Origin of the sequence: Corynebacterium sp. H128 (genome assembly GCF_037482625.1) — a bacterium.
In the GTDB taxonomy this organism is placed as follows: Bacteria; Actinomycetota; Actinomycetes; order Mycobacteriales; family Mycobacteriaceae; genus Corynebacterium.
Map to the genome: position 1 here is coordinate 113,201 of NZ_JBBHKW010000006.1, position 44,549 is coordinate 157,749.

Consider the following 44,549-nt stretch of genomic DNA (forward strand, 5'->3'; position numbering starts at 1 on the left):
TTTCGGAGATGGAGCTGGTCGGTCATGATTTCTACCTGTTCCTCAACGAGGAAACCGGTCGGCCATCCGTGGTGTACCGTCGTCACGCGTTTGACTATGGCTTGATCGAACTAGTTGAAGACGGCGAAGCTAAGTAATTTGCAGTTTGCCTGTCTGTAGCGCCCCCGAGATGCGAAAGCTTTCGGGGGCGCTCTGCTGATGCGAAGCTTTGTCGCGTCGTCGTTATGCGTAGAATGGGCGAAGATTTGTTATTAACGTCCCCAATTTAATCTGTAAGGACCGCTGCCCGTGTTTGGATTGTCCAAGATTCTCCGTGTTGGTGAAGGCCGCGCAATCAAGCGTCTTCAGGCTATAGCTGACCAAGTCATCTCCCTTGAGGATGAGTATGCCGCTCTCTCCGATGAGCAGCTCAAGGCAAAGACTGCGGAGTTCAAGGAGCGGATTGAAAAAGGTGAGAAGAGCGATGACCTTCTCCTCGAGGCCTTTGCTACTGCTCGCGAAGCGTCCTGGCGCGTGCTCGGCCAGAAGCATTACCGAGTGCAGGTGATGGGTGGTGCAGCGCTTCACTTTGGCAACGTTGCCGAGATGCGCACAGGTGAGGGTAAGACTTTGACCTGTGTGTTGCCGGCCTACCTCAACGCGCTTGAAGGCAAGGGCGTGCACGTGGTCACCGTGAATGACTACCTGGCCAAACGTGACGCGGAGTGGATGGGCCGTGTACACCGCTTCCTCGGGCTGAAGACCGATGTGATTTTGTCCAACATGACGCCTGAGCAGCGTCGCACTGCTTATAACGCGGACATTACTTACGGCACCAACAATGAGTTGGGCTTTGATTACCTGCGCGACAACATGGCGCATTCTCTCAACGACCTCGTACAGCGTGGGCACCACTACGCCATTGTCGACGAAGTTGACTCCATCCTTATTGACGAAGCACGTACTCCGCTCATCATTTCCGGTCCGGCGGACGGCTCTTCCGAGTGGTACACGGCCTTCGCGTCGATTGTCCCTCGGATGCAGCGTGATATCCACTATGAAGTTGATGAACGCAAGCGCACCGTCGGCGTGAAGGAAGACGGTGTTGCTTATGTTGAGGACCAGCTCGGCATCAGCAATCTGTACGCCCCGGAGTACTCCCAGCTGGTTAGCTACTTGACCAATGCGATTAAGGCGAAGGAGCTCTTCACTCGCGACAAGGATTACATCGTTCGAAACGGTGACGTCATGATCGTGGACGAGTTCACTGGTCGTGTGCTGGATGGACGCCGCTACAACGAAGGCATGCACCAAGCGATTGAAGCGAAGGAGCAGGTTGAGATCAAGAGCGAGAACCAGACCCTCGCTACGGTCACCCTGCAGAACTACTTCCGCCTGTACGACAAGCTAGCCGGTATGACAGGTACCGCGGAGACCGAAGCATCTGAGCTGCACCAGATTTACAAGCTCGATGTCATGCCAATCCCGACCAACCGCCCGAATCAGCGCGAAGACCTCACTGACCTGATTTACAAAACCCAGGAAGCTAAATTCACTGCGGTTGTAGATGACATTGCCGAGCGCGTTGAGAAGGGGCAGCCGGTGCTCGTCGGCACTGCTTCCGTCGAGCGTTCCGAGTACCTCTCCGCTTTGTTGCAGCGCCAGGGCATTAAACACAACGTTCTGAATGCTAAGCATCATGAGAAGGAAGCAGAGATCGTCGCGCAGGCAGGTTTGCCAAGCGCGGTAACCGTGGCTACCAACATGGCTGGTCGTGGTACTGACATCGTGCTCGGTGGCAACCCGGACATCTTGGCGGATATCTATTTGCGCGAGCGTGGCCTCGACCCAGTGGAGAAGCCGGAGGAGTACGAAGCCGCTTGGGATGAAGAGATCGTACGTGTGAAGAAGCGCTCTGCCGAACTCGCGGAAAAAGTACGTGAGGCCGGTGGCCTGTATGTGCTCGGTACGGAGCGTCATGATTCCCGCCGTATTGATAACCAGCTGCGTGGTCGTTCAGGTCGTCAGGGCGACCCTGGTGCAACGCGTTTCTACCTTTCTATGCGCGATGACTTGATGCTGCGCTTCGTGGGACCAATGCTGGAAAACACGATGAACCGGCTGGATATCCCTGATAACCAGCCGATTGACTCCAAGATGGTTTCCAACGCCGTCAAGAATGCACAGACGCAGGTTGAGGCGCAGAACTTTGAGATGCGCAAGAACGTCTTGAAGTATGACGAAGTGATGAATGAGCAGCGCAAGGTCATTTACGCTGAGCGACGCCAGGTGCTGGAAGGGGCAGATGTCTCTAAGCAGATCCAGGCCATGATCGTGGACACCATTTCGGATTATGTTGCAGCCGCTACCGCGAATGGTTACGTCGAAGACTGGGATCTAGACACGTTGTGGAACGCGTTGGAGAGCTTGTATGGCCCTTCGATGAGCTGGAAGTCGCTTGTCGACGGCACCGAGTACGGAGCTGCCGGCGAGCTCACCGCTAAAGATCTGGAAGCCGCGATCCTCAAGGACGCGCGCATGCTGTACCAGGACATGGAAGAAAAGGTCGCTGCAATCGGTGGCGAAGACCAGATGCGCAGCATCGAGCGCGTCGCCATCTTGAACGTTGTGGACACGAAGTGGCGCGAGCATCTCTATGAGATGGATTACCTCAAGGAAGGTATCGGTCTGCGCGCAATGGCTCAGCGTGACCCATTGGTCGAGTACCAGCGCGAAGGCGGCGACATGTTTAATGCCATGAAGGATGGCATTAAAGAGGAAACCGTTCGCCAGCTCTTCCTCATCCGTAAGCAGTTCGTGCCCCAGGCGCAAGCTGCCGGCACTGTGGATGTGAACCATGATGGCAAGCTTGACGCAGAAGATCTAGGCGGTCAGCGCGGCCCTCGTCCGGAGCAACTGCGTACCTCTGGTCCTGAAGAGGCCTAGGTCACGTTAGCCTCAGGCTCCGCATCACCCACTGGCGTTTGCCTTCCGGTAGTTCGAGCCGGGCGGCAAACGCCTGCGTGGTTTTTGCAACACGGCACGTGCCGATGAGGTCCGTGGCTGCCAGAATCTGGACTGCCAATTCATCGGTCGCATGCGGCAGTGGTGCCGCGTGAGCCTCAACTCGCAACAGGTGCACTGGGCCGCGCAAGGTAGATGTTTTGTGGAACGCGGCGATATGGATGCGGACTTGCGGATCGAACCTGTTGCGGTGCAGCATCGCAGGTGGACGGATGCCGTATGCGACTTCGAGTGCTACCTGTGTGAGTGCCTTTTGGGACTTATCAGGGCATGGCGCCGAAACAGAACGAGGCGGTGGCTGAGATACAGTAGGATCGAGCAATTTTAGGTGGCTCAGGCCTGGAATAACGCGTAGCAAAGCAGGTTCCTTCGAAACTTGGGTGGGCTTGAGGGAACTTCGCGCCAGCCGCCAGTGCAAAGCTGTGGAAGAATGAGGGGCGACGTTCGGCTGCGTTGGATAGCTCGCCCTATTAGTGTGCCATGAACTGTGCAGAAGCGTCGAGCAAAGTTCCCCAGAACAAAACGAGAAACAGGAGTGTAGCGTGCGTGGATTGATCGTGGATTACGTCGGTGTTCTAGACGGAACCGAGGAAGAGCAGCGCCGGTGGCGTAATCTGCTTGCCGCGGCCAAACAGGACGGCGTAGCGACGGCGATTCTTTCTAATGATCCGGGCGGTGTCGGAGCGGAGCCAATCCGCGAATGGCAGGTTCGCGGATACGTGGATGCGGTGCTACTTTCTGGTGAGATCGGTGCGGAAAAGCCAACTGAGGAGGCATTTGCGCAGGCTGCTGCAGCCATCGATTTGCCAATGCGTGATTGTGTGCTGGTAGATGACTCGATTCTCAATGTCCGCGCCGCAGTGGAAAGCGGTCTGGTCGGGGTCTTCTACCAGCAGTTCGATCGTGCTGTTGTTGAGATCACCGGGCTTTTTGGCCTTGAAGGGGAGTTTTAAATCCAATGCGAGTTTATATTCCGGCGACTTTTTCAATTCTGCGTGAGCTTAAGGAAAACAATGCTTTTCCGGCGCGCTCTGGTTGGGGTTTTGCAGTGACGCCGGCGTTGGTTGAATTCTTCGAAGAGGGCGATGAGGAGGAATTTGCGCATTTCGCATTCATTGAGGCTGCGCGAGCTTCACTGCGACTGCTGGCTACCGGCGCAGAAGAGAAGTTTCCGCACCGCCGAGTAGTGGTGACCGTTGATTTGGATGATTCTCGCCTTAGCTTCGCACCGGAGGCTGGGGAAGCGGTAGTGAAGATTTCTCCTGCACTCATTGACTTTGAGGATGTTGCAGCGCTGCACGTCGATGTTGAGGGCTCAGAGGCCGCCACCGCTGCAGCAATTTCGGCAATTGATGCAGCCGATTTGGGGGATGAAGACGCAGAGCTCACTGTTGGTGATGCAGACGACAACTTCATGGCGTGGTACGACACCGTAGAGCTGCCGTTTCTTGTTGATTTGCTCTAGTTCCAACCTCTGAATACTCATCTTGGCACGCGCTCTGCGGGCCAAGATTTTTTCTTAGCTATATCGGCCGTGCTGTTGCACGGCTAACCTACGCTCACGTAAGCTACGCAAGCGTACCTAAACTAATGGCAGAAGAAACGAGTTCCCGAGTGGCAAAAAAGACTTCAGATGCATTGGCCGGAGTTCGGTCAGCGCTCAAAGCATGGACCACGCCGCTGTTACCAGATGACTACACTGGCTTGCTCAATCCATTGTGGAGTACCCGCGAGCTCCGTGGGCAGATCCGCAGCGTCACCAGACACGGGAATGACACCATCAGTCTGGATGTGACCCCAGGCTGGGGCGTTCCAGTCGACTTCAAACCGGGACAGTTCATCGGCATTGGCGTGCAAGTTGCCGGACGCTATATCTGGCGTAGTTACTCGCTCACGAACGTCGCTGGCAAAGGCGAGACGTTCAGCGTGACTGTGAAGGCGCACCAAGGTGGCAAACTCTCCGAGCATCTGGTGGAGACAGCCCAACCAGGTCTGAATATTCGCCTTGCACAGCCAGCAGGCGATTTCTACCTTCCAGAGCCACTTCCGGAAAAGCTGCTGTTTCTGGCTGCAGGTACCGGAATTACCCCGATCGTATCGATGCTGCGTACCCTCGGCGAGACTTCTCCTGGGCATGATGCGGTGTTGATCTATTCTGCGCGTACCCGCGACGACGCGCTATTCCTGGAAGAGCTGGAGCAGATTCCAGGTCTGAGCCTGCACCTGCAGCTCACCTCTGAGGCTGGGCGTGTCACCCCGGCTGATATTGAGAACATCGTCCCAGACTTCGCTGAGCGCGCTGCATTTGCGTGTGGCCCGGCTGAGATGCTCAGCGCCCTTGAGCAGTGGTGGGAGGGGGGCGTCGATAAGCACTACGCACTGCGTACCGAACGTTTCACCCTGGACCGCACCTCAGATGCCGTAGGTGGCGAGATCACCTACGGTTCCCGTGGCAGCGTTGTTGCCGACGGTGCCACCACCATCCTGGAAGCTGCCGAATCGATTGACATCCAGCTGCCTTACGGCTGCCGAATGGGCATTTGCCACACCTGTGTCCGCCAGATCAGCGACGGCAAAGCCCATAACCTACATACCGGGGAAGTCCATGAAGCTGGTTCCCGAATCCGCACCTGTGTCTGCGTCGCGCACGGCGACCTCACTCTAGACGTTTAAGGAACGAAACCAATGGCAATTACCAATATTCAGGCATACTCCCATCTCACTGATGAGGACATCGAGGAGATCGGGCGCCGTTTCGACGCTATCAAGAAGGAAGTCGAGGATAGCCTCGGCGAGGATGATGTCAAGTACATCAAGAACCTGATCAAGTTTCAGCGCGGAACCGAACTTACTGGCCGAGCGCTGCTGTTGCTTTCCCATAAGAAGCCGTTCTTCTGGGCAGGAGCCAGCCTGCTCAGCCTGGCCAAGATCCTGGAAAACATGGAAATTGGCCACAACGTGATTCACGGTCAGTGGGACTGGATGAACGATCCAGTAATTCACTCCGCTACCTGGGAGTGGGACATGAACTGCCCGAGTGCCCAGTGGGCGCATACCCATAACCACGTGCACCACACCTACACCAATATCTTGGGTATGGATCACGATGTTGGATACGGCGTCCTCCGGGTAACCCGTGACCGCAAGTGGACCCCGATGCATGCTTTCCAGCCGGTGACGAACGCAATCTTGGCGTCGCTGTTCCAGTGGGCCATCGCGTTCTACGACGTCGAGCTCGGCCGTTACTTCTCTGGCCGTCAGACCTGGGAAGAAACCAAACCAAAGTTCTGGGAGACTGTGGGCAAAGTCCGCAATCAGGTGATCAAGGATTACGTACTGTACCCTGCGCTTACCGGGCCAAACTTCCTGCACACTGCGAAGGCGAACATGCTCGCCAACTTGGTCCGCAACTGGTGGTCTTATGCCGTGATCTTCTGTGGGCACTTCCCAGATGAGACCGAAACCTTCACTAAGGCGCAGTGGGAGAACGAGACCAAGGGGGAGTGGTACTTGCGTCAGATGCTCGGTTCCGCGAACTTCCGCGGTGGCAAGATCCTGACGATCATGTCCGGCAACCTGAACTACCAGATTGAGCACCACCTCTACCCGAATATGCCATCGAATCGTCTCGCAGCCGTCGGTAAGCAGGTTGAAGCGATTGCCCGCGAGTTTGACCTGCCCTATAACACGGATTCCTTCCCAGTTCAGTTCAGTAAGGTGCAGCGCACTTTGCTCAAGCTCACGCTGCCGAACTCGATGCTGGCAGCGAAGCCGGAGAATGCCCCGGAAGTACGCTCGGAAGCTGCTTTTACTCCCGATATCGAGCAGCATCTGCACGTTGGTAAGAATGAGCAGGGGGAGCGCCGCGGATTGTTCCCCGGTCTGAAGTTGCTGAAGCAGGCCCGTCCGACGGCGATGGAGGCAGTGAAGTTCGCCCTCATGCGCCCTACCAAACGCGCAAACGTGACCGCCTAAAGCGATAGCGCTTAACGACGCCGCTTGCCGGCGAATAGCGCAGAAGTAAATGGGGCCAGGCGTTGCTCGTCATGACGAAGCCGGCCCCATACTCGTACCGCCAGTGCCGCAGCGACAACGGACACGAATACCGGTAGGTAGCCTTGGGCTGCCATATCGGTGAACTCAATGGCGGCGATGAGACCAAACATGGGGGCAGCCATGGCGGTGGAAAGAAAAGCTGCTGCACCAAGCAGCGCGAAAGCCCCGATCGGGACTCCGGGCAGCAGTGGCTGCAGCGCAATTCCAATCAGCGCTCCGGTGATTGCCCCAAGCCCGAAGGCCGGTGTGAGCGTGCCACCGATAACGCCGATGCGGAAGCTCAAGAGAATAGCGCCTACTCGCAGTACCCCCACGAGGAGTAGCCCGAGGGCGATGTTGTCTCCACTCAACACGGTATCTGTGGTGAAACGCGCGTTGGTACTAACTCCAGGCACAAAATAGGAAACGACAGCGAGCAAGACGAAGCCCAAGGGCATTTGCCACAACAGCGCAGTTCCGCTGGCACGATGCTGTACCGCCAGGCGGGCCGCCTTGCCAAACCAATGACCAAGGAGCCCCGCCACTAATCCCACTATGGCTGCAACCGCCAAGGTCGCGGCGGATTCCTGCACCGGCACACTGTGGTACACGGGGTGTGGGGTAACAAAGACACCGGTCACGGCTGCAGCGGTGGCAGAGGTCAGCATGACGGTGATCACGGCCTGTGCAGACATTTCCATGAGCAATAGCTCGAGCGCAAAAATTGCGCCTGCTAGTGGGAGGTGGAAGGTCGCTCCGAGCCCAGCGCCTGCGGTAGCTCCGATGAGTAGCCGTCGCGCATCGTGATCCAATTTGCTCCATACCGCGAGGCGGGACGCAGATAGTCCGCCTATGATTCGGGGCGCGTTCTCGCGCCCCACTGAGGCACCCGCTGCCACAGACATCACCTGGATAAAAGCGGAACAAATAGTCGCCAACAAGGGCATTCTTTTGCCATACATTGCGGCGGGTACGGAGACCGGCTCGCTATAGCGATCCATGAGGTATCGCGCCCAAGAAAGTACGCAACCCAGGCCTATTAAGGTAAGCGCGAGTCTTTTCGGAGACACCACTGCGGTGGGATCCGGCGACACAAGATGGTCGGTGCCAAAGACTGCGCGTTCGACGAGGATAACCGACCAGTTGAGGGCTGCGACTGCAAGCCCCGTAACCAAGCCGCTGAGCACGGCGAACAGCGATAGTCGGCTGATCGACGTGTGCTCGAGTGGCACCCTATCCATCGGCATTAGTCTTTCACTATCCCCAGATCCCAGTCGTCGTTTGAACGCAAGGCTTGCAGTAGTTTTCGCACCGCATGTGCGCGACGCTGTGATGCTCCCGACAAGCTATCTAATGCGCACTCCGGATCAGCTGGGGGACCCATATGGGTACAACCGCGTGGGCACTGCTCCACTGCCTGGGCAAGGTCCTCAAATACTCCGATTACGGATTCCGCGTCCACATGGGCAAGGCCGAAAGAGCGGATACCTGGAGTATCGATGATCCAACCGCCCTCTGGTAAACGCAGTGCCACTGACTGCGTTGACGTGTGTCGGCCCTTGCCGACACCGGAGACCGCTCCTGTGGCGCGATCTGCATCGGGTACAAGTCGATTTACCAAAGTGGATTTGCCGACACCGGAATGCCCGATGAGGGCTGTGACTTTGCCACCGACGATCTCTCTCACACCGCTTAGGTTGTCTGTTACTCCTGCGATGACCACAGGCACCTCGAGATCCGCAAACTCAGCAGCAAACTCTGCGGGGTCAGCAAGATCAGTTTTGGTCAGGCACAACACAGGGGTGAGCCGGCCGACAAATGCTGCGACCAATGCACGCTCGACGAAACCAGCCCGAGGCGGTGGATCGGCAACTGCTGTGACAATCAAAAGCTGATCTGCGTTACCCACCACGATCCGCTCATAAGGATCTGTGTCATCAGCGGTACGGCGCAACACACTGCTGCGTTCTTCGAGTTTGATGATTCGAGCGAGACTGCCCGGTTGCCCCGAGGTATCCCCGACCACTCCAACTCGGTCGCCGACGACGATGTTCGTTCGGCCTAGATCCTTTGCCCGCATGCACACGACAGGGGATGTCTCACCATCGATCACCACTCCCCAGCGTCCGCGGTCTTTGGAGACCACCATGCCTTGCTTCGCGTCCTCATGCGCTGGTCGATCTTTGGTGCGGGGGCGCGACCCCTTTCTGCCAGGTCGCACTCGGACATCCGATTCATCGAAATACCGGCGATTACCCATTGACCATGGCCTGCCACATCAGCTCGAAACCCGGAAGGGTCTTGGCGGTAGTTTCAATGTTTTGCACGATCACACCTGGGGTTACTAGTCCCACAATCGCTCCGGCGGTTGCCATGCGGTGATCAGCGTAGGAGTGCCACAAGCCAGCACGCAGCGGCCGGGGCTCAATGATGAGACCGTCGGCAAACTCCGTGCAGTGGCCACCGAGGGCATTGATCTCGGCGGCAAGGGCAGCCAGGCGGTTCGTTTCGTGCCCACGCAGATGAGCTATCCCTTCGAGGCGACTTGGGGTGCTGGCTAACGTCGACAGTGCAGCTACCGTGGGGGTGAGTTCCCCGATGTCAGAAAGGTCGATGTTGATACCCGTGAGTTGACCTGGTGGAGGTCCGCTGACCTGCAAACTCATAGTGCCACCGGCTGCGATGAAATCCGTGGCGCATCCCATGTCCTGCAGGATGTCCCGGATGGCATCCCCAGCTTGATTCGTGGTGGCTGGCCAGTCTTGCACTTTCACGGTGCCACCGGTCACGGCAGCGGCGGCCAAGAAGGGAGTTGCGTTAGACAGATCCGGTTCGATGATCCAGGTTCGGCCGTTGATCGATGTCGGCGCAATGTGCCACTCGTTCGGAACCTCAGTGCTGACGCCTACGCCAGCGAGCCGCAGCATGTCCACCGTCATTTCGATGTGGGGCATACTCGGCAGCTTGCCGCCGACGTGGCGGACTGTGAGGCCCTCCTCAAAGCGTGCACCGACCAGCAGTAGACCCGAGATGAATTGCGAAGAGGCGCTGGCATCCAGCTCGACCACTCCACCGCGGACCCCGCCCGTACCCTCGACGGCGAACGGCAGGCTATTGCCGGAAACTTCCACTCCGAGGGCGCGTAGAGCATCAAGAATTGTGTTCATCGGTCGCATGCGAGCCTGCGGATCGCCGTCAAAAAACACCGTGCCCGCCGACAACGCGGAAACTGGGGGGACAAACCGCATCACGGTGCCAGCCAGGCCACAAGCGATGTGGCCGCCCCGGAATTGTCCGGGTTCTACGCGGATAGTGGTAGTAGCGGAGCCATGTCCAGGCGCAGTGCGGGTGATCTTTGCACCGAGCTCGGCCAAGGCCGCCATCATCAGTTCCGTGTCACGGCTAATCAACGCGCCGCGGATGGTGGATGGGTAATCCGCTAGGGCAGCGAGAATCAGCGCTCGATTTGTCATCGATTTTGACCCGGGAACGGCAAGGTTCCAACTGATCGGGCCAGCTGCAACCGGCGCTTTCCACTGCGTCCCACCAGGAGTGTTCATGTCCTCCATAATAGGGGGTATGTGTGGACGCTTTGTTCTCTTCACCACAGGTGAGTCGTTACTCGATGCCGTTGCTCGTGCCGTCCAGGAGCCCGGGCTGGCAGTTCGGGCTCCACAGGGGACGCCGGGCCCGCGCTATAACATCGCGCCAACTCAGGTGATTCCACTGGTTCGCCTCGCTGCGGACAGGAGTGAGATTCTCTTGGAACCTGCCCGGTGGGGACTTATCCCGCGCTGGAAGAAGGATGATTCTGGGCCGCCTCTGTTTAATGCCCGGGCGGAAACCGTTGCGCAGAAACCCTCTTTCCGGGACGCGTATGCGTCGGGGCGGTGCATCCTGCCTCTCGACGGCTACTACGAATGGCATGAAAAACGCCCGCACTTTGTGCGGCCGGCGACAGGCGACATGCTCTGGGCCGCTGGGTTGTGGGCCAGCGGACAAAACCGCCTATCAACCACCATGATCACCACCGCAGCGGTTGAACCGCTCAGTTGGCTGCATCACCGGCTACCCCGCTTCTTAAGCAACGCCGAAATAGTGCCCTGGTTAGCGGGTAGTGGCGAGCTGCTGCACCCCAGCTCAACCGAGTTGCTCAACGGGCTTGAAGTGACCGAAGCCGATCCGGCAGTAGGGAACGTGCGAAATGACTGCCCAGAACTAATCGGCTAACAGATCTGCGAGTTGGGCGTTCGTGGCGTCGATAAGCGTGGCGGCGGTGAGTTCCACATCGAGGCCGCGCTTGCCACCGGAAACAAAAACGGTTTCGTGAAGCTCGGCGCTGGCATCCACGACTGTAGGCAGCGCCGTCTTTTGGGCAATGGGGGAGATGCCACCAACTACGTAGCCACTACTGCGTTCGGCGAGCTTTGGGTCAGCCATCGTCACTTTGGAAACACCATGTGCTTTTGCGGCCTTCTTCAAACTGAGGGAAGCTGTGACGGGCAGGCAACAGACGCCCAGTGCGCGCCGGGTGCCCTTGCCTGCGGTGAGATCTACCAGCAAGGTTTTAAATACTCGATCTGGCGTTATGTGGAGCTCCTGTTGGAGATACTCCGCTGCTTCCGCCCCAAAATGTTGCGAGTGCGTTTCAAAGCTGTGGACGGTATAGGGCAGGCCTGCATCACTCAATTTTGCGATTGCTGCAGTGCTGGCGGACTTCTTTCGTGCCATGCGGACTCCTTTGCGTCACCGAATGCGTTTAGACTTGTGTAACAGGGAAGGCTCCACCGCGAAGAAAGGCCGCTATCTCAATGGTTGCTTATGACTCCACGCTCGTCACGCGGTTTGAGGAGGAAGCACTTCCACTCCTTGACCAACTGTACGGCGGCGCGCTACGGCTCACCCGCAACCCCGCCGATGCGGAGGATCTAGTGCAGGAAACCTACATCAAGGCGTTTAAGGCCTTCGAAGGTTTCAAACAGGGCACGAACCTCAAGGCGTGGTTGTACCGGATCATGACCAACACCTACATAAACTCCTACCGCAAGGCACAACGAGAGCCCTCGCAGTTGCCGACCGAGGAGATCACTGACTACCAGCTGTACTCCACATCCTCTCACCAGTCTGCTGGGCTGGATTCGGCCGAGGTACAGGCGCTTAAATCACTCCCGGATACGGACATTGCTGAGGCCATGAACGCCTTGACTGATGAGTATCGCATGGTGGTGTATTACGCCGATGTGGAAGGGCTTCCCTATAAGGAGGTTGCGGAGATCCTGAACATCCCTATCGGCACGGTGATGTCTCGCCTACATCGGGGAAGAAAACAACTCCGAGAAGCGTTGATGGAAGTAGCACTGAGTTACGGAATCGGATCTAAAGCAGTAGAGGGAAAGAAGCCATGAGCAACGAACATCGAGGATGCGATTGCAACTGCTCGGATACCTATGCGCGGCTAGCTGAGCTTCTCGACGGCGATTGCACGCAATCCGCCCAAGAGGAGCTGCGTGCCGCGATCGCGTCTTGTCCGCACTGTTTTGAACGCCTGGGAGTAGAAGAGGAGATACGGGAGTTGCTGCGTCGTTCCTGTGCGGCATCTGCGCCGATAACTCTGCGTCAGCGCATCTCCATTTCCATTCGAGTACAGCAGCGGGGATCATTCCGCTAATAGTTGTCTCCTTGTTAAAAGGGCGCTTGAAGTAGCGAAAAGCACCTACAAGAATACCTGTAGGTGCTTTGACGCTATGTAAGAACTAAAGACCGTTATGCGTTAGGGCGACGGCCGTGGTTTGCCTTGCCCTTACGACGATCCTTGCGCTTGCGGCCACGCTTGCTCATGGCTGCCTCCTTGGTTAGTGAAAAAGTAACTAGACTCACTCACTTTAATCGAGTGCGCCCGGGAATGGTTAATTAGACGGTTGCGCGGGTACGGCCGCGACCGCGGTTCTTACGGCGACGCAGCGCGCGACGCTCGTCTTCGCTCATACCGCCCCATACGCCGGCGTCCTGGCCGGACTCCAGTGCCCATGCCAAGCACTGTGAGGTTACTGGGCAACGGTTGCATACAACCTTTGCTGCAGCGATTTGGGCGAGAGCTGGGCCGGAATTTCCGACAGGGAAGAAGAGCTCTGGGTCTTCATCGCGGCAGACTGCTTCGTGGCGCCAATCCATGGTAAATCTCCTAACAGATAAGTTCTTACGGTGCGTTTCCTTGGTTGCAACGTCTACCGCGCGCACCAAAACAAAGGCCGGTTTCTCAGTGTGACTGAGGGAACCCAGCTATTGGTGGTTGGGTAGTGGTTTCGGTGGTGGTGACGGCTAGGGGGCTAGCTGGCGCTGAGGGGCGCTCGTTCACCAAGACGTAACCTGTTGTACTCAAGGATTTCGACTCTGGTTATTCAACCCGTCGTTTTTGTTACCGATGAATCATGACATGACAGTGCTTTCTTGGCTAGAGTTAAGGGTCAAATTGTGATCAAGTTCACTCAATATGGGGCTATAGCTGGCAAATTACATCGATCGCGTTCGGCACTGTCTGGATCTTGAGTTCCGTAGCTTTTCCAGCATATTCTCCATCTACCTGCCATTTTAGTGGCAGCTTAGAGGTGAGCGTGACTTTAGTTGCATCGTCAACTCGGGTTTCTCGGAAATCCACCCGATCCCGGGTAAGCGAATTCACAGGAATGCCCATTGCATTCATAACAGCGATAAACCCGCCCACTCCGGAAATGTCTTCCAGAGCGTACAAAGAACAGCCATCTTCTAAACGGTGTTCTGGATTGGTGACCACAGGTACCGGCCCGGCGTAAGTCCACGGGTTAGTGTTCGACACAATCACTATCGGCACGTCGCCCGCCACCGTGTCTCCATCGCGAGTGAGTGCTTCAAAATGAATGTGGGGCGGAGTGCGATGCAGCCGCCTCCAGGCGGAGAAAGCCACCAAGGAATAGTGCCAGGGCGTCGCGGGAATTCCATAGCTGCGAATCCGATCCATCTGGTTGATTACCTCGGCATCCAGTCCAAATCCAGCATTGACGCAGAACCAATGGTTGTTCACGAGTCCTACTGGCAGGCGTCGAGACGTCAGCGGAGTAAGCATTTCAGCCAGCATTTCAGCAGCAGCGCCCGGTGCATTGGGAAAGCCCAACGCGCGGGCGAACACATTCGCAGAACCTGTGGGAATGATGGCGAGCCGAGGAAGCGACTCTGCCGAGGGACGAGCGGTGGGATCGTTGCCCAGCAAACCTTTGAGAACTTCGTTGACTGTGCCGTCTCCGCCAACGGCAACAACCACGTCAAAATCGGCGCGCGTCACACCGCGCGTGAGCTCCGCAGCATGTCCGCGGTGCAGAGTATGGACCGAATGCAGCTCGGCTACCTTTCGAAGCGGCGTAATGGCTTGCCGCAGCACCTGTTCATTAATGCTGGTGGAGTTGGGGTTGGACAGCATGAGGCAACGCATGAGAGGCAAGTCTAATGGGGTGTCCTACCTAGGGTGGTAATGCACGCTAGGATATCCGTGTGAATAACACCGAATCTCGCGTCCCCGCTCCCGTAAAATACGCTGGTTATTTGGCGATCGTGCAGTCCTTGATTGGATTGTCTTACGCGGGTTTGTTGATCTACCGGGAACTCATCGGAGAACGTGGCGCGGGCGTGGTGACTGACACAGCTGCGCGTGCCAGCATGATCGGTTACGGCACCGCCATCTACTTCATTATTATTTTCGGTGCGGTGATTGCCGGTGCCATCAGTATGAACAAGGGGCGCCGGTGGGGACGCGGCCCAGTAGCGATGTTGGAGCTGTTTTTGCTGGTAGCCGCGTACTACATGTGGACTGCGGGCCAGCCAGCATTTGCGGGCGTGACGGCTGTCTCTGCAGTTGCCGGGATGCTTTTGCTGTTCAATTCCGCGTCACTGGCCTGGGCCAGCGCCAACCACCGTTAAACGCTCAATCCCACGAGGGTATCGCCACGCTTCTCGACGACAGTTTTCCCGGAAACCGCAATAGACACTGGGCCGGAATAATCGCCGCGATCCACCGGGATAGTGCGTTCAATGGCGCCATTCTCCCAGTTGCCGACGGCAATACCATTGGGAACCGGGAAGATGATGCGATCACCGACTGCGGCTCCGGTGCCGAGGGCGCCCGCAAAAACCTTTTGTATTGCCAGTGTTGAGGGATTCAGCAGGTAAATCCGTTCACCATCGAACCAGGTCATGTGATGCGGCAAGTCCGCGGTTTCCGGAGCGAAGGCTTCCCCAGTGTTGCTCTGCAGGTGCTGCGTCACCAACGGACTTTCTTGCACTTCGTGGCGAGCCTTTTCTTTGCCAGACTCGTCATATGCAATCAGGTGTGGCGGACTGCTGGGAATGTAGACCGCTGCCAGCGTTTGGCCGATACCGATGAGTTGCGCATCAGTGCCGGGTACCGCGACATCAGCCTTGATCTTTGGCTTACGGGAGTCCTCTGGAGTGGTTGCCTGGAAACGCAACATTGAGTTATTTGGCTGATCCGGGCAGGTTTCCATCACTGCGAGCAATTCCTTGCGGGTCATGGCTGATGAAATTGTGCAATCCTCATGCGGTTGCATGCCAGGTTCTTGCTTCGCTTCCTTGTCGCCGTACTCCACCGTGCGCACTAGGTCGCTTCGCCATAGCTCAACGTGTTCTGGGGAGACCACCCCGACACGGTCATTGGAGGAAATGGGGACGACAGCTGTTGAATTCGGTGCGCTGCGAGTGGCTCGGTAGGTACCAGTCTTCGCGTTGATCTGGGTCACGTCACCGCAACCTGCACTGTTGCGGTAGGTAGCAACGATACTGCTGAAACCAGCGCTGAGGGAGCATAACTCCACATCGCGCTCATAACGCCACACCTCCGCGCCATCTGCCGAATTGCGGGCAGTCAAGGTGCCACCCGTGGCAGTGATGGTTAGCCCCTCGATCACAAGCGGGCGCCGCAGTGCCGGAATCGCGGGGCTATCCGCCCGCCAGACCTCATGTAGCTTTTCAGGCGGCGCGCTGAGAGCTTCATTCGCGGATACTGTTTGCGTAGCGGGAGTGAGCTCAGACTTAGTAATCGGTGCCGTTGCCCAAACGGTTCCGACTCCAAGGGCGGCAGCGACACTAATGGCGGCAGTAGCGATGAGGTCCTTTTTGCTGCGCTGCAGCGGGGCATTCTTCGGTTGCTTAACGTGAGGTTGCGCTGTCACCTTTTGCGTGCCTTTCGACGTGGTCGAGGGTCAGCTACCCGCTCCGCGGAGGAGCGGCGTGGAGCTCTATCCCGGCCGCCGCGCAGCTTCTGTGTCGCACTGAACCCGCCGAACACTCGTTTCGGCTCCCCTAAGGAAGCTTGGGCATCTTGGGGGACATCCAAAACCTCGTAGAGTTCGGGGGACGTGGAGAACAACTGCGGTGGCTCCGGAGTTCCCAGTCCTAGTTCGGTATCGATTAATTGCCATTTAGCCAATTCATCGTAACCCACCAGCGTGATAGCAGTTCCGGTATGCCCAGCACGGCCGGTTCGCCCGATACGGTGTACGTAGGTCATCGGATCATCAGGGGTCTGGTAGTTAATCACGTGTGTGACATCGTCGACGTCGATACCACGGGCGGCCACATCCGTGGCGACGAGGATTTCAACGACACCGTCGCGAAACGCCTGCAGAGACTTTTCTCGCGCTACTTGGCCCAGATCGCCGTGTACCGCCGCTACGGTGAAACCTGCCTGCGCGAGATCATTAGCAACCTCAGCGGCGCTCCGCTTGGTGCGGGTGAAAATGATCGTGCGCCCCCGACCCTTGGCTTGCAAGGCCCGCACTAGGATCGCGACCTTGTCCATTCGGTGCGCCTGAATCATTACCTGTTTCGTGCTGGCGTGCGTTTGTTGCTCGCTATCGTTCTCAGCACGGATCTGTATCGGCTTGTGCAGGAAACTTCGGGCCAAGGTGATAATCGGCCCTGGCATAGTGGCAGAAAACAGCATTGTTTGATGCTTGTGTGTGAGAGCCTTGAGGAGCTTTTCTATCGCCGGCAGGAAACCGAGGTCAAGCATTTCATCGGCCTCATCAAGCACTAGGATCGCCACCTGATCGAGCACGAGTGCCTGCTGCTGGTGGAGGTCGATGAGGCGACCAGGGGTGCCTACGATGACGTCGACACCCGCGCGCAGGGCGCTGATCTGTTCTTCATAAGGACGACCACCGTAGACCGTCAAGACGCGGATGGGCGTGTACTTGGCGGCACGCTCCAGATCCTCGCTCACCTGTATTGCCAATTCGCGAGTGGGGGCGACAACGAGTGCGCGCGGAGTGCCATCAAGCTCAGCGATATCTGCAGCGTCAAAAACTCGGTCCAACAACGGCACGCCGAATCCCAGGGTTTTACCCATGCCGGTGCGAGCCTGGCCGATAATATCGGATCCCTCGAGCGCAATCGGGAGGGTCAACTCTTGGATGGCAAACGTGTGGGTGATGCCCTGCTCGGCTAAGGCCTGGCAAATCTCAACGGCAACGCCGAGCTCGGCAAAGGTTGGACTAGATTTTTGGTTTTGTGCAGACACGTTGTTGATCCTAGTCGGCTCTGGCCTAGAAGCGACACCGCGGAGCATTCCGCTGGGAAACTAAGGGAGCGAAACGGGATAAGATAAGGCGAACTCGCACCCCGCAGGGTGTGCCCCCTAGACTGAAAACGTTCTTCCGCTGAAGTACACCGCGAACAAAATTTAAGGACACTCAATGGATATCAAAATCGGTTTTGCAGATAGCCCGCGCGAGCTCACCTTTTCTACCGAGGCATCTCAGGAAGAGATCCAAGCAGCCGTCGCGGCCGCTATGGATCAGGATTCGGGCATGCTGGAGCTCGCGGATGACCGTGGTCGCAAGTACCTAATCCGCAATAACCGAATTGCCTACGTAGAACTCGGCACCGCTACCGTGCGCCAGGTCGGCTTCATCGGCTAAATCAAGTCGCAGTTAATGATGCAGAATTCGGAATCGTCGCTGGTCAGATTCGCGCGTGAATACGGTTGGCGGGCCTATGCCATCCCAGTGCTCTTGGTAATCACCATTTGGATCTTGGTCGATATTGTCCACGAGCCTGCCGAGCCGATTCACCACGAAATAGCGGCTAGCGAGCCTGCTCCGCAGTCCCGAGGTGCGGGGCCGATTCCGGCTGACGCGGATCCGATTTCATTAGCAACTGGTCAGTTGCCAGATGGAGGGCCTTTTACGGAAACTGGAGAGGATACTTTCCGGGTAGTAGGTTCTCCTGGGCCGAAAGTAGGCGAGGGGAAAGAGCACCCCATCACCTATGTGGTGGAAATTGAGAACGGCGTCAATACTGCTGCGTACGGTGGGGATGCAGCCGTAGCCGCAATGATTGATGCCACCCTTGCCAATCCAAAAGGATGGACCGCTGATCCCGCATTTTCCTTCCAGCACGTGGCTCCTGATCAAAATCCGACGCTCCGAATTCAACTCACCTCTGTTGGTACCACTCATGCGGTTTGTGGCGACGATCTGAAGATGGAAACGAGCTGCTACATGCCGGTCGGGGAACGGGTGCTGCTCAACGAATCACGCTGGGTGCGCGGGGCGGTGACCGCTCAAGGTGATATCGGTAGCTATCGGCAATATTTGATCAACCATGAAGTCGGCCACGCGCTGGGTTACGCGGAGCATGCGGTATGCCCAGCAACGGGCGAGCTTGCCCCGATAATGATGCAGCAAACCCTGAGTCTGAATAACTCCGAACTGCACCGGATTGACCCACATGAGGTGTATCGCGACGATCAAGTTTCCTGCGGTTTCAACCCCTGGCCGTTCCCTCGGTCCTGAGTGCACTCAACGAATTTTGTGTGAAAGGTGTTCGGCCCAATGACGAAGAATTCATTACCAGATCATGTCCGGGCGGCATTCCATGCTGAATCCGGCGACGCGGTGCCGATGGGATATGCCTGGGACTATGGCTTCAAAGTTGGGCATGTGGTGCTCAGCCCAGTTTTGGATCCGGACAACGCCGCTTGGTCAGCTAAAGTTCGCGAAAATCTGCATGTAGAAGGCTTGCGGGTGGCTCGTCCCGTTCGCTCCACGGACGGTCGGTACATTGTTTCCGGCTGGAAGGCATCGAGTTTCGGGGCGGGCGAATTGGCATCTGGGCGTGTTGACGAGACTGCCACCGCCGCGTTGCGGCTTGCAGATGCATTGGCGCAGCTGCCTGCACCAGATTTTGTGACGGTACCGATTACCAAGAAGTGGGCCCCACACGAGATCTACCGCGTTGCTGATCATGCTGCCTGGTCCGATGATCCAGCAGAGGTGCTTTCGATCGGACTTGATACGGCCGCAGCCGCAAGTGCTGAGTTGCAGGCCGCACTATTGCTCGCCGCTCGCATTGGGCCATTGATTCCGCACACTGCGGCTCCTATGCAGGTTGGGCATGCTGACATGCTCAGTACAACTTTGCTGTCGGGGACTCAGTCGCCATTAGTGACGGACATCGTGGCTACTGTGCGTCCTCACGGATATACCGCCGCGCTCACGGTAGTAGATGGGCTGCTTTTCGACGCCGTGGACGATGCCGTCGTGCACCGCTTTTCGCACGTGCCTGATTTCACCGCGTTGCTCCTGCGTGCCTTGTTATATCGCATTTTTGTTTCGGTACTCCAAGAGGAAGACCAGAAAGTAATGGCGGTGCGCTTAGGTAGGGTGGCGGAAACCCTCATCCATATTTAGCACACATGTTCTGGGTGTTGTGGTGGGTAACCGCAGTGATGTCCGACTGCTCTGCCACAATGGTGGCATGACAGATTTCGTGCCTTCCGCCCGGTTCGCACCACCGGAAAAGCTGGAAGTAAAGCTGGTCCCTGCGCCAGAGGCGACTGCAGCGTCGCGGACATGGTCAGAACCGGCGCGAGGATTGCTCACGGCTGCACAAACTGAAAAACCCGGTCGGTGGCGGGTCACCGGCACCGCTGGCTCCGGCGTGACGTCATTGGTGATTGATACGGTGCTGGCGCGAATTAAAGCTGGTGTTGATCCAGCGCGGATCTTAGTACTGGCTACTTCTAAGGAATCCGGCGCAATCCTACGTCGCGAATTAGCGCTAGAACTACCACGAATCGGGTATGCCTCCGAAGCGCCACTGGTGCGGTCTGTGCACTCCTTTGCTTTCGCATTGGTGCGGAGCGCACGGCTTGGCACTGCGGAAGGGCAAGAAGATGCGGCATTAGGGCGAAGCCCACGCCTTATAACCGGCGCTCAGCAGGATGTCCTTATTCAGGAGCTTCTCCAAATCCAAGCTGAGCAGGCGGAGAGTTATTGGCCAGAAAATGTGCGGGACGCCCTTTTGATGGTCGGTTTTGCGCGCCAGTTGCGTGATTTCCTGCTTCGAGCTCAAGAACGCGGACTCGGTCCCTCTGATCTACAGAGCCTTGGTGCCATCCACAACCGGCCGATGTGGGTAGCGGCAGGAGCTTTCCTCCAGGAGTATGAGCAGCTTACTCAGCTCTCCGGAGCCCAACTCTATAACGCATCGGAGCTGGTTGCAGCGGCGCTAGCGCATCTGGAGGCAGATCAAGAGTTTCTGCTGGAGCAGCAAAGTCGGATAGAGAGCATCATCGTTGACGATGCTCAAAACTTAGATCCAGAGTCAGCGAAACTAGTGGAGAAATTCAGTGCCTCTGCTCGGTTCTCACTCTTAGCAGGAAATCCTGAGCATGCCGTCTTTCATTTTCGAGGAGCTTCACCCGCATCATTACAGCAGTGGGAGATTGATCACGAGATCCGTCTTTCACGCCGATTCTATGTGCCGACTACGAGCATTCGTTACGCCGAGACCCCTGCGACTGAGCTTGCTGTAATCGCGAACCGACTGCGACGAGCTCACCTTATAGACGGCGTGCCGTGGCGCGATATGGCGGTTGTCGTGCGAACGAGCGGCGCTGTGGCTGGTTTGCGTAGAGCATTGTTGGCAGCTGGCGTCCCCGTTACATTGCAGCCCACCGATGTGGTCTTGGCGGAGCAACGTCTTGTCTCCAGCCTGTTGCTCGCGCTCAAGGCGGTTTCTGATGAACTCACCCAGTCTGAGCTGGAGGAGCTAGTGCTCGGACCCATCGGCGGTGCGGACTCAGTTACATTACGGCGCCTCTTGCGCGGGCTACGTCAGGCGGAAATGAAGCGGGGCGGAATCCGTCGCGCTAGTGACGTGCTGCGAGCGGCGCTGACTACCTCCGAGCCGATGCCCGAGGAATTCCGCTCATTTCTGACAGATAGAGAGCAAGAGATCTTCGACCGGCTGCACCGCGTCCTGACGGCAGGTATCGCAGCCACCAAGCAGGGCGCTTCGGTAGAACTAGTACTTTGGGAAGTATGGGATGCCACCGAGCTATCGGATCGGCTCATGAATGCTTCTCTGAGAGGCGGCGCAGCAGGCAGCCAGGCTGATCTCGACCTCAATGCTGTGATGGCGCTTTTCGACGCCGCAGGTGACTTCGTTGAGCGAACTCCAGCCGCCTCATTGAACAGATTTGTGTCTCATATCGCCGAGCAAGAGCTTCCCACCGGTGCGCGTGATCGCCGCGGCTTTGCACCTGAGGCAGTGGCATTGTTGACGGCTCACGCCACGATCGGCCGGAACTGGCCAATCGTAGTGGTCGCTAACGTGCAAGAAGGATCGTGGCCGGCACTTGCAGAAACAGGGTCTCTCTTTGGACAAGAGGACCTCATTGAGCTGCATGACCGTGGCATCGACCCCAACCTGATTACCTCTCGCACCGCTGAGAAAGTTTCCGAAGAACGTCGATTGTTCCGGATGGCGTGTTCGCGTGCTACCGCGCAATTGCTGGTAACCGCCGTGATTTCCCCCGATTCAGATGAAGTCGATGAGCCATCGCGCTTTCTTGAAGAACTTGGGGAAGAGCTCGATGTACAGGTCGGATTCGATGGTGCACCTGAATTAGTTCCCGGAGATGCCACGGCGACGAAAGATACCTCTGCATTTCCGCGGGTGCTCTCTCGCAGCAGCGTCATTGCGGAACTTCGTCGCGTGCTTGAATCTGCGGATGCAGCTGCGGGGCTCAAAGCAGAGGCCGCCCGCCAGCTGGCAAGGCTAGCAAAGGCTGGGCTGTATGGTGCGCATCCCGATCACTGGTGGGGATTGGCAGCGCCATCAGAAACCGAGACTGTGCTGAAAATTCAAGACCACGTGCGAATATCTCCCTCGAAAATCGAGACCGCACTGCTGTGTCCGCTTCGCGCGGCCTTGAGTAGCTACGGGGAGGACGATGACAGTCCGATTTACCTCTTCAAAGGCATACTCCTGCATGCAGGCGCAGAAGCCGCTGCCTGTGGAGTTAGTCGCACTGAGATAGAACAAATTCTCGACGAAGCCTATGCCGCTAACACTGAGTTTCCCAGCTGGAAGCAAGATGCCGAAACCGCAGATTGGCACCGAGTAGTAACCCGCACACTGGATTGGGTGGAGGGACGCTCGCTCCTCGGGGCAGAAGTGACAGTAAACGTGCCGGTAGCGCAGCTGGATGACGGAACTCCGGTGCATATCGCGGGCCGTATGGATCGGCTTGAACGAAACTCTGCCGAGGAATTCCTGGTAGTGGATCTTAAAACTGGCAAGACGTCGGTATCCGGGGAAGAGGTCAAAACTCACCCGCAACTATTTGCATATCAACTCGCCCTAGCCTGTGGTTCTTGGAATGAGGGGCAAGTGACAACCTCTGGACAGCAGCCAGACCCGAGTCGGCTTGGTGGCGGGCTGCTGGTTTATCCTGCTTCTCCCACTGTGAAAGTGAAGGAGATGATGCAAGACCCCAAGAGCGCAGAACAGTTAGCGGAATTTGCGCGTTTGTTGCCTGATGTCGTTGTGTCACTGATCGGGCCCGAATTCTTGGCCACTCAAAATAAGCATTGCGATCTTTGCACACTGAAGTCGATGTGCCCCGCTAGGGCGGAAGGACAGGCCCTGACTAATGTTTAACTCCCGAATTTCTCCTGCGGACCTAGCTATCGCTCAACAACAGAAGTTCCCTCCGACTCCACAACAAGAAGAGGTCATTGGGGCGGCACCTGGGCCGATGCTCGTCGTCGCCGGCGCTGGAGCAGGTAAGACCGAAACAATGGCGAATCGCGTGGTGTGGCTCGTTGCTAACGGCTTCGTAGAACCGGAACGGGTACTGGGATTGACATTCACCCGTAAGGCAGCCCAAGAACTGCGCAAACGCATTCGAGACCGGCTGACTTCTTTTGCTATGTCCCCGCAGGCCCGTGACGTTGACCCGACGCTGCAGTTGCTCAAACTGCTCGAAAACATCAACCCCACGGTTTCTACTTATGACTCCTACGCAGGTCGCATCGTAGGAGAGTACGGTCTTTTGCTCCCCGTCGAGCCCTCGGCACGATTGATCACTAACACCGAGCTCTTTAGCATCGCACGAGAAGTTGTAAGCAATTACCGCGGGGAACTTAGCGAGACGAATCAGCTAAGAAATGTCACCAAGAATCTGCTTGATCTAACTGCGGAAATCGATAATCACATGGTGACTCTCACAGATATCGTAGAAGAGTCGAACGCCTTTCTAAGCGCGTTCGACGACGCGGTTGATGCCAAAGGTAAACCAGCAAAACGCACTGCAGCACGCAGTAAGTTCTTAGACCCGCAGTCGCGGAGGCTGCAGTTCCTGCCACTCGTTCAGATCTTGAAGCAGGAGCTTGCCGCGCGGAACGTGATCACCTTCGGCGAGCAGATGTCCTTGGCTGCTCGAGTGGCCTCCCTGCATCCTGAGGTAGGACAGCGCGAACGCGCGAAATTTGGTGTGGTCATGCTGGATGAATACCAAGACACTTCCCACGCCCAACGTGTTCTGCTGCGAAGCTTGTTCGGAGGGCACGATCCGAGCTTAACCGTCAATGCCGTGGGAGATCCCATGCAATCCATTTATGGTTGGCGTGGGGCTACTGCAGCGAACCTTGCACGGTTTGTCGATGATTTTCCGCAGGTTACTCCGGAAGGCGCAGTGTCCGGAGAGGCCCCTAAAGCAGAATTGACGCTATCGTTCCGAAACCCATCGAAAGTGCTCACAGCAGCCAATGTGGTTGCCGATGCTGCTTTCAAAGCCCACGGAAGTAAGCGCCCCGTCCAGCCTCTTGCAGCTCTAGCTGCTCGTGGTGAGGGCCAAGTGAAGCTTGCATGGTTTGCTAACGCGCGGCAAGAGGTTGATTGGGTAGCAAACAATCTGGCCGAGGCATTTCACGGGCCGCGTACTGATGAGTTCACTGGTGCGGTGCTCGTGCGGAAGAAGAAGCATATTGCCCCCATGGTTGCAGCTCTCCGAGAGCGGGAAGTCCCAGTTGAAGTGGTGGGACTCTCTGGTCTGCTGACAGTTCCGGAAGTGCAAGATCTCATCTGCATCGCCAAGATGCTAATCAATCCCCAAGACAATGAAGCAGCGCTGCGTATCCTTGCCGGACCGGCGATGCAGCTCGGCTCCAACGATCTGATTGCGCTGCACAAGCGTGCCAGGAATCTAGGGGGACGAACCAAGGACAATGCTGGCGAGGAACCCCACGACCCGCTGGCCAAACTTAAATGGATCGTTGCAAATGCCGAAAGTCCCGATCCCGCCGTATCCGTCGGGCTGACCGACGCCATTGCAGACCTCGGGGAATCCGAAAAGTACTCCGACTCGGGATACCAACGGCTCCGAGAACTGGCGGCAGCGCTCCGGCACCTGCGTACACACAGCATCAGCCGTGGGCTCAGTGATCTCTTTTCCGACATCGAAACAGTCATGGGGGTCCGGACAGAAGTACTTGCCAGACAAGACCCACAGGCAGATGGTGCGATCGGAACTGTTCACCTAGATGCCTTTGCCGCAGAAGTAGCCGCGTTTGAAAGCACCCCAGGAGCAACACTGCGAGGACTCCTAGACTATTTTGATCTGGCAGTGGCAGAGGAAGATGGCTTGGAACCTGGGGAAGTCAGCGTGAGATCCGAGCGCGTGCAGTTGCTTACCGTTCACAAGTCAAAGGGCTTGGAGTGGCAGCACGTTGCCGTAGTCCACGCTGATAATCGCACCTATGTCGACGAAACCGCTAAAGGATATTCCGTGAAGACATGGCTGGGCGACATCACCAAGATCCCATCCACACTGCGTGGCGATGCCCGCGCAGCCGATGACCTTTCCGGTGCACCAGTATTAGACATTGCAGGTATCGAAGAAATCAAGGAACTCGATCAGGCTATCGCTGAGCACAAAGCAGAATTTCGGCGCAACGAAGAAGCCGAAGCGACGCGGCTGTTCTATGTGGCGATCACACGCAGTCAGCAGAACCTCTATGTGTCTGCGTCCTATAACTGGGCAAGTAAGGAATACAACCAAAATGCCCCCTATCAGCATCTGCTCAACATTAAGGAAGCACTGCCAGAATCCGTCGACTATTGGGAGGAAGACTTCAGTGAATCCCAAGAGGCAGTAGCTCCCGAGTCCGGGATCTTCCCGGTGGATGCGCTCGGCGGGCGTCGACAAGCAGTGGCCGATGGCGCTGCCCGCGTCAGGGCTGCAATCGAAACCGGGCTGCCGGATCGCAGCGCAGACAGTGAGCTTAGTAAACAATGGGAAACCGATGTCACCGCGCTCATCCAAGAGCAAGACAGACTCAGCGCTACACACATCGAGGTCCCCGTACTTGCGGAATTGACGGCGACCGACATGGTGGCGCTTTCCGCGAACCCTGAGTTTTTTGCACGTCGCAGCATCCGTCCAGTGCCATTCAAACCAAATTCCTTTGCCAAGCGAGGCACGGCATTCCACGAATGGCTCGAGCAGCGCTTCGGCGCTACTTCACTCCTGGATGAGGAACAGTTGCCGGGGATGGGCGAGGAGCTAGTCAGCGACGCAGCTGTAATCAAACTCAAAGAAGCGTTCCTTGCCTCCGAATGGGCCGACCGGACACCAGCATATGTTGAGCAACCATTTGAAGTCAGTATCGGTGCTCACGTAGTGCGGGGACGGATGGACGCGATATTTCACGAAGGCGAAGAAGAAGATTCTGGCTGGATGGTCGTTGACTGGAAGACCGGCAAGCCTCCCGCTGGGGCGGAACTACGTTCGGCCAGTATCCAGCTTGCTGTGTACCGTCTTGCGTGGGCCGAACTGCTTTCTATGCGACTCGGTAGGCAAGTGGACCCATCGGAAATTCGCGCAGCCTTTTACTACGTAGGGGCAGGATTTTCTTATGAGCCAGGTAGACTACCTGTCGCTAGTGAATTGGCGCAGCTATTGCAGCCGATGAGCTGAGCACGTCACCAACGAAGATGAGAAGGCGGGAGCTAGGGATGCGAAAACGGATCGGAGAACAGTTCCGCGGTGACATGGAACTCAACGATCTTCCGGATCACGCCCTGACTAACATTGTCCGGATTCCGGGCGGTAGTTATGCCAGTCCGTGGGCGTTGATCATCCGTCGGTTCGTCTACGCCACATTGCTCATGACTCTTGTTGCGCTACTCGCGTACTTTGATGAAGGTGGCTATACAGAGCATCTGACGTTCATCGATGCCGTGTATTACTCAGCGGTATCAATGTCCACCACGGGATACGGTGACATTACGCCGGTGACGCAGCACGCTCGTCTCATCAATATCATCATTATCACCCCACTTCGGATCGCCTTCCTGATCCTCTTGGTCGGCACGACCTTGTCCGTGCTCACCGAGGAATCTCGACGGGCCTTGCAAATTCAACGCTGGAGGAAGCGCTTGCGCAATCACACTGTAGTCATCGGATTCGGCACCAAGGGTCGCTCCGCCGTCGCAGCCTTGCTCGCTGACGGCACCCCGGCTAGTCAGATCGTGGTCATCGACAATGATCTGCATGCGCTCGAACTTGCCTCCAACCAGGGCCTAGCCACCGTTCAAGGTTCGGCCACCAAGTCTGATGTGCTGAAACTTGCAGGTGTTACTAGGGCCAAAGCCGTGGTAGTTGCACCAAACCTGGACGACACCGCTGTTCTGGTCACCTTGTCCGTGCGTGAGATCGCACCGAGCGCCATGATTGTCGCGAGTGTGCGAGAGTCAGAAAATATGCACCTCCTGCGGCAGTCCGGTGCGGATTCCGTGGTGATTTCCTCTGAGACAGCCGGCCGCCTCCTCGGGCTAGCCACCGTGACCCCTTCAGTGGTGGAAATGATGGAGGACTTGCTCTCCCCAGACGAAGGGTTCTCCATCGCCGAGCGCCTGGTGGGGGAGGACGAAGTTGGTGCCAATCCTCGTCACCTAGCAGACATCGTTCTCGGTGTGGTGCGCTCTGGCGAGCTGTACCGCATCGATGCCCCAGAAGCTGAAATCGTGGAGCCAGGCGACCGCCTGCTCTACGTCCGACGAGTATTCTAAGGCGGCCTGACAGTTCGTGTCCTCCTTGATTGTCACGCCACGCTATCGCACGCTTGTCGACGACAATGGTTCCGCGCTCTGGCTGCCAGCAGCCGCCCTCGCGCATCTCTCCAGCAACCTTGACTGGCCACACCACGCTGTTCGAGTCAGTGAAGAAGAACTAGAAGCCCTGCGCGACCAGCATGATGCTCGAGTGGCGTCGATACGCGACCTCACTGATGATGCCCGCGTAATGCGCGCCGTCGCCCTGCTGCGGCATCGTGAGGACTTCCACTTCGATCCCCGCACAGGTGGGCCACTGCATCAGCATGAAACGCATGCGACGACTGCTGAGGGAAGCGTGGTGTTTCCGCGCATCGATCCCGCCGTGATTGGCATAGTGGAGCTGCGCGGAAGAAACCAGATTCTACTCGGGCGAAACCGGCTGCGACCCGCCTACTTTTCCCTGATCGCCGGGTATGTTTCTCCAGGGGAAAACCTAGAGGCGGCGTTCGCCCGTGAGGTACTGGAAGAAACCGGTCGGAGGGTAGAAACACCGACATATCTGAGTTCACAATCGTGGCCGATGACCGGGTCATTGATGGTAGGTTTTCATGCCTTCACGGAAGACGAAGCACCGATTCAAGACCCAGATGAAGAACTAGCGGAATCGCGGTGGGCTGGATTGCAGGATCTTGACGCCTTGCCGATTTCACCACCCGGTTCCATCGCCCGAACGCTTATTGACAACTGGATCAGCGCACAGAAGGAACAAGCATGATTGATTTGAGCAAGCTCGATGAAGATCAACGCGCTGCTGCCACAGCACCGCGGGGGCCGGTGTGCATTCTGGCTGGTGCAGGTACCGGTAAAACTCGCACAATTACCTATCGCATAGCGCACCTAATCGACCAAGGTTTTGTTAGCCAAAATCGGGTGCTTGCGGTGACATTTACCAGCCGTGCGGCCACTGAAATGAGGCACCGCTTGGCGTTGATGGGAATTGGGGCAGTCCAAGCGCGCACCTTTCACGCAGCAGCGCGGAAGCAACTGCAATACTTCTGGCCACAAGTGGCAGGCTCCCTGCGTTGGACTTTGATCGACAATAAGTTTCCACTGGTTGGGCGGGCAGTGCGCTCGGTGGGGCTCGAATCCAGCACGGACCAAGTTCGCGATATTCTCGGCGAGATCGAGTGGGCGAAGGCCAGTTTGATCACGCCAGCTCAGTATGCGGAACTTGCGCCACAGCACCATCGCACCCCGCCGGTCGCCGCGGAACAAGTGGCGGAAGTCTATCGGCGCTATGAAGCGGCCAAAGCCACTGAAAATGGCATGCTGCTGGACTTTGATGACCTGCTGCTGCACACCGCGGGGGCCATCGAGAATTCGCCGGCGGTAGCGGAAGAATTCCGCGCACAATACCGCAGCTTCGTGGTGGATGAGTATCAGGACGTGACCCCGCTCCAACAAAGGGTACTGCAGGCTTGGTTGGGAGACCGAGACGATCTCACCGTGGTCGGTGATGCTAACCAGACCATTTACTCGTTTACCGGGGCAACTCCGAACTACTTGCTGGACTTTTCGCGGACGTATCCGCACGCCACAGTGGCGCGCTTGCAGCGTGACTACCGATCCACTCCGGAAGTAACGCGGCTAGCCAACACAGTTATTGGGCAAGCTAAAGGGCGGGTAGCGGGGACACGGCTCGAGCTCGTGGGCATGCGTCCGAGCGGCCCCGAGCCGACATTTAAGTCCTATCCAGATGAAACCGCCGAGGCCCGCGCGGTTGCTAAGCGCATCAAGGAGCTCATCGCGGCCGGGACCTCAGCGCGAGAGATCGCAGTGCTCTATCGAATAAATGCGCAGTCGGCAGTATTTGAAACCGCACTGGCAGATGCCGGGATTGTATTCCAAGTCCGCGGCGGAGATGGCTTCTTCCAGCGCGCAGAGATCAAGCAGGCGATCTCCACTTTGGTTCGTACCGCGCAGCGAGACGACCTGCCAGAAGAAGCTATCGGGCCACGGGTGGCTGTGCTAGCCCGTGCAGCGCTAGCTCCTTTGGGACTCACTCCCACTGAGCCGGAAGGCGCACAGGCTCGGGAACGCTGGCAAATGCTCACTGCGCTCGTAGAACTGATCGAGGAGCTCGGAACAGCCACCCCTGATAGCGATCTCCAGGCTATCCTCATTCAGCTGAAGAACCGCGCGGAAGCCAAAGCTCCACCGCAGGTAGATGGGGTTACGCTAGCCTCTCTCCACGCGGCGAAGGGACTGGAATGGGATGCTGTATTCCTGGTTGGCTTGGTGGAAAACACGCTGCCGATCTCTTTTGCGATCAAGGCTGGGGACGCAGAAATCGAAGAAGAACGCAGGCTGTTTTATGTCGGGATTACGCGCGCGCGGGAGCATTTGAACTGCTCCTGGGCGTTGGCGCGACAGGAAGGCGGTCGGCAATCGCGTAAACGAAGCCGGTTCCTAGACGGAATCGTCGCCGAAGCCGTCGATGTCCCGCCCCGCAGCGTCCGTCCTAAGCGGTGCCGCGTTTGCGGCACACCACTCAGCACACCACAGGCTAAGGTTCTCGGTCGCTGCGAAGACTGCCCGAGCGATGCAGATGAGGGACTTTTTGAGAAGCTTCGTGCGTGGCGGTTGGACATCGCGAAAGAGCTACAGGTACCGGCATATATCGTCTTTACTGATGCCACCCTGATGGCGATCGCCGAAGCCCAGCCACAGACGGAGGAAGAACTGTTAGACGTTTCAGGAATTGGCCCGGTCAAGGTCGCGAATTTCGGCGAATCCCTGCTTGAGGTGCTGCGTCTCGAAGCATAAAGGGCACCCAGCATGACTGCGCAAAAAGAACTCTCGGTGCGTCCGGTACGGATCTACTTGCAACGTTCGGCCGGGAGCAAGTGGCGCTACCGGACTGCCGACGGCAGGTGAATGCATCCCTAAGTGCTGCAATACCAGCGCGACAGCTTGTGCCGCGGTGGCTGCAACCAGTACCAGCGACGGTGCTGCCGCAGATACCGACAGCTGGGTGAGCAGCTGTGTCCAGTAAGGGTCTACTGCAACTCGATGCAAATCAACGCACAGCGGACAAGGGCCCGAATCATGGGAAGCGACGGGGCCGACGAGGCCAATGCCGTCGACAAGCGCAACAGGCAAAAAGAACTCCCGGTGACCGTTGCGAACCGCCGGCGCCAACGCCCGCGAATGCGCTAGTTTATCCGCAGCCACTAGCGGCACCTCTGGAGGCAACATTCGCAAGAAGCGGGTATCCGTCTCGCCTCTGAGCGGACGTCGGACTGTACAACCGCTGCGTGCCAACAGCTCTGATATTTCTGAGGCCAGCGCACCACGACCAAGAACACCGACCCGAGGCTCGACCGTGCTGCAGCGCAAAAGGATTCCGAAAGCGAGTAAGTCCGCAATAAGCGAACTCGCAGCGGTAGCATCCAGCCCGCTGGACACCAACCTCGTCTGTAGTTCATCCCTACTCACTGGTGCTCGAGTGGCATTGAGCGTATTCACCACGGCCCCGATATGTTGCGGTGCAATCGAATCAATGATCCCAGACCTCGTCGCGTCGACCCCAAACTGTAGTGCCGGCCCGGGGCGAATCACGATCCGAGCAGCACAAGTTAGCTTTAGCATTCCCCCCATGTGCCATACAATAGCCCGTTATGGCACATGAGGTGGAGGTAATACGTTCCCCGAAACGTAAACGCACGATCAGCGCGAAGCTCGTCGGTGACAAGATCGTCGTGCGAGTACCCGCCGGGATGCCACCACAGCAGGAGAAGAATGAAGTAGCGCAACTGGTGGCAAAGCTGCAAAACAAGCTGCAACTTGCCGCGGCAGCAATGACAGATTCCGAGCTGGAGACACGGGCACACCACCTCAATGAGGAGATCCTGAATGGTCAGGCAAGATTCACCAAGATCCGCTGGGTGACCAACCAAAACAGTCGCTGGGCTTCGTGCACCGCAGCGACAGGGGAGATTCGAGTTTCGCACCGCTTACAAGATGTTCCTGCGTATGTACTGGATGCGGTGCTAGTGCACGAGCTTGTGCACACGTTCATCCGCACGGGGCACTCGGCTGAATTTTGGCAGTGGGCAGACAAGGCCCGCCATGCGGAGCGCGCCAAAGGCTACCTTGAGGCGCTCGCGCGGCAGATCTAGCTATTTATCTGACCCTTCGCCGTCAGCATCGTCAGAGTCCTCCTGCTCGGACTGGTTCCGCAGCATTTCTTCTAGTGCGTTGATCTCGGCGATTGGATCGAACTCGCCGTTTTCGTCTTCATCAAGCAAGGCGTCGATAAAACCGGCGGAGTTTTCTAGATCCTCGGCGACTGGGAGGAAATCGGGGTGATCCCAGATCGCATCGCGGCGCTGAGTTCCCACTGCGATCCCTACGCGTCGCCACAACTCCATGGCTTCGGCAACCTTAGGTGCGGAAAACTCGATGCCTACCACCTTGGCGAAGGCCTTCTCGGCGGAGCCTCCGGTTGCGCGACGGCGTCGCCAAGCCTCATTCATAGCGCGAGTGCTCGGCACCCGATCGCCCATAGCCTCGGTGACAACCAGCTCCACCCAGCCTTCAACCAACGCCAGCATCGTCTCAAGTCGGCTGGTGGCGCCGCTATTTCGGGAAGTAATGCGAGGCGAAAGGTCAAGGTTCTGTAGACGCTGCATTGCATCCTGAATCTGGGAAGGATCCCCGGATTCCAGGTTCAGTTCCCGCATTGCTTCCTCGATGTGGGAGGTATCTATCACCAAACCCGCTGCGTATTCCTCAACTGAGGAAACCAGGCGCTCCACCAGCCACGGCACATGCTTAAACAGACGCTGGCGGGCGGCCTCGCGGGCACAGACATAAACCATCACTTCCTGTGACGGGACTTCCAGATCCTTAGCCATTGCGGTGAGCTGCAGTGGTAGAACCGCAAGCGTGCCGCTCGGCACCACGGGGAGACCGAAATCAGAACCCGTGAGAGCTTGTTTAGCCAGGTCACCTAAAGCATGCCCGAGTTGCATGCCAAAGTTCATGCCAGACATTGAATTCATCATCTGTAGCATCGGGCCCACCATTTGCCGGGCCTCTTCTGGAAGCTGCTCGAGCTGTGCTTCATTCATCCGAGCTGCCACGGGCGACACAAAACGCTTCCAAGTTGGCAAGGTGGCCTCCAGCCACTGCTCGGCATTCCACGCGGTAACCGTGCCTTCCGCAGTTGGGAGGACAGTAGCGTCGTCGAGCCACATATCCGCCAGTCGCACGGATTCACGGACGGCTGTGAGATCGCTTTGGCTCACCGCCCCGACCTTGCCGATCTGCTGCTTAGCTATGCGTTGCGCTAATTCATAATTGACCGGCTCGTCAGACTGCGAGTTAAAACCACCGCTAAACATCTGTCCAAGTTGGTTAAAAAAGTCTCCGAAGTTGCCACCGGAGTCACCAGAATTGCCGCCGTTAAAGCCGAAAAAGAAGTTGTTATTGTCGCTCATAATCACCAAACTACCGCAGTAGCTGGGAGAAAAAACCCTCTCCGCGGGACGCTGTTAGCGAACAGCCCAGAAGCAGGTAAGGTTGCAAGGCGTGAATCGTCGATCCAAGACCGTAATTTGGGGCGCCATCCCTGTGCTGGCGTTTACCTATCTCATCTCCGCACCCACAGTGCCGTTTACGGATATTCCGCTGACGGTGCCATATGCGGCAGAAGGTCCAGGGCCCACATACAATACGCTCGCAGATTACGACGGAAAACAGATCGTCAACATCGCTGGTGCCGAGGTGGATAAAACTACCGGCAATCTCAACATGACGACGGTTTCCGTAAGAACGCAAATGACGCTGAGCCAGGCAGTAGCCCGATGGCTGTTCAGCGAGGACACCATTGTCCCCATCGAGTCAGTTTTCCCTCAGGACATGACCGAAGAAGAGATCAACCAGCAAAACCAGCTGGCCTTCGTCGATTCTGAATCCTCCGCGACGCTCGCCGCCTTCAACTATCTTGGACGCCCAACGGTAGTAGAAATCAAAGAGGTCACACCAGATGGGCCCGCCAAAGACCACTTGGCCGCAGGCGAACGCATCGCTGCCATCGACGGCATCGCAATTCACTCCCCAGATCAGCTGCGAGGCTTAGTGTCTGCTAAAAAACCGGGCGAGAAAGTAAGCGTCACGCTTGTCGACGGCGGCACTAAGGAAATCGAGTTGGGGGAGAACCCGCACACAGGGACTGGTTTCCTGGGCATCACCATGGGTTCTGTTCCAGCAGATGACACCAAGGTTGAGTACAACCTCGAGGATATTGGCGGGCCCAGCGCAGGCCTGATGTTTTCGCTTGCTGTCGTCGATAAGCTCAGTCCGGGCGAACTCACTGGCGGCAAGTTCATCGCAGGTACTGGAACGATTGACGCCGCCGGCAAAGTCGGCCCCATCGGCGGAATCCAGCACAAAGTCCGCGCCGCGAAAGAGGCTGGTGCGGAGGTGTTCTTAGCCCCGCAGGACAATTGTGCTGAGGCAATGCGGTCGCAGGCTGAGGGCTTAACTGTCCTGAAAGTTGCGACGATTGATGACGCAATCCGACAGCTTGAGGCATACAACTCCGGAGGAGAAGTAACTACCTGCTCGAATTAGAGGTTTTCGGCAGTGGGCGTAGGCGTCGAAGTCTCGGCCGGGGTTGCCAAGCCTAATTCGTAGATTCTTTTCAACGGATCCTGTTTGTCGGAAGAGACCATCTGCTGCATGGTCAGCCCCTTCTTGTTGTCCACCACCGTGATAACTGCGGTGGTGCCCAGGGTTGACCAGCCAACAATGCGATCCCCAGAGTCCTCGACTACGCGGGAGCTCCGCAACTCGGTGAGCAGCTGAGTGGTGGAAGCGGCTTTCGCGTCACCCTTGAAAAACTGGAACTGTCCAACGTCCGGGCCGGTGCAGGCACTGGAATCTGGAATACCGTTAGGTGCGCAGTTTTCGAACATCTTGAAGAACTCTTCGGGAGCCAGCGATCCGTACATTTCGGCGACCTTTCGGACGCTGGAAGCTTCTTTGGCAACAGAGGATACTTCCGGCTTTTCACTTGGACTCGTCGTTGCCGCATTCGTGGCAGTGGACGTGGCAGCTGAGGTGCTGGCTGGCGTGCTCGTGCGCGGGAGCTCGGTAGGTGCCTGTTGCGTTGTCTCCGGATTAGGGGCGGGTTCGTCTTTGCCGCAGGCGGTCGCGCCGGCCAACGCCAACGGTACGAGCAGCCCTAATGTTCCGAGCGCGCGACGATGCGCTGTTAGCTGCCCCAGCTCTTTACGACCAAGCACGGTAACCAAACTTTCCCTATTAGTAGTCTTCAGACGTAGCGTCCAGTGTGTAGCGTAGCGCTTCGATCACACCTGGCGCTACGTCTGGGCCACCTCTGAGGTCGATCTTGTCCTCTGCAAACGGTTCCGCGAGCTCTGCTTCGGTGGGGCGCAGTTGCAGCAGCGTGAGTTCTTGTTCTCCGCGAAGCACGCCAGAATACAGCCGTGCTGGACGCGCCGGGGCGCCAGCATCACTGAATTTGATTTCTTGGGCCAAGATCACCCCCTCAACCTCTTCCGGCCACACGATGGTGGGGAGCACATCTTCTACAGCACCGGGAAGGTCATCTTGTACCACGAGCGCGAGCGGTCCTTCCTCCTCCGGCAAGCCGAGCTTTTCGACGGGGACGAGGGCAAACAAAGTGGGGTTAGCATCCCAGCCTTCGGCGTGGATGAATTCAACTGCCTCGAGCATGGCCTTGTTCAGTGCTGCATCTGGGTACATGAGCTGCCTTCGCGGTGGGGGAGTGGAGGAATTCCATTCCATCTTAAAATCCGTAGAGTATAGGAGAATACCTGCAACGGAAGAAGGAGTTGGAATTGGCGACCAGCCTACAACCTCCAGCGAGACGATCGGTCCGGAGACTCAGCATTGCTTTGGCCCTCCTGACAGTGCTGATCATGGCAGCCCCAGCTGTGGTTACGTACCTTACTGACTGGATGTGGTTCCAGGAGGTGAACTATCGAGGGGTCTTTAGCACCGTATTAATAACACGCGTTGTGCTGTTTTTTATTTTCTTCATTTTTGCGGCGTTATTCGTGTGGACGGCTGGTTTCTTAGCATTTCGAAACCGCCCAGACACGTTGGATGCTTTTGATCTGGACAGTCCGATTCACGGCTACCGGAAGATGGTTGAAGATTCCTTAAAGAAGGTCCTGATCGGTCTGCCACTCATCATTGGCCTGTTGGCAGGCATCGCGGGTCAGGGGGCATGGCGTTCGGTTTCGCTGTTCCTCAACCGGGAATCCTTTGGCATCAAGGACCCCGAATTCGGCATGGATTACGGCTTTTATGCCTTCGTCCTTCCCGTGCTGCGGATCATCGCGGACACATGGTCGATCCTGCTTGTGATCAGCTTCTTCATCGCCTTGGTGGGACACTACCTATTGGGCAGTATTCGTGCAGGTGGGCCGGGGCAGAAGAGCTATGTCTCCCACGCTGCTCGCACTCAACTAGCGATCACTGCCGGCCTGTGGATGCTGGTGAAAGTAGCGGGCTATTGGCTGGATCGCTATGACCTGCTTGGTAACGAACACGGAACTTTTACCGGCGGTTCCTATACTGACCTTCACGCTTATCTGCCCGCGAAGATCCTCCTGATGATCATCGCAGCTGTGGTAGCTGTGGCGTTCTTCTCTGCAGTATTTCTCAAGGACCTGCGCATTCCGGTCCTTGCAGCAGTGTTGATGCTGCTGTCGTCGATAGTGATTGGTGTCGCATGGCCTCTCATGATGGAGCAATTCTCCGTCGGACCGAACCGTGCCCAAAAGGAATCGGAATCCATCAGCCGCAATATCGAGGCCACCCGCTACGCCTACGGGCTCACCGATGACAAGGTCACCTACCAAGAGAACTGGGGCGTTGAAGGCGGCAACACTGAGTCGGTAGCAGACGATGAAGCCACCGTGTCCAACATCCGACTGCTCGACCCGGAAGTGCTCTCTGACACGTTCACCCAGCAGCAGCAGCTGAAAAACTTCTATGGCTTCCCAGACACCCTCGCGATTGACCGCTACAAGGTAGATGGTGAGCTGCGCGACTACGTAGTAGCAGTTCGAGAGCTTGACCCGAATGCACTTTCAGGCAACCAGAAAGACTGGTTGAACCGGCATACCGTGTACACCCACGGCAACGGTTTTATTGGCGCACCCGCGAACCAGGTTGATGAAGTGGCCCGTGATGTCGGATCCACTCGTGGTGGCTATCCGCTTTACTCTGTCTCTGATTTGCAGGCACAGCAACGCGAGGCCAAGAACGACATGGGCATCAAGGTGGAGCAGCCGCGCACCTATTACGGTCCAGTGATCTCTGATGTTCACCAGAGCATGGATTACGCCATTGTTGGCACCGCCGGCAACCCGGTGGAATACGATGCCGACGGCGTCAACTTCACCTACGACGGCAAAGGCGGGGTGGACGTGTCCAATATGTTCAACCGCGCCATGTTCGCACTGCGATACCAAGAAATGAACCTAGTGTTGTCCGAACGCATTGGGGACAACTCCAAGATTATTTTCGAGCGCGACCCCCGCACCCGTGTGGAAAAGGTGGCGCCGTGGCTCAAGGTTGACTCCGCCACGTACCCCACAGTTGTCGACGGCCGTATCAAGTGGGTCGTGGATGGCTACACCACCTTGAAGAACTTGCCTTACTCCCAGCGCACTTCGCTTGGTCAGCTCACTAAGGACGCTTTGAATCCTGATGGGACACCAGCGTTGCAGGATGAAAAGGCTGCGTATCTGCGAAATTCAGTTAAGGCTACCGTGGATGCCTACGACGGCACCGTGGAGCTTTATGAATTCGACACCGAGGACCCAGTGCTTAAAGCCTGGAAGGGCGTTTTCCCGAACACCGTGAAGCCAAAGTCCGCGATCTCTCCAGAGCTCATGGAGCACCTTCGGTACCCAGAGGATATGTTCAAGGTGCAGCGAGAACTCATCGCCAAGTACCACGTGGATGACCCTGGCGTCTTCTTCACCAATGATGCTTTCTGGTCCGTCCCTTCTGACCCGACCGCTCCTGATGACCGCAAGGACCTCAAGCAGCCTCCGTACTACGTAATTGCCGCGGACCCGCAAACAGGTAAGCCGTCTTTCCAACTCATCACCCCATTCCCAGGGCTGAATCGTGAGTTCTTGGCGGCGCACATGTCTGTGTCTTCCAATCCGGACAGTTACGGCAAGATCACGGTGCGCGTCTTGCCAACGAATACGCAGACCCAGGGGCCGAAGCAGGCTCAGGACACCATGATGTCCTCCGACCAGATTGCTCGCGACCGCGCCTTGTGGGAGCGAACCAACACGCTTACCAACGGCAACCTCTTGACGCTTCCAGTTGGCAACGGCAAGATCCTTTACGTTGAGCCGGTGTATTCGCAGCGCAAGGACCAAGAGTCTGCATTCCCTAAGCTGTTGCGAGTGCTGGTGTCCTATGACGGCAAGGTTGGCTATGCCCCGACGATTGCCGAGGCGCTGTCTCAGGTAGGTATTGACCCACGGGCTGCCAGCGACCTTTCTGAGGCCAAAGACCTTGAAGCAAAGGATCCGAAGCCAGCCGAAGGTGAAGCCCCAGCGCCTGCCGAGGGGAATGCTCCGGCACCTGCCCCAGCAGATACCGCTGCAGCAACGGAGAACCTCCGCAAGGCACTCGATAACCTCAACGCTGCGAAGGACAAGTCGCACGAGGAATACGGCAAGGCCCTTGACGAGCTGGATAAGGCAGTTGCTGAAGTCCAAAAACTACAGCAGTAACTCCTAGTTCCGGTAGATCCCCCGCAATAGACCTTCGACCATTATGGTCCGGTCTTCGGCGGGGGTTTTCCATGTGCTGTGTCGTCTTTGTCCAAGTGAACTATTCGTGCCGAGAAAATTTTGAAAACAATGCAACCTTTTGGGGTGCTTCAGCAGTCTAAAGACAATGAGGGCATCTGCATTTAGAATGCGAACTAAGTGACGCCTGACACAAGCCAAATTTTCCTAGGGGGGATCATGCGCCGACTTCGCGCGCGTTCAAAGCAGAAGCTCTCAACTGCCATCGCAATCACATGCTTCACACTCGCCAGTTGCGCCACAACAACTGCGGACACTGCGTCTTCATCAACAGGGGAGCCTGAAACAGGCGGCGCAGACACCGCAACTATCGACGTCCAAACACCAGCAACCTTCGACCCAAAAGACCCGAACTTTAAACTCTTCGACCCGTGCACTGAGCTGCCCGACGAAGTATTTAAGGAAGCCGGGTTGGGGAAAAGATCGCGATTTGGGAACGAGCCTGGGGCTGATTACAAGATTTGTACTTTTCAAACAGCTCCTGATGCTGGATTTTTTGGGTCGGTTTCCGTGATTATGAATGCTATTGACTTTGACACTATCCAAAGGAAAATGCATGTCATACGAGGCACGGTAAACGCCAATATGCCTGGTGTTTACCAGTATCGAGAAGCAGAAGACCAAATTCACGATTGTTCTTCAGTAGCGCAATCTTCTGGAGGCCAGTTGGAAGTAACTGTTACAGACCTAGATAAGAAACTGAGCAGTTCAGAAGTGTGTGATCAGTCGTTGGCCTATCTTCAGTTCATTTACCCAGAAGTAGAGCAAAGGTTAAATAATGGCACACATTCAGATAGATTCCGAGATGCTGAGTCGCCAAGTTGATGACGTAGATACTTTGGCAAGTGATGCCCGAGGAATCTACAAGGCAGGCAATCAAGGTGGCCTGTCCGCCGCCTATTCCGATGTATCTGGCCTCGATCAGATGGGCGCAGCTCATGGCTTTGTAGTGCAGGGTGGTGTTGGTTCGGCTGTGCAGACTTTGCAGAAGTATGCAGATCAGGTCGCCTGGTTGCGTGATGGTCTGCGGGCCACGGAAAAGTCGCTAACCAGCCAAGATGATTTGGCGGAGCGCGCCATGCAAATTGCGGATGAGGGCGGAAATGTTGGTGCGGAGTCGACGCTGTTTCCCGCTCGACCGGACCAAATCTTCGAGGACTTCGATTTTCCGCATCCTGCGGTTTCGATCCCGGCTAGTTTGTCGGAGTTGAGCGCTGCGTTTGCGGGAACGGATTCGGGAGCGGTTGCTGCCTCGGCAGAATCGTGGTCAAGTATGGCCCGGAATGCGTCGGTGTTGGCGGAGAGTATTCGTACCACTGCCTGGGACATCGCTGAGATCAACAAAGCTGACAGCATCAATTCGGCTGTGGAGAAGGCTCTTCAAGTGGCGGATGCAGCTGACGTATTTTCCACAAATGCCGGTCTAATGTCAACATCCGTGAATTACATGGGGCAGGTGGCGGAGGCCAGCGCTATGCATGTTTCGATGGCGGAACTGGCAATTGCGTTCATTCAGGATCCTGTCGAACGTGAGGCGGCCGAACAGGCGTTCTTGCAGGAGTTTATGGGCGGTACTTTCCCAGCTGCAATTGAAAGTGCAATGCCTCAGATTCGCAATTTGATGAAGCTGGAGCAGGGCGGTGCGGGCGGCGGTGAGGTCCAAGCTGCAATGGGACTTATCGACGGCAATGGGCGCCCCGGTCCCGTCGCGAAAATCAACGCCGGAACTGCGCAGATGCAAGAGTTGGTGAATTCTCCAAAGGATATTGGGCCAGGTAGTTTCGGGCAGATTTCTGAAAATATGCAGCAGCTGGATCAGTTGGGTGAGCTGGGTATGGGTGGTATCGGAAATCTTGGAGAATTTGGAACTCAAGCAGCTAGCGCGTTCGGGGGAGTCGATCCCATCGGTGGGGTTGGCACGATGCCAGTCGGAGGAGGGCATGCGGGTCCCGTGGGACAGTTTGGTGTTCCTGGGATTGCTGGTGGCGTCGGCAAGCATGCGGCCGGTGGGTTTGGCACTGGTGGCGTCGGCAAGCTCGCTGCGGGGCAAGGACTACCTGCAGGACTGGGGGCCAATTTCAACCCGGATCTCGGCGCGGCCTCGACAACGGTTGCGGGTGTTGGCACGGGCGCTGGAGGTAGCGGAGTTGGAGGTGCTGGCGCCGGTATCGCCCCGGTTGGTGCTGGTCCACTAGGAGGTGCCGCGGGACGGGTAGGAAACAAGGGGAGTTCTTCTGTGACGGCCCCTGGATTTGCTACTACTCCTGCCGCTGGCGGCAGTGGTTCAGCTGGGGCTATGGCGGGAGGAATGGGCCGATCGATGATGCCGATGGGCGGCATGCCGTTTGCCCCGCAGCAGGACAATAAGCGTGGCAAAGTGAAGACGGTGACCTCAGCAGTCGAGGAAGACGGCAACCTATCGGCTTTGCTTGGTGATCTGCCTCCAGTGGTACCGGGGCCGATCGGGGCATGGGCGCGCGGTTAGGCCTGTGACCAGCGGATTGGTCAATTGTGGCGGGGGTATGTATAGTAATCACCTGTCGCCGAGACATGATGTTAAGCATCAAGTTACGGTGAGGTGAAATCAGAAATGATTTACGCCCGTCGCGGGGTGGAGCAGCTCGGTAGCTCGCTGGGCTCATAACCCAGAGGTCGTAGGTTCGAATCCTGCCCCCGCTACTAAAAAATAGCCCTTGATCTGGTCAAACAGATCAAGGGCTATTGCTTTTGCCATTGCCTATTGATTCAATTCGTCTTAGCCGGGTGTTCAGTTGGTTGTCGGTGTGAGAGACCATCCACTGGCTTGAGAACGTGCGTTCCAGAACCGCTGGTACTGCCCAGGTTGTGTTATCAGTTCTTCATGGGTTCCACGCTGGACGACGCGACCTGTGTGATCGAGGACGACGATCATATCCGCCTTACGAATAGTTTCCAGCTTGTGGGCAATGACGATCAGAGTGGAATTCTCGCGTAGCTTGTCCATCGCGGCGATGATGTTGGCTTCGTTCTCGGCGTCAAGGGCGCTGGTGGCTTCGTCAAATAGCACAATGGGGGCTTGCTTGAGCAGTGCTCGGGCTATGGATACGCGCTGGCGCTCACCACCGGAGAGTGCCCGTCCGCCCTCGCCTACGGTGCTGGCCCATCCCTGGGGGAGCCTATCGATGATCTCGTTGACGCCAGCCAACCTAGCTGCTTCATACACATCCGCGTCGCTGGCGTCGGGACGACCCACACGGATGTTGGCTTCAAGTGTGTCATCGAATAGATAGACGTCTTGGAACACCATCGATAGCTGACTCATGAGATCTTCGGTGCTTTGATCTCGTACATCCACGCCGCCGATACTGACATTTCCTGCCGTCGTGTCGTAAAAGCGAGCCAGCAGTCGTAGTAACGTCGTCTTGCCGCATCCTGACGGCCCAACGATCGCGCACATGGAGTGTGGCGCAACATCAAGGCTCACTCCCCTAAGGACGAGTTGTTCGGGTGTATAGCCGAAGCTGACCTCCCGCAGTTCTACATGCCCGGGGCTGGACAACGCCTTACTTGTAGTTGGGGTTGGCAGGACTTCAGCAAGCATCACGGTGCTGAAACTGTCGATCTGACTTCGACGGTCTTCCAGCCCGACGATGCTCGAGGATATCGATGCCAGAACGGCGTGGAAACGCAGCGCAATGCCAATGATGCCGATGCCAGTTACTGCTGACAGTGAACCTGATGTGAGTAGGAATCCGGTCACCAAAATGATGGCGACGACGATGCTCTGGATCATGGAACCTGAAAGAATCTGGCCCAGAGTCTCCCAGTACATTGAAGTTCTTCCGACGCGTTCGTTGGTCTTTAGAGCGTCTTCCAACTCTGCATAGTCGGTGCCGCGGTCGCTGGATCGTAGCGCTTGCTGGCACTTGGCAAATTCGACAATGCGTATTGCCACCTCGTCCTCAGTGGGCTCATGTCGCTTCCTGCCATGGCGGAAGCAACCGCGCCCGAGCCAAAGGAATAGCGTCATTAGAGGTGCGCTGAGGAGAAGCATGAGGCCAAGTCGCCAGTCTACGAACCAAGAGCCGATCATAATGACCGCGGCGCTGCTGATCTGTACGAGGAGGGCATAGAAGTAGTGGGCGGCGAATTCAGCGACGGACATCATCTCTTGGCTCACCATGCGTGAGAGTCGCGCTCCTGTACCCTCCCGAAACCATCCCAGAGGCAACGATGCTACTTTATTGCCGACACCAGCGTAGATGTCGTCTAACATCCGAAGCGCCGCCATGTAAGAGGTTCTGGTGCCTAAGAAGTCTATGGCAACAGCGCTCAGCCCCATGACACCTAGGGTGATGAGCCAAGCGCGGAAGGACATCCCGTAGCTGGGCTGCTGAGTAACTAGGGAAGTGGTGAGTGGCACCAGTGTGATCAGGCTGGCTCCGTGGAGAGCGCCATTTAATGCACCGAGAATCAGTCCGAACCGGAATTGCCGCCAAGCCTCGGGAGACATCAACCTTCGGTATTGCGACAGTGTGTTAATGGCTGTAGCGGAACTCATCTGACTTCCTTGTTTGAATTGGTTTGGGCAATGAGGGTGGCGTAATGGGGTTCATCCAGGAGTTCGCTATGAGTGCCGCAGGCTATGACTTCTCCTCGTCGCAATACCGCGATTTGGTCAGCCCCAGCTATTGAAGCCGGCCGGTGTGCGATCACGATTACTGTCCTGCCCTGCGCGAGTCTGGTCAACGCTTTCTGAATATCAGCTTCGGATTCGGGATCTGCCATGGCAGTAGCCTCGTCCAGGAGCAGAATTGGGGTGTTTCTTAAAAGAGCGCGAGCAATGGCTATTCGCTGTTCTTGCCCGCCCGAGAGATGGATCTGGGCGCCCACGACGGTGTCGTACTGTTCTGGTAAGGACATGATGAACTCGTCGATAGCAGCGGACTTGGCGGCTGCTCTGATGGCTGCGGGGGAAGCGTTAGGGGCACCTAAAGCGATGTTGTCGGCTACTGACATAGCGAGCAACTGTGCATCCTGCAAGACAAAGGAAATCTTGCTGTACAAGGTGGATTGGGTCAGTTCGCGTAGGTCAACTCCGCCTAAACTGATGGTGCCGCTGCTGGGGTCGTCGAAGCGAGCCAGTAGTGAACCCAGGGTTGATTTTCCAGAACCTGAGGGGCCGATTAATGCTGTGACTGTACCTGGGGCGAGGGCCAATGAGACGTTTCTTAGTGCCTCGACACGAGAATCTTCCTCGTCCGATCGAGTGTAGGTATAGCTGACATCATCCACCACCAGGTGATCGTCTTTGGGTGCAGCGACGTCGCTTTCAACGCGCGTGAGCTGCGGAGTGTCCAGGAGCTCGCATAGCCGGACGGCGGAAGATCCTGCGAGTTGATAGCTCCAGGAAATAGTGGAAACGGTCATGACTGCTTGGGGCAAGACCAATGCGATAAGCGTGGTCGCCATAACCTCGGCAGGGGTCACCCAGCCCGCGTGAACCATTAATGCGCCTCCCCCCATATTTACCAAGCTGACCACTGGTACGGCGATCCAAGCCATAGCGCCAGCGCTAATTGATACGAGCGGTAGGCACCAGCCACGGTAAAAACGAAGGAATTCGTTCGTTGCTTGGATATAGCGGTCATGGGCTTGTCCCACTCGGCCAAAGGCTTTGACCACGCTGATGCCGGATGCTAACTCCACCATCGTTGCTGATACTTGAGCGAGTTTGCCATCCATTTCGGCTGTTTTCTCACCCATACCACGCATGGTCAGCGAATAGGTGAAGAGGAACAACGGTACCGTCGCTACGGTCAGTAGCCCCAGTCTCCAATCAATGAACACTGCGTAGCTGAATAGCAGCAGTGGGGTGAGAATTGCGTTGAGACGATCTACTGGGGCATGTGCGAGGACGGTGTGGACGACTTTCGTGTCATCCTGAATCGCTTTACGCACCGTTCCTGAACTCGCTTCCGTGAACCATCCCAGTGGAGCCTTGGAAAGCCGAGTCAGGAGGTCACGGCGCATCTGAGTGCGAAGTGAGAGGTCGGCAAGGTGTGTGACCAGCAGGCTGATGAAGTACAGCAGCAAATGCAGGCAGAAAGCTGTGGGTTTGATCGCTTTGCGGCGGCTTTTTATGATCGCTCGGGGGCATTAATTTCCGATCACGAGGATGCTGGCGGCGGCTTCGATGACATCGTCGGTGATGGTCTCGAGTTGGTTGATCTTAAG

Annotated in this window: 39 protein-coding genes and 1 tRNA gene (1 of these 40 cut by a window edge); 24 read left to right on the forward strand and 16 right to left on the reverse strand. The window is 56.9% G+C overall.

Annotated features, from left to right (window positions below; translation table 11 throughout):
* Both hpf and secA read left to right on the forward strand, forming a co-directional pair.
* Positions 1–137: the 3' portion of a ribosome hibernation-promoting factor, HPF/YfiA family gene (gene hpf / locus WG915_RS07165; protein ID WP_339564691.1), read on the forward strand. 532 nt of this gene lie to the left of the window's left edge; 137 of the gene's 669 nt are visible here — the last part of the coding sequence; its start codon lies off the left edge, out of view; the stop codon is at positions 135–137.
* 151 nt (positions 138–288) lie between these two features.
* Entirely contained in the window at positions 289–2,925 is a 2,637-nt protein-coding gene (gene secA, locus WG915_RS07170; RefSeq protein ID WP_339564692.1) for a preprotein translocase subunit SecA, read from the forward strand.
* Position 2,926: 1 nt separating this feature from the next.
* Here secA and WG915_RS07175 read toward each other — a convergent pair whose 3' ends face one another.
* Positions 2,927–3,361: a hypothetical protein gene (locus WG915_RS07175; RefSeq protein ID WP_339564693.1), complete on the reverse strand. Its 435-nt coding sequence runs from the start codon at positions 3,359–3,361 to the stop codon at positions 2,927–2,929.
* A gap of 184 nt (positions 3,362–3,545) precedes the next feature.
* Between WG915_RS07175 and WG915_RS07180 the strand changes: the two genes are divergently transcribed.
* From WG915_RS07180 to WG915_RS07195, 4 genes are all read left to right on the forward strand, one after another.
* Positions 3,546–3,956 (forward strand): HAD-IA family hydrolase, encoded by a 411-nt coding sequence (locus WG915_RS07180; protein WP_339564694.1) that lies wholly within the window; start codon positions 3,546–3,548, stop codon positions 3,954–3,956.
* A 5-nt stretch (positions 3,957–3,961) separates the two neighbouring features.
* Positions 3,962–4,468, forward strand: a complete 507-nt coding sequence (locus tag WG915_RS07185) for a DUF6912 family protein (RefSeq protein WP_339564695.1) — start codon at positions 3,962–3,964, stop codon at positions 4,466–4,468.
* 149 nt (positions 4,469–4,617) lie between these two features.
* Positions 4,618–5,676, forward strand: a complete 1,059-nt coding sequence (locus WG915_RS07190) for a ferredoxin reductase (protein WP_339564696.1) — start codon at positions 4,618–4,620, stop codon at positions 5,674–5,676.
* Between the two features lie 12 nt (positions 5,677–5,688).
* Positions 5,689–6,978, forward strand: coding sequence for a fatty acid desaturase family protein (locus WG915_RS07195; protein WP_339564697.1), 1,290 nt, complete (start codon positions 5,689–5,691; stop codon positions 6,976–6,978).
* An 11-nt stretch (positions 6,979–6,989) separates the two neighbouring features.
* Here the strand turns inward: WG915_RS07195 and WG915_RS07200 are convergent, their stop codons facing one another.
* Genes WG915_RS07200 through aroA form a run of 3 tightly spaced genes read right to left on the reverse strand, consistent with a single transcriptional unit; the run spans position 6,990 to position 10,598 of the window.
* Positions 6,990–8,279, reverse strand: a complete 1,290-nt coding sequence (locus WG915_RS07200; protein ID WP_339564698.1) for a chloride channel protein — start codon at positions 8,277–8,279, stop codon at positions 6,990–6,992.
* A 5-nt stretch (positions 8,280–8,284) separates the two neighbouring features.
* Positions 8,285–9,298 carry a ribosome small subunit-dependent GTPase A gene (gene rsgA, locus WG915_RS07205; RefSeq protein WP_339564699.1) on the reverse strand — a complete coding sequence of 338 codons (1,014 nt, stop codon included), beginning with the start codon at positions 9,296–9,298 and terminating at the stop codon, positions 8,285–8,287.
* On the reverse strand, positions 9,291–10,598 hold the full coding sequence (gene aroA / locus WG915_RS07210; RefSeq protein ID WP_339564700.1) for a 3-phosphoshikimate 1-carboxyvinyltransferase: 1,308 nt from the start codon (positions 10,596–10,598) through the stop codon (positions 9,291–9,293). Before aroA ends, rsgA begins: the two co-directional genes overlap by 8 nt.
* A gap of 19 nt (positions 10,599–10,617) precedes the next feature.
* Between aroA and WG915_RS07215 the strand changes: the two genes are divergently transcribed.
* The gene (locus WG915_RS07215) at positions 10,618–11,268 is read left to right on the forward strand and encodes an SOS response-associated peptidase (protein ID WP_339564701.1); all 651 of its coding nucleotides are present in this window, start codon (positions 10,618–10,620) and stop codon (positions 11,266–11,268) included.
* Here the strand turns inward: WG915_RS07215 and WG915_RS07220 are convergent.
* Entirely contained in the window at positions 11,257–11,769 is a 513-nt protein-coding gene (locus WG915_RS07220) for an aminoacyl-tRNA deacylase (RefSeq protein WP_339564702.1), read from the reverse strand. The two genes, WG915_RS07215 and WG915_RS07220, sit on opposite strands and share 12 nt — an antisense overlap.
* A gap of 80 nt (positions 11,770–11,849) precedes the next feature.
* On the opposite strand from WG915_RS07220, the gene WG915_RS07225 reads away from it, so the two are divergent.
* Positions 11,850–12,443: a sigma-70 family RNA polymerase sigma factor gene (locus WG915_RS07225; RefSeq protein WP_339564703.1), complete on the forward strand. Its 594-nt coding sequence runs from the start codon at positions 11,850–11,852 to the stop codon at positions 12,441–12,443.
* On the forward strand, positions 12,440–12,706 hold the full coding sequence (gene rsrA / locus WG915_RS07230; protein ID WP_339564704.1) for a mycothiol system anti-sigma-R factor: 267 nt from the start codon (positions 12,440–12,442) through the stop codon (positions 12,704–12,706). The genes WG915_RS07225 and rsrA overlap by 4 nt, the downstream gene beginning before the upstream one ends.
* A gap of 95 nt (positions 12,707–12,801) precedes the next feature.
* Here rsrA and WG915_RS11600 read toward each other — a convergent pair whose 3' ends face one another.
* The 3 genes from WG915_RS11600 to WG915_RS07240 all read right to left on the reverse strand — a co-directional run bounded on the left by WG915_RS11600 (position 12,802) and on the right by WG915_RS07240 (position 14,500).
* Positions 12,802–12,876 carry a 50S ribosomal protein bL37 gene (locus tag WG915_RS11600; protein WP_377739391.1) on the reverse strand — a complete coding sequence of 25 codons (75 nt, stop codon included), beginning with the start codon at positions 12,874–12,876 and terminating at the stop codon, positions 12,802–12,804.
* 72 nt (positions 12,877–12,948) lie between these two features.
* A complete protein-coding gene (locus tag WG915_RS07235; protein WP_339564705.1) occupies positions 12,949–13,209 on the reverse strand; it encodes a WhiB family transcriptional regulator in 261 nt (86 codons plus the stop codon).
* Positions 13,210–13,534: 325 nt separating this feature from the next.
* The gene (locus tag WG915_RS07240) at positions 13,535–14,500 is read right to left on the reverse strand and encodes a diacylglycerol/lipid kinase family protein (RefSeq protein ID WP_339564706.1); all 966 of its coding nucleotides are present in this window, start codon (positions 14,498–14,500) and stop codon (positions 13,535–13,537) included.
* 59 nt (positions 14,501–14,559) lie between these two features.
* Here WG915_RS07240 and WG915_RS07245 point away from each other — a divergent pair, with 59 nt between their 5' ends.
* Positions 14,560–14,985 carry a hypothetical protein gene (locus tag WG915_RS07245; protein ID WP_339564707.1) on the forward strand — a complete coding sequence of 142 codons (426 nt, stop codon included), beginning with the start codon at positions 14,560–14,562 and terminating at the stop codon, positions 14,983–14,985.
* On the opposite strand, the gene WG915_RS07250 is transcribed toward WG915_RS07245, so the two are convergent.
* Together WG915_RS07250 and WG915_RS07255 are read right to left on the reverse strand one after the other, a co-directional pair.
* Positions 14,982–16,253, reverse strand: coding sequence for an Rv3212 family protein (locus WG915_RS07250; RefSeq protein ID WP_339564708.1), 1,272 nt, complete (start codon positions 16,251–16,253; stop codon positions 14,982–14,984). The genes WG915_RS07245 and WG915_RS07250 overlap by 4 nt on opposite strands.
* Positions 16,250–17,602: a DEAD/DEAH box helicase gene (locus WG915_RS07255; protein ID WP_339564709.1), complete on the reverse strand. Its 1,353-nt coding sequence runs from the start codon at positions 17,600–17,602 to the stop codon at positions 16,250–16,252. Before WG915_RS07255 ends, WG915_RS07250 begins: the two co-directional genes overlap by 4 nt.
* 175 nt (positions 17,603–17,777) lie before the next feature.
* On the opposite strand from WG915_RS07255, the gene WG915_RS07260 reads away from it, so the two are divergent.
* The 8 genes from WG915_RS07260 to WG915_RS07295 all read left to right on the forward strand — a co-directional run bounded on the left by WG915_RS07260 (position 17,778) and on the right by WG915_RS07295 (position 30,258).
* Positions 17,778–18,002, forward strand: a complete 225-nt coding sequence (locus WG915_RS07260; protein ID WP_339564710.1) for a DUF3107 domain-containing protein — start codon at positions 17,778–17,780, stop codon at positions 18,000–18,002.
* Between the two features lie 18 nt (positions 18,003–18,020).
* On the forward strand, positions 18,021–18,878 hold the full coding sequence (locus WG915_RS07265) for a DUF3152 domain-containing protein (protein WP_339564737.1): 858 nt from the start codon (positions 18,021–18,023) through the stop codon (positions 18,876–18,878).
* A gap of 39 nt (positions 18,879–18,917) precedes the next feature.
* Positions 18,918–19,775, forward strand: a complete 858-nt coding sequence (locus WG915_RS07270; RefSeq protein ID WP_339564711.1) for a TIGR02569 family protein — start codon at positions 18,918–18,920, stop codon at positions 19,773–19,775.
* Positions 19,776–19,842: 67 nt separating this feature from the next.
* A complete protein-coding gene (locus WG915_RS07275; protein WP_339564712.1) occupies positions 19,843–23,034 on the forward strand; it encodes an ATP-dependent DNA helicase in 3,192 nt (1,063 codons plus the stop codon).
* The gene (locus tag WG915_RS07280) at positions 23,027–26,353 is read left to right on the forward strand and encodes a UvrD-helicase domain-containing protein (protein WP_339564713.1); all 3,327 of its coding nucleotides are present in this window, start codon (positions 23,027–23,029) and stop codon (positions 26,351–26,353) included. The genes WG915_RS07275 and WG915_RS07280 overlap by 8 nt, the downstream gene beginning before the upstream one ends.
* A 38-nt stretch (positions 26,354–26,391) precedes the next feature.
* A complete protein-coding gene (locus tag WG915_RS07285) occupies positions 26,392–27,447 on the forward strand; it encodes a potassium channel family protein (protein ID WP_339564714.1) in 1,056 nt (351 codons plus the stop codon).
* A gap of 16 nt (positions 27,448–27,463) precedes the next feature.
* Positions 27,464–28,207, forward strand: coding sequence for an NAD(+) diphosphatase (locus WG915_RS07290; protein ID WP_339564715.1), 744 nt, complete (start codon positions 27,464–27,466; stop codon positions 28,205–28,207).
* Positions 28,204–30,258 carry an ATP-dependent DNA helicase UvrD2 gene (locus WG915_RS07295; RefSeq protein ID WP_339564716.1) on the forward strand — a complete coding sequence of 685 codons (2,055 nt, stop codon included), beginning with the start codon at positions 28,204–28,206 and terminating at the stop codon, positions 30,256–30,258. Before WG915_RS07290 ends, WG915_RS07295 begins: the two co-directional genes overlap by 4 nt.
* Here WG915_RS07295 and WG915_RS07300 read toward each other — a convergent pair.
* Positions 30,187–31,083 carry a hypothetical protein gene (locus WG915_RS07300; protein WP_339564717.1) on the reverse strand — a complete coding sequence of 299 codons (897 nt, stop codon included), beginning with the start codon at positions 31,081–31,083 and terminating at the stop codon, positions 30,187–30,189. The two genes, WG915_RS07295 and WG915_RS07300, sit on opposite strands and share 72 nt — an antisense overlap.
* Positions 31,084–31,112: 29 nt before the next feature.
* On the opposite strand from WG915_RS07300, the gene WG915_RS07305 reads away from it, so the two are divergent.
* The gene (locus tag WG915_RS07305; protein WP_339564718.1) at positions 31,113–31,613 is read left to right on the forward strand and encodes a M48 metallopeptidase family protein; all 501 of its coding nucleotides are present in this window, start codon (positions 31,113–31,115) and stop codon (positions 31,611–31,613) included.
* On the opposite strand, the gene WG915_RS07310 is transcribed toward WG915_RS07305, so the two are convergent.
* Complete coding sequence (locus tag WG915_RS07310; RefSeq protein WP_339564719.1) at positions 31,614–32,936, reverse strand: zinc-dependent metalloprotease; 1,323 nt, start codon at positions 32,934–32,936, stop codon at positions 31,614–31,616.
* Positions 32,937–33,027: 91 nt separating this feature from the next.
* Here WG915_RS07310 and WG915_RS07315 point away from each other — a divergent pair, with 91 nt between their 5' ends.
* The gene (locus tag WG915_RS07315; RefSeq protein WP_339564720.1) at positions 33,028–34,071 is read left to right on the forward strand and encodes a YlbL family protein; all 1,044 of its coding nucleotides are present in this window, start codon (positions 33,028–33,030) and stop codon (positions 34,069–34,071) included.
* Here the strand turns inward: WG915_RS07315 and WG915_RS07320 are convergent.
* Both WG915_RS07320 and WG915_RS07325 read right to left on the reverse strand, forming a co-directional pair.
* A complete protein-coding gene (locus WG915_RS07320) occupies positions 34,068–34,745 on the reverse strand; it encodes a hypothetical protein (RefSeq protein WP_339564721.1) in 678 nt (225 codons plus the stop codon). The two genes, WG915_RS07315 and WG915_RS07320, sit on opposite strands and share 4 nt — an antisense overlap.
* Before the next feature lie 19 nt (positions 34,746–34,764).
* Positions 34,765–35,229, reverse strand: coding sequence for a PPA1309 family protein (locus WG915_RS07325; RefSeq protein ID WP_339564722.1), 465 nt, complete (start codon positions 35,227–35,229; stop codon positions 34,765–34,767).
* 95 nt (positions 35,230–35,324) lie between these two features.
* On the opposite strand from WG915_RS07325, the gene WG915_RS07330 reads away from it, so the two are divergent.
* From WG915_RS07330 to WG915_RS07345, 4 genes are all read left to right on the forward strand, one after another.
* Positions 35,325–38,255 (forward strand): UPF0182 family protein, encoded by a 2,931-nt coding sequence (locus WG915_RS07330; protein WP_339564723.1) that lies wholly within the window; start codon positions 35,325–35,327, stop codon positions 38,253–38,255.
* A 237-nt stretch (positions 38,256–38,492) separates the two neighbouring features.
* Positions 38,493–39,158, forward strand: a complete 666-nt coding sequence (locus tag WG915_RS07335) for a DUF3558 domain-containing protein (RefSeq protein ID WP_339564724.1) — start codon at positions 38,493–38,495, stop codon at positions 39,156–39,158.
* Positions 39,112–40,818: a hypothetical protein gene (locus WG915_RS07340; protein ID WP_339564725.1), complete on the forward strand. Its 1,707-nt coding sequence runs from the start codon at positions 39,112–39,114 to the stop codon at positions 40,816–40,818. Before WG915_RS07335 ends, WG915_RS07340 begins: the two co-directional genes overlap by 47 nt.
* Positions 40,819–40,938: 120 nt before the next feature.
* Positions 40,939–41,012 (forward strand) — tRNA-Met (locus WG915_RS07345).
* A gap of 88 nt (positions 41,013–41,100) precedes the next feature.
* On the opposite strand, the gene WG915_RS07350 is transcribed toward WG915_RS07345, so the two are convergent.
* Entirely contained in the window at positions 41,101–42,873 is a 1,773-nt protein-coding gene (locus tag WG915_RS07350) for an ABC transporter ATP-binding protein (protein WP_339564726.1), read from the reverse strand.
* Complete coding sequence (locus tag WG915_RS07355; protein WP_339564727.1) at positions 42,870–44,408, reverse strand: ABC transporter ATP-binding protein; 1,539 nt, start codon at positions 44,406–44,408, stop codon at positions 42,870–42,872. The genes WG915_RS07350 and WG915_RS07355 overlap by 4 nt, the downstream gene beginning before the upstream one ends.
* Positions 44,409–44,549: the final 141 nt, after the last annotated feature.

What these genes read in the sequence shown, in the direction of transcription:
- WG915_RS07220 (WP_339564702.1), bottom strand. Translation starts at nt 11,769, where the DNA reads ATGGCACGAAAGAAGTCCGCCAGCACTGCAGCAATCGCAAAATTGAGT.
- WG915_RS07185 (WP_339564695.1), top strand. Translation starts at nt 3,962, where the DNA reads ATGCGAGTTTATATTCCGGCGACTTTTTCAATTCTGCGTGAGCTTAAG.
- WG915_RS07195 (WP_339564697.1), top strand. Translation starts at nt 5,689, where the DNA reads ATGGCAATTACCAATATTCAGGCATACTCCCATCTCACTGATGAGGAC.
- WG915_RS07340 (WP_339564725.1), top strand. Translation starts at nt 39,112, where the DNA reads ATGGCACACATTCAGATAGATTCCGAGATGCTGAGTCGCCAAGTTGAT.
- WG915_RS07350 (WP_339564726.1), bottom strand. Translation starts at nt 42,873, where the DNA reads ATGAGTTCCGCTACAGCCATTAACACACTGTCGCAATACCGAAGGTTG.
- WG915_RS07240 (WP_339564706.1), bottom strand. Translation starts at nt 14,500, where the DNA reads ATGCGTTGCCTCATGCTGTCCAACCCCAACTCCACCAGCATTAATGAA.
- WG915_RS07335 (WP_339564724.1), top strand. Translation starts at nt 38,493, where the DNA reads ATGCGCCGACTTCGCGCGCGTTCAAAGCAGAAGCTCTCAACTGCCATC.
- WG915_RS07295 (WP_339564716.1), top strand. Translation starts at nt 28,204, where the DNA reads ATGATTGATTTGAGCAAGCTCGATGAAGATCAACGCGCTGCTGCCACA.
- WG915_RS07235 (WP_339564705.1), bottom strand. Translation starts at nt 13,209, where the DNA reads ATGGATTGGCGCCACGAAGCAGTCTGCCGCGATGAAGACCCAGAGCTC.
- aroA (WP_339564700.1), bottom strand. Translation starts at nt 10,598, where the DNA reads ATGAACACTCCTGGTGGGACGCAGTGGAAAGCGCCGGTTGCAGCTGGC.
- WG915_RS07200 (WP_339564698.1), bottom strand. Translation starts at nt 8,279, where the DNA reads ATGGATAGGGTGCCACTCGAGCACACGTCGATCAGCCGACTATCGCTG.
- WG915_RS07305 (WP_339564718.1), top strand. Translation starts at nt 31,113, where the DNA reads ATGGCACATGAGGTGGAGGTAATACGTTCCCCGAAACGTAAACGCACG.
- WG915_RS07225 (WP_339564703.1), top strand. Translation starts at nt 11,850, where the DNA reads ATGGTTGCTTATGACTCCACGCTCGTCACGCGGTTTGAGGAGGAAGCA.
- WG915_RS07270 (WP_339564711.1), top strand. Translation starts at nt 18,918, where the DNA reads ATGACGAAGAATTCATTACCAGATCATGTCCGGGCGGCATTCCATGCT.
- rsgA (WP_339564699.1), bottom strand. Translation starts at nt 9,298, where the DNA reads ATGGGTAATCGCCGGTATTTCGATGAATCGGATGTCCGAGTGCGACCT.
- WG915_RS07280 (WP_339564713.1), top strand. Translation starts at nt 23,027, where the DNA reads ATGTTTAACTCCCGAATTTCTCCTGCGGACCTAGCTATCGCTCAACAA.
- WG915_RS07215 (WP_339564701.1), top strand. Translation starts at nt 10,618, where the DNA reads ATGTGTGGACGCTTTGTTCTCTTCACCACAGGTGAGTCGTTACTCGAT.
- WG915_RS07260 (WP_339564710.1), top strand. Translation starts at nt 17,778, where the DNA reads ATGGATATCAAAATCGGTTTTGCAGATAGCCCGCGCGAGCTCACCTTT.
- WG915_RS07325 (WP_339564722.1), bottom strand. Translation starts at nt 35,229, where the DNA reads ATGTACCCAGATGCAGCACTGAACAAGGCCATGCTCGAGGCAGTTGAA.
- WG915_RS07265 (WP_339564737.1), top strand. Translation starts at nt 18,021, where the DNA reads ATGCAGAATTCGGAATCGTCGCTGGTCAGATTCGCGCGTGAATACGGT.
- WG915_RS07275 (WP_339564712.1), top strand. Translation starts at nt 19,843, where the DNA reads ATGACAGATTTCGTGCCTTCCGCCCGGTTCGCACCACCGGAAAAGCTG.
- rsrA (WP_339564704.1), top strand. Translation starts at nt 12,440, where the DNA reads ATGAGCAACGAACATCGAGGATGCGATTGCAACTGCTCGGATACCTAT.
- WG915_RS07285 (WP_339564714.1), top strand. Translation starts at nt 26,392, where the DNA reads ATGCGAAAACGGATCGGAGAACAGTTCCGCGGTGACATGGAACTCAAC.
- WG915_RS07310 (WP_339564719.1), bottom strand. Translation starts at nt 32,936, where the DNA reads ATGAGCGACAATAACAACTTCTTTTTCGGCTTTAACGGCGGCAATTCT.
- WG915_RS07300 (WP_339564717.1), bottom strand. Translation starts at nt 31,083, where the DNA reads ATGCTAAAGCTAACTTGTGCTGCTCGGATCGTGATTCGCCCCGGGCCG.